Annotated in this window: 41 protein-coding genes (2 of these 41 only partly in view); 15 read left to right on the top strand and 26 right to left on the bottom strand. The window is 43.3% G+C overall.

The window, feature by feature from the left end; genetic code table 11:
• The 4 genes from R2Q85_RS08540 to R2Q85_RS08555 all read right to left on the bottom strand — a co-directional run.
• Positions 1–2,381: the 5' portion of a two-component regulator propeller domain-containing protein gene (locus R2Q85_RS08540; protein ID WP_316811342.1), read on the bottom strand. The gene continues 1,738 nt to the left of window position 1, outside the view; only the first 2,381 of its 4,119 coding nucleotides appear in the window; it begins with the start codon at positions 2,379–2,381; its stop codon lies off the left edge, out of view.
• A gap of 301 nt (positions 2,382–2,682) precedes the next feature.
• Positions 2,683–3,234 carry a dihydrofolate reductase family protein gene (locus tag R2Q85_RS08545; RefSeq protein ID WP_316811343.1) on the bottom strand — a complete coding sequence of 184 codons (552 nt, stop codon included), beginning with the start codon at positions 3,232–3,234 and terminating at the stop codon, positions 2,683–2,685.
• A 160-nt stretch (positions 3,235–3,394) separates the two neighbouring features.
• The gene (locus tag R2Q85_RS08550; RefSeq protein WP_316811489.1) at positions 3,395–3,949 is read right to left on the bottom strand and encodes a DUF6266 family protein; all 555 of its coding nucleotides are present in this window, start codon (positions 3,947–3,949) and stop codon (positions 3,395–3,397) included.
• 502 nt (positions 3,950–4,451) lie between these two features.
• Positions 4,452–5,273, bottom strand: coding sequence for a hypothetical protein (locus R2Q85_RS08555; protein ID WP_316811344.1), 822 nt, complete (start codon positions 5,271–5,273; stop codon positions 4,452–4,454).
• Positions 5,274–5,395: 122 nt separating this feature from the next.
• Between R2Q85_RS08555 and R2Q85_RS08560 the strand changes: the two genes are divergently transcribed.
• From R2Q85_RS08560 to R2Q85_RS08570, 3 genes are read left to right on the top strand one after another with little or no spacing between them, the layout of a single operon-like run.
• Entirely contained in the window at positions 5,396–5,575 is a 180-nt protein-coding gene (locus R2Q85_RS08560) for a hypothetical protein (protein ID WP_316811345.1), read from the top strand.
• A 54-nt stretch (positions 5,576–5,629) separates the two neighbouring features.
• A complete protein-coding gene (locus R2Q85_RS08565; protein WP_316811346.1) occupies positions 5,630–6,043 on the top strand; it encodes a hypothetical protein in 414 nt (137 codons plus the stop codon).
• The gene (locus R2Q85_RS08570; RefSeq protein WP_316811347.1) at positions 6,030–6,605 is read left to right on the top strand and encodes a hypothetical protein; all 576 of its coding nucleotides are present in this window, start codon (positions 6,030–6,032) and stop codon (positions 6,603–6,605) included. The genes R2Q85_RS08565 and R2Q85_RS08570 overlap by 14 nt, the downstream gene beginning before the upstream one ends.
• A gap of 195 nt (positions 6,606–6,800) precedes the next feature.
• Here R2Q85_RS08570 and R2Q85_RS08575 read toward each other — a convergent pair whose 3' ends face one another.
• Entirely contained in the window at positions 6,801–7,265 is a 465-nt protein-coding gene (locus R2Q85_RS08575; protein WP_316811348.1) for a JAB domain-containing protein, read from the bottom strand.
• A 546-nt stretch (positions 7,266–7,811) separates the two neighbouring features.
• Between R2Q85_RS08575 and R2Q85_RS08580 the strand changes: the two genes are divergently transcribed.
• The 8 genes from R2Q85_RS08580 (at position 7,812) to R2Q85_RS08615 (ending at position 13,778) form a co-directional block, all read left to right on the top strand.
• Positions 7,812–8,141, top strand: a complete 330-nt coding sequence (locus R2Q85_RS08580; protein WP_316811349.1) for a peptidoglycan-binding protein — start codon at positions 7,812–7,814, stop codon at positions 8,139–8,141.
• Between the two features lie 138 nt (positions 8,142–8,279).
• Entirely contained in the window at positions 8,280–8,570 is a 291-nt protein-coding gene (locus R2Q85_RS08585; RefSeq protein ID WP_316811350.1) for a DUF2683 family protein, read from the top strand.
• The gene (locus tag R2Q85_RS08590) at positions 8,561–8,830 is read left to right on the top strand and encodes a Txe/YoeB family addiction module toxin (protein ID WP_316811351.1); all 270 of its coding nucleotides are present in this window, start codon (positions 8,561–8,563) and stop codon (positions 8,828–8,830) included. The genes R2Q85_RS08585 and R2Q85_RS08590 overlap by 10 nt, the downstream gene beginning before the upstream one ends.
• A 23-nt stretch (positions 8,831–8,853) precedes the next feature.
• Entirely contained in the window at positions 8,854–10,257 is a 1,404-nt protein-coding gene (locus tag R2Q85_RS08595; protein WP_316811352.1) for an arylsulfatase, read from the top strand.
• A gap of 82 nt (positions 10,258–10,339) precedes the next feature.
• Positions 10,340–10,840: a DinB family protein gene (locus R2Q85_RS08600; protein WP_316811353.1), complete on the top strand. Its 501-nt coding sequence runs from the start codon at positions 10,340–10,342 to the stop codon at positions 10,838–10,840.
• A gap of 71 nt (positions 10,841–10,911) precedes the next feature.
• Positions 10,912–11,952, top strand: a complete 1,041-nt coding sequence (rluF, locus tag R2Q85_RS08605) for a 23S rRNA pseudouridine(2604) synthase RluF (protein ID WP_316811354.1) — start codon at positions 10,912–10,914, stop codon at positions 11,950–11,952.
• Between the two features lie 32 nt (positions 11,953–11,984).
• Positions 11,985–13,031, top strand: a complete 1,047-nt coding sequence (gene rlmN / locus R2Q85_RS08610; protein WP_316811355.1) for a 23S rRNA (adenine(2503)-C(2))-methyltransferase RlmN — start codon at positions 11,985–11,987, stop codon at positions 13,029–13,031.
• A gap of 48 nt (positions 13,032–13,079) precedes the next feature.
• A complete protein-coding gene (locus R2Q85_RS08615; RefSeq protein ID WP_316811356.1) occupies positions 13,080–13,778 on the top strand; it encodes a ComF family protein in 699 nt (232 codons plus the stop codon).
• A gap of 341 nt (positions 13,779–14,119) precedes the next feature.
• On the opposite strand, the gene R2Q85_RS08620 is transcribed toward R2Q85_RS08615, so the two are convergent.
• Both R2Q85_RS08620 and glyA read right to left on the bottom strand, forming a co-directional pair.
• Positions 14,120–16,321, bottom strand: coding sequence for an ATP-binding protein (locus R2Q85_RS08620; protein ID WP_316811357.1), 2,202 nt, complete (start codon positions 16,319–16,321; stop codon positions 14,120–14,122).
• 19 nt (positions 16,322–16,340) lie between these two features.
• Positions 16,341–17,612 carry a serine hydroxymethyltransferase gene (gene glyA, locus R2Q85_RS08625; protein ID WP_316811358.1) on the bottom strand — a complete coding sequence of 424 codons (1,272 nt, stop codon included), beginning with the start codon at positions 17,610–17,612 and terminating at the stop codon, positions 16,341–16,343.
• Positions 17,613–17,705: 93 nt separating this feature from the next.
• On the opposite strand from glyA, the gene dxs reads away from it, so the two are divergent.
• A complete protein-coding gene (dxs, locus tag R2Q85_RS08630) occupies positions 17,706–19,634 on the top strand; it encodes a 1-deoxy-D-xylulose-5-phosphate synthase (protein ID WP_316811359.1) in 1,929 nt (642 codons plus the stop codon).
• Positions 19,635–19,636: 2 nt separating this feature from the next.
• Positions 19,637–20,197: a 5' nucleotidase, NT5C type gene (locus tag R2Q85_RS08635; RefSeq protein ID WP_316811360.1), complete on the top strand. Its 561-nt coding sequence runs from the start codon at positions 19,637–19,639 to the stop codon at positions 20,195–20,197.
• Here R2Q85_RS08635 and R2Q85_RS08640 read toward each other — a convergent pair.
• From R2Q85_RS08640 to R2Q85_RS08665, 6 genes are read right to left on the bottom strand one after another with little or no spacing between them, the layout of a single operon-like run.
• Positions 20,194–22,161 (bottom strand): polysaccharide lyase family 8 super-sandwich domain-containing protein, encoded by a 1,968-nt coding sequence (locus R2Q85_RS08640; RefSeq protein ID WP_316811361.1) that lies wholly within the window; start codon positions 22,159–22,161, stop codon positions 20,194–20,196. The two genes, R2Q85_RS08635 and R2Q85_RS08640, sit on opposite strands and share 4 nt — an antisense overlap.
• 2 nt (positions 22,162–22,163) lie before the next feature.
• On the bottom strand, positions 22,164–23,366 hold the full coding sequence (locus R2Q85_RS08645) for a glycoside hydrolase family 88 protein (protein ID WP_410478868.1): 1,203 nt from the start codon (positions 23,364–23,366) through the stop codon (positions 22,164–22,166).
• Positions 23,366–26,125, bottom strand: coding sequence for a sugar-binding domain-containing protein (locus R2Q85_RS08650; protein WP_316811363.1), 2,760 nt, complete (start codon positions 26,123–26,125; stop codon positions 23,366–23,368). Before R2Q85_RS08650 ends, R2Q85_RS08645 begins: the two co-directional genes overlap by 1 nt.
• A gap of 51 nt (positions 26,126–26,176) precedes the next feature.
• Complete coding sequence (locus tag R2Q85_RS08655; RefSeq protein WP_316811364.1) at positions 26,177–27,442, bottom strand: glycoside hydrolase family 88 protein; 1,266 nt, start codon at positions 27,440–27,442, stop codon at positions 26,177–26,179.
• 6 nt (positions 27,443–27,448) lie between these two features.
• Positions 27,449–30,799, bottom strand: coding sequence for a DUF5107 domain-containing protein (locus tag R2Q85_RS08660; RefSeq protein WP_316811365.1), 3,351 nt, complete (start codon positions 30,797–30,799; stop codon positions 27,449–27,451).
• 40 nt (positions 30,800–30,839) lie between these two features.
• Positions 30,840–32,186 (bottom strand): sugar porter family MFS transporter, encoded by a 1,347-nt coding sequence (locus tag R2Q85_RS08665; RefSeq protein ID WP_316811366.1) that lies wholly within the window; start codon positions 32,184–32,186, stop codon positions 30,840–30,842.
• A 196-nt stretch (positions 32,187–32,382) separates the two neighbouring features.
• Between R2Q85_RS08665 and R2Q85_RS08670 the strand changes: the two genes are divergently transcribed.
• A complete protein-coding gene (locus R2Q85_RS08670; protein ID WP_316811367.1) occupies positions 32,383–33,267 on the top strand; it encodes an AraC family transcriptional regulator in 885 nt (294 codons plus the stop codon).
• A 7-nt stretch (positions 33,268–33,274) separates the two neighbouring features.
• Here R2Q85_RS08670 and R2Q85_RS08675 read toward each other — a convergent pair whose 3' ends face one another.
• From R2Q85_RS08675 to R2Q85_RS08705, 7 genes are read right to left on the bottom strand one after another with little or no spacing between them, the layout of a single operon-like run.
• Complete coding sequence (locus R2Q85_RS08675) at positions 33,275–34,015, bottom strand: SGNH/GDSL hydrolase family protein (RefSeq protein WP_316811368.1); 741 nt, start codon at positions 34,013–34,015, stop codon at positions 33,275–33,277.
• 8 nt (positions 34,016–34,023) lie between these two features.
• Complete coding sequence (locus R2Q85_RS08680; RefSeq protein WP_316811369.1) at positions 34,024–35,640, bottom strand: glycoside hydrolase; 1,617 nt, start codon at positions 35,638–35,640, stop codon at positions 34,024–34,026.
• Positions 35,640–37,232, bottom strand: a complete 1,593-nt coding sequence (locus tag R2Q85_RS08685; protein ID WP_316811370.1) for a hypothetical protein — start codon at positions 37,230–37,232, stop codon at positions 35,640–35,642. The genes R2Q85_RS08680 and R2Q85_RS08685 overlap by 1 nt, the downstream gene beginning before the upstream one ends.
• A gap of 27 nt (positions 37,233–37,259) precedes the next feature.
• Positions 37,260–38,966 carry a RagB/SusD family nutrient uptake outer membrane protein gene (locus tag R2Q85_RS08690; protein ID WP_316811371.1) on the bottom strand — a complete coding sequence of 569 codons (1,707 nt, stop codon included), beginning with the start codon at positions 38,964–38,966 and terminating at the stop codon, positions 37,260–37,262.
• 21 nt (positions 38,967–38,987) lie between these two features.
• Positions 38,988–41,804, bottom strand: a complete 2,817-nt coding sequence (locus R2Q85_RS08695) for a TonB-dependent receptor (RefSeq protein WP_316811372.1) — start codon at positions 41,802–41,804, stop codon at positions 38,988–38,990.
• Between the two features lie 38 nt (positions 41,805–41,842).
• Entirely contained in the window at positions 41,843–43,606 is a 1,764-nt protein-coding gene (locus R2Q85_RS08700; protein ID WP_316811373.1) for a RagB/SusD family nutrient uptake outer membrane protein, read from the bottom strand.
• A 17-nt stretch (positions 43,607–43,623) separates the two neighbouring features.
• A complete protein-coding gene (locus R2Q85_RS08705) occupies positions 43,624–46,734 on the bottom strand; it encodes a TonB-dependent receptor (RefSeq protein WP_316811374.1) in 3,111 nt (1,036 codons plus the stop codon).
• Positions 46,735–47,232: 498 nt separating this feature from the next.
• Here R2Q85_RS08705 and R2Q85_RS08710 point away from each other — a divergent pair, with 498 nt between their 5' ends.
• Positions 47,233–47,946: a hypothetical protein gene (locus R2Q85_RS08710; protein ID WP_316811375.1), complete on the top strand. Its 714-nt coding sequence runs from the start codon at positions 47,233–47,235 to the stop codon at positions 47,944–47,946.
• Positions 47,947–48,107: 161 nt separating this feature from the next.
• Here R2Q85_RS08710 and R2Q85_RS08715 read toward each other — a convergent pair whose 3' ends face one another.
• The 6 genes from R2Q85_RS08715 to R2Q85_RS08740 form a co-directional block, all read right to left on the bottom strand.
• Entirely contained in the window at positions 48,108–49,139 is a 1,032-nt protein-coding gene (locus R2Q85_RS08715) for a GntR family transcriptional regulator (protein ID WP_316811376.1), read from the bottom strand.
• 20 nt (positions 49,140–49,159) lie between these two features.
• Positions 49,160–50,551: an FGGY-family carbohydrate kinase gene (locus R2Q85_RS08720; protein WP_316811377.1), complete on the bottom strand. Its 1,392-nt coding sequence runs from the start codon at positions 50,549–50,551 to the stop codon at positions 49,160–49,162.
• Positions 50,552–50,566: 15 nt separating this feature from the next.
• Entirely contained in the window at positions 50,567–51,841 is a 1,275-nt protein-coding gene (locus R2Q85_RS08725; RefSeq protein ID WP_316811378.1) for a TIM barrel protein, read from the bottom strand.
• 10 nt (positions 51,842–51,851) lie between these two features.
• Entirely contained in the window at positions 51,852–53,972 is a 2,121-nt protein-coding gene (locus tag R2Q85_RS08730) for a bifunctional aldolase/short-chain dehydrogenase (protein ID WP_316811379.1), read from the bottom strand.
• Positions 53,973–54,002: 30 nt separating this feature from the next.
• The gene (gene rhaT / locus R2Q85_RS08735; RefSeq protein ID WP_316811380.1) at positions 54,003–55,082 is read right to left on the bottom strand and encodes an L-rhamnose/proton symporter RhaT; all 1,080 of its coding nucleotides are present in this window, start codon (positions 55,080–55,082) and stop codon (positions 54,003–54,005) included.
• A 90-nt stretch (positions 55,083–55,172) separates the two neighbouring features.
• On the bottom strand, positions 55,173–57,671 hold the 3' portion of the coding sequence (locus R2Q85_RS08740; protein ID WP_316811381.1) for a glycosyl hydrolase. 519 nt of this gene lie beyond the right edge of the window; only the last 2,499 of its 3,018 coding nucleotides appear in the window; its start codon lies beyond the right edge, outside the window; the stop codon is at positions 55,173–55,175.

The raw sequence follows: 57,671 nt of genomic DNA on the forward strand, positions 1-57,671 counted from the left end.
GTTTTATACCAGGGGGGTAATACTTCGATACTGATTTCAGAAACCGTTTTACCCCACAAGCCATCATTGTTACTGGCCTTAACCATAAATGTATACTTACCTGGGCTCAGGTTGGTATAAGTGGCTGTTCTCTGGTTGCCCACAAAATGCCAGTCTTCATTCCGCAGCCCATCTAGTTTATAGGCATAGCTATTTTTGGCGGCATTGATAAAATCCAGAGCAGCAAATTTTACTGTAATGTAAGCCTGGTCATAAGCAATGGTAATTTTACGGCTTTCATTAATGTGTTTCTTCATCGGTGATCCATCTGTACCAATAGGCAGTCTTTTGTTGTGGATCAAAAAATCTGTAAATACGATGCCAGGCGTGTTTTTATTAACCTGTATCTGGTCTGGAAAAAAGGAAGTAACCCCATTGATGCCACCAAAAAAAAGTTCAGATCTGGCAGAACGGGTGGTAGCCCCGGAAAAAAACTGGTTACTTTGCAGGCCATCCGCTACAGTATAATTTTTCAAGGTCTTCAATATAGGTTTACCATTATCTAATGCAATGTTTAACCTTGTCAAACCCTTATTGCTGCTTACCCACAGGTTTCCTCCTTTATCCTGATTAATGGCCCGGATTACATTATTGGCCAGGCCATTTTGTTCTGTAAACGCATAAAACCTATCCGATTTAGGCTCATAGAGATTTAAGCCTGCCCCCCTGGTGCCAATCCAAAGCCGGTCCTGGTTATCTATAAAGAGTGAAATCACGTTATTGCCTGTCAGGCTATACTTACTGGCAGGATTGTGAACATACCGTTTAAACTTGTCTCGTTGCACATCTAAATAGCAAAGTCCCTGTAACGTAGCCACCCAAAGGTTGCCATATTTATCCTTAACAAGGGCACTTACATAGTTTCCTATAATTGAATTGAGATTTTCGTCACTATGCGTAAAAACTTTTTCTGTTTTGTTTGCTGGATCATAATAGACGAGCCCGCCCCCATTTGTGCCTGCCCAAACAGCCAACGAATCGGCCAAAACCGCATAAACCTGTACCCGTCCTTTAAAACCTGAACCCATTTTTAACCGCTGTTCAGTAAATTGCTTTCTGTTCAGGTCAAAATAATACAAGCCATCAAATGCACCCACCCAAAGGTTACCCTTAAAATCCCTCGACAGCGATTTTATAATGTTCTCTGATGCCATTAAATCACGCCTCACCAGGTTATGGAATTCATATTTTCCGGTAGTCCTGTTTACAAGATTTAGTCCTCCTCCTTCAGTGCCTATCCATAAATCGTCATTTGCAGTAGCAACAATAGAACTGACAACCGGATTGGTAAGCCCAGGGTTACTGCCCATTTGCTCTCCGATATTAATAAAATTGAGGTTTACGGGATTGTAAATGTTAACTCCGCCAGCATAAGTACCGATCCATATACTTCCGGTCCGGTCTTTCATAATTTTCAGCACCGATTTGTGAGACAGGCTTGCTGCATCATATTTATCGTGCTTAAAATTTGTAAAGTTACCACTAAGCGGATCAAAAATACTCAGTCCATTCCTGGTGGCAATCCAAACCAGGCCATCATTGTTGAACAAGACATCCCTAACAACATCCGAAGGCAGCGAATTTACATTTTTGAGGCTATTTACATAATTGATACAGCGTTCACTGGATTTATCATAGAAAAAAAGACCTGATTGTTCGCTTCCAAGCCATAAATTTCCATTTTTATCCTGCTTGATCAGCCTGATATTGGCTTGTTTTTTTTTCAGCTCAGCAATTAATGGCTTCGGTAAAGCGACAAAACGAAATAGTTTAAGATCCAGACACCTTAATTCATTTTTAAAGCTGATCCACAATTTTTCTGTATTGTCTATAAAAAGCGTCTGAACATTCTTTTGATTAAATGCACCCGGAAGGTGTACCGTCATAAATCTCCCGATTTCCTGATCGTAGACCTTTAGCCCGTCATAGGTGCCCAGCCACATCTTTCCCTGTCCATCAGAAACAACAGCGGTTACAAAATTGGCCGACTGACTGTCTTTTTTAGACGATGGAATATTGATATTGGTAAAATCCTCTGTGTCTCTGTTAAAAATGCTGATGCCTCCATGCGTACCAATTACCAAACGGTTTTGCCCATCTTCCGCAATGGCATTAACCTGGTTATTTTTAAGACTTTTGTTTTTATTAAGTTCGTTTTTAAAGGTTCTAAATTCATAGCCGTCATACCTGTTAAGCCCGTCTTCAGTACCCAACCATATAAATCCCTGTTGGTCCTGGTAAATACAAAATATCGTGTTTTGCGATAAGCCTTCATTTATGGTAAGGTGTTTAAAATTTAAGACTTTCTTTTGCGCCCTGACCTTCCCACATGAAAACGCCATTTGCAAACAAACCATCAAAAGGATGAATACGCTCCTTAATCTAACCGGAAAAAGCACAAACGGAAATAAAGGTTTTATGAACATCTAAAACAGAAATTTGAATAATCAGTACATAGGAATAACCAATATACAGCATAAATGCCCAAATTCATTCTGCAGAAACGCCAGATTTTGATATTGAAAGATTTACAGGGTGAACATGAACCGGTAACAGGGTTTACCACACCCACACCAACCACCTTATCCAATCCATTTCAGGGCAGTAGATGAATGGGGTTATAGCCTACCTTTGTGTAAAGCATCAACCAGGGCCTGGCTCGTAGTAAAGCATTACAGCACCACCGCTAAAAGTTTTTGTCTTTATAAGTTTAAGAAGGGTCCTGTCTTTTATGTTTTCAAATAGCGGTAAAACTGATCCAGCTATCACAGGGTAAATACAAAGCTGCAATTCATCAAGCAAATTAAGTTTCATTAGCTGTATAATTAAACTCCGGCTGCCAACTAAAATGTCTTTACCCGATTGTTGTTTGAGTTTTAAAACTTCTTCTTCAATAGCTTTATCTGACAATCTTGTGCTGTCCCAATCTACATCTTTGAGGGTATGAGAAAAGACAATTTTTGGAATTTTGTCTATAGCAACAGCAAAGTCATTCATTGATTTTTTATCGGAAGGATTTTCTAAGACAGTTCGCCAATATTCCATCAGCTGATAGGTTATCCTTCCATATAAAATGGTGTCTGCGTTATTTAACAGATCTGTGTAATGTTGATGTACCTCTTCATCTGGGATTCCTGCCGTATGGTCGCAGGACCCGTCAAGTGTCATATTGATAGCTGCAATAACTTTTCTCATTGTACTCTTTGTTTATTTATCACCCAAATTTAAAGAAGGCGAGGTACAAAAATGAGGGGCAATCGCGGCAATATGCGGGTGTTCTTTAACCTGAAAACAGGATCTACGAAATAAATTTACTAATCTCTCTCTATAAAACGACGTTTTCGCTCCCAAACCTTCAATTAAACGCAACCAATCCCACCCACACACTATTACTCATACTTTTCCCGTTATCCGCTTTAAAAGCAATATAAACCTGCAACTCTTTGTCAACATAATTTAAAGGCAGTTCTATTTCATCTTTACCGGTACTTCGTCTGGAACCGCTCCATACATAAACCGCTTTATCCAGTTCAGGGCAGTAAATGAACAGCATAGCCCGGTCGTTTTTAATGCCCCAGTCCATATCTGCGGCAACCTGCCAGGTAAGTTCCAGTAGTGTGCCTGTAAGTGTGGCTCCAGGATCGATTGCAGGCTCCAGAGATCCTTTACTGAGCAGAACCTTGCTGTAATTCAGGCTTATATCTGGATAACTACCCTGCATGGCATTTTTAACATTGTAGGATACCGCCGCATTGTGCGGATTTTTATCGGTTCCCAGCACTTCCAGCTCAAAACCTACATTTACAAATGGCAGTGCCGGACGCAGGAATTTAATTACCGCGGCCATTTTTTGCCTTGTAGCCAGTTGTGCTGCGGTTGGTTTTTTATTGGATTTACCGATGTGCCGGATTACTGTTTTTGCCTTTCAGGTTATAGCTTACCAGGTTGCCTAGCTTGCCTTTAAGTTCTCCGAATGCTCCGTTTGATGTTGCCATAGTTTTTTATGATGCTTGTTAGTTATTAAACATCAATAACCCCGGGCGTTGTGGATTTGTTTGGTATGCCGGGCATATCCTAAGCAAGTATTGCGCATGCATTGATTAAGCCTAAGGGTATAGCAAGGGTTAACCAACCCTTATCCAATGGATACCCAATACATATTCAAAATTGACGGGAGCTCCATTACAGAGACACTTCAGCTATCCATTTGATATTTTTTGCAATGCTTTCTGGTTAAACGTTTCACTGCCTTATATTTTTATAGTCTCTGTTATCACTCTTGTCTGATCTATGTAAATCGGTGGAATCGCTTAGAGATTGCTAAACTTCTATGATATTTATTGTAATAATGTTATGATAGGTATGACATCGGATGGAAGTTTATACTTTTAATTGAGAGGATAGGTTATTCATTAGAATTTAACACCATTTTTAAGAAAAGCTTCTAATATTTTGGAATTGTATGGTTCTGGGAGAAACCCCATCCTTCGCCTTTCAAAACTATAATTAAGTAGTTCATTAAATGGTATTTTTTTCCCCTCTAGATTTTGATAGCTGCCTACATATAGGAAATGAAACCTTTTAATGCTTTTATCAGTTTCTGAGAATTTAATCGGAGGTGTTGTTCTGATCTTTTCGACTTGTAAATCGGTATTTTTTATTAGATAATTTGAATTGATGCTGGAAAAAAAATACAATCCATTTTTAGTTTCACTGATCACATACATTTTTATCGAGATATTATAGGCGGACGCCTTTGTACATCTTAAAGCTATTTTTATATAATAGTTTGGGTAAGCAGTACTGTCAAGAATTATATCAGCAATATCTAATACTGGTTGAATATCACTTTTTACATTGAATACTTGTTTTGCCGAATCTCTGATTAGTTTTATTATCGCTTTTTGTTTGCTGTCATAATCTAAATTATACTTCGCTAAAGCGGTTATAACTTCAAGGTTGTTTTTTTCTTCCCGATCTCTACTAATCGAATCTCTCACTTCTAAGTCTTTTTTTGCAGCTTCTAATCTCAACTTATCCTCTTTGACCGATTGTAGATCTTTTAAATAGGTAACGAGAATTGTTAGTAAAAATGCTGTGAATACAATCCATCCTATCGTTGTGAAACCTTTAAACCATTTTCGCCTTCCATCATGAAACTTTCCAGTAAATGGTAGGATTAAAATTACTAGTGCTAGACCACCAAGTATTATATTGAATAGAGCAGGTTCCATCGCTTAAAAATACATTTTAACTTATATAAAAGGAAAGTTAATTCAATCTGATGTAATGTCTTTAACTATGAATAAAAAAAGAAATGTAATTTTATTTGGTGCGGCAGCAGTATTGGATTGGGATGCTAGGAGCACTTGATGATCCGACGGAATATCGCAAGCTAGTGGCTGAAAATCCAGCGCTGAATGAAGATATCAGAAACGAATACCTGGAACTTTTCGATAAAATGGCGGCTACCGATTTCAAAGAATATGTAGAAATGGATTTCAAATCGGAACTATATAAGCCTGAAAATTCTTAGCTCATCATATGGTCGAATGTAAGTCGTACCTTTAGATAACAAGAATACTGAACTATGACCAGGGATGATGTAGCCATTTATGCGGCAGTGCTTTCGACTTTTCTCTTAATGATAAAGCTGTGGGAAATGTGGAGAGATAGGTTTCGTTTAGAAGCCTGGCTGGATATATATGGACCAATGGAGAATAAGGATTTAATGATCGTTAATTTGTCAAAAACTCCGATCCATATAAAAAATATTACGTTGTTTTGGGCGAAATCAACCTTGAAGATAAGGAAACGTAATTATATAACTTTTGATTATGATCTGGCAATTAATATCCAAATTGGTCCTCATGCTACTAAGAGCTTGTTATTTAAGGATGAAAATAGTTTTCCAATAAATAGTAATCAAGGAGATCTTTATGCATGCTTCGAAATTGCGGGACGTAAATTTTCCTGTATAAAAAAAATCTATGATAAAGGATAGAAAGGAGACAAAACTTTCCAGCAACGTATCTATCAACGACTATGAAGCCCTTTTCAAAGTGCAGTCTAAACAGGCAATTGCAGACTTCATATATCAAAGGCTGACCGAGCGTTATATAACCCCAATGGAGAATGTTCCGGGAGAATTCAAAAATGGCTTTTCGATAATGGCAAATTGCTGCTTACTAATAGAAACATACCAATGTTTCAGGTTAGGTCTAAAAGACACGACCTTGCGAGGAAAGGGGTTAGAGGTATTTAGAGACTTCTTTGATAATGAACCGCTATTTGGTGCGTTTATTGGCATGGGTGAATTATTTTATACCAATGTCAGATGTGGGATTCTCCATCAAGGTGAAACAAAAAATGGTTGGACAATTTCGAGAAAATACGTTGACCCACTTTTTGACAAAAAGACGCTAAGAATAAATGCCAATTTGTTTCTTGTCGCTTTAAAAAAGACATTAGATAACTATAGAAATCAGTTGATAAATGAAGGCTGGAATACGGTTATATGGCAAAATTGTCATAAGAAAATTCAATGCATAATAGATAACTGTTGAAAGTATGAGCCATTGCTAGCTACAACACAACAGCAGGAGAATCCATTTTTAGAATTGAATTTATATACAATATACAGGTCATCAAAATAAACATCAGATTTATTTTTGAAAGTATATAAATTCATGTAAGTTTACATCGAGAGCGTTAATTTAAGCGGGGACAACCATCATGGTTTGTTCCCGCTTTCTTTTTTATTAATTATCCATATACGTTAACAACCCGTTATCCCTGTAACTGTAATACCCTTCCGGGTAAGTTACGAGATGATCGAGCAAACAAATGCTGATGTTATTGGCAGCTGCTATCAAATTTAGGTTATAGATCAGGTCTGTTCTGCTGGCGGTGTAGGGTGCTAAAGAATGGCTTACCAATACCATTGATAGACACTGGTGTTGTAAAGACAGCTGCAGTACATTTATAGGATCACCAAACCCGGTAGTAGTAGAACCTAGCTTTTGCTTATGCTTTAGCATGCTAGCATTGTCAAATAACAATATCCAACAACCTTCTGCTTTTTGATGGCCGATAGATTCTTTAATTATCCGATAAGTATGGTGGCTATTGCCCGGTATATACTTTTTATTTGATGGGTTGTTCCGGAAATAAATGTTGCGGGGTTCGTTTAATTGTACTATTGGAAATACGGTTACGTTGTACATGTGCTTTGAGTGCGTATTCCGGGGAAAGTGACCCCCTCATTCCGGGGCAAAGTGGCCGATAAATCGGTTGCCGGGGTGGTATAAAAAGTTACTTCCTCTTTAACTAATATAAACAATTCCCTTCAACCTGCCGAACTACCTTCTCTTAACCCATCAAATTTCCTTCACCTTTATCCAGGGCACGTTTTAGAACCGGGACCAGGCGCTCAAGATGCTTTTTGCTGGGCTCCAACCTGACGACCTCAAATAAGACGATTTAAGCTATCCCAAATCTGCCTCCGGATACAGAGCTCAGCTCAGGTTGTATCGGCGAGCCTAAGGGCTTAAAAACACCTAAAATCGCAAACTGATTTTCAAGAAAGATGATGGTAAAAACGTGGCTCTGGCTATCAAAACGGCCACTTTGCCCCGGAATCGGGCGTCACTTTGGAGCGGAATAGGGTGTCAGTTTAAATGCGGAATCCGCGGCCATTTTCCCCGGAATACCCAGTTAGGGAAACAAATTGTGAAAATTGTGGTATCGCTGTTGCGGGATATCTTGATTACGTGGGTATCAAAGCGCCTGCGGCCTGGTGCTCGGCCTGGCTGAGCTGGGTTTTTGGGCAGGCTGGGTATAAACAGCCCCGAACCGCCTGGTCTCCTGCCCTTTTTCCGGCATCTAGATTGGTTGCAGCGCCAAGGCCTGGCATAGTTTACGGGCTGTACTTTGCTAGTTTAAAACGAATTGCGCATTGTGGGATAACGGAGCGCATTCAGGGAGACTTTATTGTCGGCCTGGAGGGGAACACCAATTTAGCCGGCTCAAGAGAGGGCGACGGGGTGTTCAGGAAAATCCGGCATAAGCGGACCATTTATTGCTATGCGGATTGGCTATAGCCAAGTGCCATCGGCAGATTTTGCCTTTGGCACTTTAAAAGAGTAACGCACCCAAAATATTGACATTAAATACAATATATTTCTTTTTGGTTAATTATGGCTTTTTAATTATCTTTGTTGTATCAACACTTAATGATAATGGCAGTAGCAGAGTTAGTCTTAAAAGAAAGTATAGATCGCAAAGTTAGCGATACCGAGTATTGGCAAAATATTTGCTATTTTCGTAATATGGAAACGCTAATTGTACAACCGAAAACCAAAGAGCAGCTGGCTGCTATTAAGGCTTTTATGAAAGCGTTGAAGATTGATTTCAAAGTTGAAGAAAAAAGTCCTTACGACCCTGAGTTTGTTAAGAAGATTCTTCAAGGCGAAGAAGATATAAGAAACGGTAAAGGCGTAAAAATAGCGACCGAAGATTTGTGGAAGTAATTTATACTCCAGAGGCTTTGGAAGATCTAAGATATTGGAAAAAATCTGGTAACAAGCCTGTATTGAAGAAAATCCAGGAACTTATTTTCGCTATTCAAGAAAATCCTTATGAAGGGATTGGTAAACCTGAACAATTAAAGCATGAACTATCAGGGAGATGGTCTCGCAGAATAAACAAGGAACATCGTCTGGTTTATAGAATTAATGAAAAAAATGAAATCATCATTCTTGATATTTTATCCCTAAAAGGTCACTACTAAGTCAGGTATTATTAAATAAAAAAATGAGAATATACCTTTTTACCAGCCTGCTGATCTTAACAACGCTACACTTGAGCGCGCAACAAAAACCCAATGTAATTTTCATTTTAGCAGATGACATGGGCTACGGTGACCTGGGCTGTTACGGGCAGCAACTCATAGAAACCCCTAACATAGACAAGCTGGCGGCAAACGGGATCCGTTTTACACAGTTTTATGCCGGCACGTCGGTATGCGCACCCTCAAGAGCATCCTTAATGACTGGCCTGCATACCGGCCATACCCCAATAAGAGGCAATTACGAAATTAAGCCGGAAGGACAGCTGCCATTACCGGATGCCACATATACTATGCCCGAACTATTTAAAGCTGCGGGTTATAAAACCGGCGCTTTTGGCAAATGGGGCATGGGTTTTCCAGGCTCCGAAGGCGATCCGGTAAAGCAAGGTGTAGATCAGTTTTACGGCTATAACTGCCAACGTCAATCGCATAACTTTTTCCCTGACCATCTATGGGATAACGAAAAACGGGTTGAACTGAGCAATACCTTAAGCCGGCAAACTCAATATGCCCCCGAGCTGATCCAGAAACAGGCCATGGCTTTTATGAAAGCGAATCAATCCAATCCTTTCTTTATGTACCTGGCTTATACCCTGCCGCATGCCGCATTGCAGCTGCCTGAAAACGATCAGGCATTTGAATATTATAAAAAGAAATTTAAAGAGCAGCCTAAAGTTGTAAAGGATACCTGGGACGGCATTGACTATCAGCCACAACCCTACCCTCATTCGGCCTATGCAGCAATGGTAAGCAAACTGGACAAGTATGTGGGTGAAGTGGTAAAACAATTAAAAGCACTTGGACTGGAAAAGCAAACCCTGATCATTTTCACCAGCGATAACGGCCCTCATACTGAGGGGGGCAATGAGCCCGACTTTTTTAACAGCAACGGCGGTTTTAAAGGCACGAAAAGGCAGCTCACCGAAGGCGGCATCCGGGAGCCGATGATTGCCTGCTGGCCAGGGAAGATTAAACCGGCAGTTTCTGACCATATCGGAGCTTTCTGGGACTTTATGCCCAGCTTTGCCGCAGCAATTGGTAAACCTTTGCCTGTAAAAACAGACGGGATCTCTATCCTTCCTTTACTGTTGAATAAAGGCACACAAAAACAACATGATTTTTTATACTGGGAATTTCATGAACAGGGTGGCAGACAGGCAGTAAGAGCGGGCAAATGGAAAGCCATCAGGGAAAAGGTAAAACAGGATGCAAATGCCCCGATCTTTTTATATGACCTCATTGCAGATCCGAAAGAGCGCAACAACCTTGCAGCAAAACACCCGGATGTAGTCAAAAAAATGGCAGCGATCATACAGCGTGAGCATGTAGAAAACAAGGATTTCCCTTTAATTTCAAATAAAATTTAAAATAGAAAAACAGACTGCCATAGGGTTGTCAGTGTGTACTCCTTTCTTTGTGTTGTTAATGTTAAACCATTTAAAAAGCAACATGATGAACAGGATTAAAATGTTTTTGAAAGAATTGGACGATGCAGCAGTAACTACCCGTAAAATGCTGGAAAGAGTACCGGCTGATAAATTTGACTGGCAGCCACATCCAAAAAGCATGACCGTTAAAAGACTGGCCACACACATTGCCGAACTACCCTCATGGATTTCGATGGCCTTAACTACTGATGAACTTGATTTTGCAGATAATCCGTATGAACAGGCAGATGTAAAAAATACAGACGAGCTGCTGGCTTATTTTGAAAAATCGCTGCAGGATGGCCGTAGCCACCTGCTGGATAAAAACGAAGACATACTGGACCAGGACTGGACACTAAGAAACGGACAGCAGGTTTATAGTGTAGAACCTAAAGCAGATGTGATCCGGATGAGCCTGAACCAGGTGGTACATCACCGCGCGCAACTGGGTGTGTTTTTAAGGTTACTAGATATTCCTATACCGGGAAGTTTTGGACCGAGTGCAGACGAAACAGATTTTTAAAATACATATTTTGATTTTTTATGGGTATAAATTGATTTCTTTGTAAATAATTTCAATTTATATCCATACCCATGTCTGATTCGACCATCCGATTAAATAAATACATTAGTGAAAGCGGTTTATGCTCCAGAAGAGCAGCCGACAGGTATATAGAACAGGGAAATGTATACATCAACGGCAAAAAGGCCAAGGTGGGCGACAAGGTATTTTTTGGGGATATCGTAACCGTTAATGGCCAGACGATAGATCCTAAAGAGGTGGAAAACTCTGTTTTAATTGCGTATAACAAGCCTGTTGGCATTACCAGTACCACTGAAGCCGGCGTAAAAGGAAATATCGTTGACCATGTGAACCATAGCGAAAGGGTATTCCCTATTGGCCGTCTGGATAAAGACTCGCAGGGCCTGATATTCCTGACCAATAACGGCGACCTGGTGAATAAGATCCTCCGGGCAGGCAATAACCACGAAAAGGAATACCTGGTAACGGTAAATAAACCGCTTACGGAGCAGTTCATTACCGGCATGGCCAAAGGCGTTCCTGTATTAGGCGTAATGACCAAAAAATGTAAAGTGGTTAAAGAAGGTCCGATGCTGTTCAGGATCACTTTGATACAGGGTCTTAACCGGCAGATCAGGAGGATGTGCGAGCATTTTGGCTATGAAGTGACCAAGCTGGAACGCGTACGGATCATGAATATCCAGTTGAAAGGCATCCCTTTGGGAGAATGGCGCGAGCTTACCCCGGAAGAGATGACAGAGATATTTAACATGGTGGCCAAATCCAGTGCGGCAGCTGATGTTACCCCAAAAAGGGTGAGCAAAAAGCCTAAGACACAAAAAGAAGAGGATTTTTCTGAAAATATAACACCCCGGAGATCATCAGCCAGACCTGGCAAGGCTAAAAGCAAAACTGGCGCGTCCGTTAGACGGGAAGACCGGCCTGCAGGAGGCAAGGGTAAATCTGGCCCTAAACCAGCGGGTTCCTCATTTAAGGCAGCGGGCGCTCCGGGCGACTGGAACAAAAGCGGAGGCCCAAGTAAAAGACCTGTAAGACCTGCAAAGGGCCGTTCTGGTGCCCCGGGGGCTAAAACGAGAAGCCCGAAGCGATAGTATAGATATTTTTTAGGTATCTTTGCAGCGAAATGCCTGCTACACATAAAATAGACATCCGTTCATTAGAACTTCCTCAGCTGCAACAGCACTTTACTGCCATGCAGGAACCGGCCTACAGGGCAAAACAGGTTTACCAGTGGCTTTGGGAAAAATCGGCCCGCAGTTTTGCGGAAATGAGCAATCTTTCTAAAGACCTTAGGAACAAGCTTGACACACAATATGCCATTAATGTGGTGGAGGTAAACAAATCACAGATCAGTACCGACCATACCATTAAAAATGCTTTCCGGTTATATGACGGCAATATTGTAGAAGGCGTGCTGATTCCGATGGATGACCGCATGACGGCTTGTGTAAGTTCGCAGGTGGGCTGCAGTTTAACCTGTAAGTTTTGTGCAACGGGCTATATGGACCGCAAACGTAATCTGAATGCAGATGAAATTTATGATCAGGTGGTACTGATAGACCAGCAGGCAAAGCAAAACTACAATGCGCCCCTTACAAATATTGTTTATATGGGCATGGGCGAGCCCCTGTTGAATTATGCCAATGTATTAAAGTCTATTGAACGCATTACTGCTCCGGATGGCCTGAATATGTCATATAAGCGCATTACGGTTTCTACTGCCGGGATTTCAAAAATGATCAAAAAACTCGGTGACGATGGGGTAAAATTTAACCTGGCTCTATCCTTACATGCTGCCAATGATAAAAAGCGCAACGAGATCATGCCGATCAATGAGCACAATTCGTTGAAAGCGCTTGCCGAGTCCTTAAAGTATTATTTTGCCAAAACAAAGAATCCGGTAACTTACGAATACATTGTATTTAATCATTTTAATGACGAAATCGAGGATGCAATGGAGCTGGCCAGATTTTGTAAACATGTGCCCTGCAAGGTTAACCTGATTGAATACAATCCTATACAATTTGCCGATTTTATCAACGCAGAGGGCGACAAGATCGATGCCTTTTCAAATTACCTGAAAAGCCAGGGCATTACCACCAATATCAGGCGCAGCCGTGGCAAAGACATTGATGCTGCCTGCGGACAGCTTGCCGTTAAAGAAAGTTAAATCCAGCCATTTCCCACCGTTCTAAGTTAAATCTACAGAGATTGGCTTATGATGTCATTAAAATATATTTTAAGCGATTTGCTGAGCCTTTTGTTTCCCCGGCTCTGTTGTGGCTGCGGTACTGACCTGTATCGTGGAGAATCCCTGATCTGCAGCGCCTGCATGTTTAGACTTCCTTATACAGATGACCATTTATACCCGGACAACAAAGCGGCAAAACAGCTTTGGGCCCGTTTGCCTTGCAATGCGGTGATGTCCTTGCTTTATTTTAAAAAAGGGGCAAGGGTGCAGCAGCTGATTCATCACTTGAAATATAAGGGCCGCAGGGATTTGGGTATAAAATTGGGCAATATGATTGCAGAAAAGCTGCAGGTAAGTCCATTTTATACAGGAGTGGATTTAATTGTGCCGGTGCCGCTGCACAAAAGCAAAGAACGGCTAAGGGGCTACAATCAAAGTAAATACATCGCAGATGGAATTGCGCAGGTATTGCATGCTCCGGTAAGCACAGCATGCCTTGTAAGGCTGAAAGCAACCAAAAGCCAGACCAGAAAAGGCCGCTATCAGCGCTTTGAAAATATGCAAACTGTATTTTCTATAACGGATGCCTTCATTTTTAAAAACAAACATGTATTGCTGGTAGATGATGTGATGACCACCGGCGCCACCCTGGAAGCCTGCGGGATGGAATTGCTGGCTTGTAACCCCACAAAGTTGAGCATAGCAACAGTTGCTTTTGCAGAATAAAAACAAGATGGACAAAACATTTTTAGAAACTAAACGTTTATATAGTTGAGAGCGTTAATTTAGATGGTAAGGGTCGATATTTTCTATTAAGAGATATCGGCCCTTTACTTTTTACAAACTGCTGTATCTCGCTCTAAAATGCTTTAAAGGATGATTTCTAAAAAAAACAATAATTTGACATAAATAATCGCAGATATTTTTGGCAATCCAAAAATAATTATCATCTTTGTGGTGAGAGCGTTAATTTAAGGGTCGATATTTTCATTCACATGAATTATCGGCCCTTTATCTTTTAGGAAGATTTCATGATTTTCTGCGCTTTAATCAGCAAATTTTCAAGGTTATAAATAGGCAGACAACATGTCTCTGATCTCTTCAGGTTTGAAAGGTTTTAGGATATGTCCGTTCATACCCGATTCCCTGAACCTGGCATGTTCGTTATTTAAAGTAGATGCGGTTAAAGCAATGATGGGCACAGTTCCGAAATAACTTCCATCCAGTTTTCTGATACAGCGTGTGGTTTCAAAACCATCCATACCCGGCATTTTAATATCCATAAATAACAGGTCATATACATTCTTTTGCACCATTTCAAGGGCTTCTTCGCCACTAAGGGCAAAGTCCATTTCCAGGTCGAATTTACCCAAAACCCTTCTGGCAATTAATAAATTAACCTCGTTATCATCTACTATCAATATCTTTTTACCTGTAAATGAAAGTGGCGCCGCAATCGCTTTAACTTCGGCTGCTCCGGCTGCTGCTTTGTTAAAACCGAGCGTGAACGAGAAAGTGGTACCCTCCCCTTCCTTGCTTTTTACTTCGATCGCTGAATTGTACAGCTCCAGCAGTTTTTTAGTTATGGCCAGGCCAAGGCCGGTTCCACCGTATTTTCTTGAAATATCAGTTTTTGCCTGCGTAAAGGTCTCAAAAATATAAGAAAGCTTATCTTCAGGTATGCCAATTCCATTATCAATGATCTCAAAATGAATGGTAGCCCTTTCCGCATCTTCTGCGGTCAGTTTAACCTGCAGTGTTATTTTACCCTGATCGGTGAACTTAATGGCATTACCCAATAAGTTCATCAGCACCTGGTAAAGCCTTGTTTTATCGCCAGAGAGATTGCCTGGGATCCGGTCATCGTACGAAAGTTCGAGTACATTGCCTTTCTCTGCCGCTCCAATGTATAAAGAAGTGATGATGTCGTTGGTAAGCCCCCTCATATTAAAGGGAAGGGCTTCAAGCTGCAAGTTCCCTGTTTCCATTTTAGTGAAGTCAAGGATATCGTTGATGATATTCAAGAGATTTTCGCCTGAAAACTTGAGGATATTGAGGTCTTCGATCTGAGAGGCCCGGGGATCATTTTCCATCAACAGATGGGTCATGCCAATCACCGCATTGAGCGGAGTTCTGATCTCATGACTCATGACAGAAAGAAACATTTCCTTGGCTTCACTCAATTGCAGCGCCTGCTCTTTGGCCTCCAACATTTCACGTTCCACTCTCTTTTTATCTGTAATGTCAATGATGATCTCTACCTCGATCTCTACATTCCCTTTTTCATTAAAAACTACTGTGTTGTAAATAGATAGCCAGATCGGCTGCCTGTCTTTGCGGTAGGCAAGCAAATCAACAGTGAAAGACTGGTTCATTTTGGTTTGTGCCCTTGCCCTTTCCATGAGTGCCATGTCGGTTTCAGGACCAGCAATGAGATCGCCAAGTCTCCGGCCCTTAAGGTCATCCAGATTAAAGCCTGTGATCTTTTCAAAAGCTTCATTTACCCAGGTAACATGGTTGTTGGCATCGTTGATGACAATGGCGTTGTTCACCTTACTGGCAACGAAAGAGAGTTTCATGAGTTCATGCTCTACTTTCTTATTTTCAGTAATGTCCCTTCCGTAAGCGTACCATCGGCCTTTTTTAGCAACCATGCTCCAGCCCAGCCAGCGGACAACTCCTGTTTTACTGACAATTCTAAAATCAATGACAAACTCCTTGATTTTCTTCTTCAGCCCGGCTTCAATAATTTTGACGATGCGGTCTAAATCTTCTCTATGACAAAAGTTCCAGATATTTAAGCCGATGGCCTCCTCAACTGTGTATTCAAGAATTTTCGTAACTGCATCATTTATGAACAGGACATTACCGGTATAATCGAGAATACAGTGGATTTCCGGCGAAACTGCGGAGATATTTAGTAATTCTTCGTAACGAAGGTTATTGGCAGCAAGTTCTTCACTTTTCTTTTTTAAGGAAATCTGGCTAATGATCTCATCAGCCAGAATTTCGAGGCCCTCCTTTTGCGCAATGCTAAGGCCAGGTGGTCGGGTATCGAATACACGAAACTCACCTGTAGCGGATTTGAACCAGACCTTTTCTTCATCAACTAATGCAATGATTGCAATAGGTACGCCACATAAAATCGATGCAAGTTTGGCGATATGATCAAATTGATACTCCTTTGGTTTATCTAATATCCTATGCCGCTGCAACGCATTGATGCGCTCACGTTCATTAGTTGATGAATCCTGGTTTTCTGATAACATTTAGGTTTTGATCCAACCGTTATTTATACAATGGGAAACGGCTTACTAAACTGATTACTTTTTCTTTTACCTGCTTCAGGTTGTCTTCATCCTCGGCATTGGTCAGCACCTGATCAATCAGGTCAACGATTTGCTCCATTTCAGATTCTTTAAAACCTCTTGTGGTAATGGCAGCAGTACCTACCCGGATTCCTGAAGTTACAAATGGTGATTTATCGTCAAATGGAACCATGTTCTTATTTACCGTGATTTCTGCTTTTTCCAATGCACTTTCAGCAAGTTTACCGGTTATATTTTTATTACGCAGGTCGATCAGCATCAAATGGTTATCTGTACCACCTGAAATGATGCCATAACCTTTGGCAACAAAAGCTTTGGCCATGGCTTGTGCATTTGCCTGCACCTGTTTAACGTAAACTAAGTATTCGTCACTCAAAGCTTCGCCAAAAGCGATGGCTTTAGCTGCGATAATATGCTCTAAAGGCCCCCCTTGTGTTCCAGGGAAAACTGCCATGTCTAAAACTGAAGACATCATACGGGGTTCACCTTTAGGGGTTTTCAATCCGAATGGATTTTCAAAGTCTTTACCCATCATGATCATACCACCACGTGGGCCACGCAAAGTTTTATGGGTGGTTGTGGTTACGATATGACAATGTGGAAGCGGGTTTTGCAATAAGCCACGGGCGATTAAGCCTGCCGGATGAGAAATATCAGCCATCAGCAATGCGCCAATTTTATCAGCTACACTACGGACGAATGCATAATCCCATTCTCTTGAATAAGCTGAGGCACCAACAATGATCAGCTTAGGGCGCTCAGCCAAAGCTACTTCTTCCAGTTTGGCATAGTCTATTCTGCCATCTTCTTTTTTTACACCGTAAAATAACGGGTGATACAATTTTCCTGAAAAGTTAACTGGTGAACCATGTGTCAGGTGTCCGCCATGCGAAAGGTCAAAGCCAAGGATCTTATCACCTGGCTGAATCACTGCCAGCATTACGGCAGCATTTGCCTGCGCACCTGAATGGGGTTGTACGTTTACCCAGGCTGCACCAAAAAGCTTTTTAGCACGTTCAATTGCAATGGTCTCTACTTCATCAACCACCTGGCATCCACCATAATATCTTTTACCTGGCAGGCCTTCAGCATATTTATTAGTTAAACAAGAACCTGCGGCTTCCATTACCTGTTTGCTTACAAAGTTTTCAGATGCAATCAGTTCAAGACCATTTTCCTGACGGTCCAATTCCCTGTCAATCAAATCAAAAATTAAAGTATCTCTAGTCATTTATCGAATTATTATTTTGTAAAATTAACGATTTTCCTTCTTAGTTTGATAACAAAATAGCTTACTTTGTACTTTCTATTCTATAAAGCCTGCATGGAAGATATTAACGGCCCGTTTTTACCCAACATAAATTATCCTGCTGATTTAAAGCAGTATAAAGAACAAGATCTGGAACAAATCGCTCAGGAACTGCGTCAATACATCATTGATGTGGTTAGTGTAAATGGCGGACATTTTGCAGCCAGTCTGGGTGTTGTGGAACTAACGGTGGCTTTGCACTATGTCTTAAATACACCTTATGACAAACTGGTCTGGGATGTTGGCCACCAGGCCTATGGACATAAAATACTGACCGGAAGAAAATCCGTTTTCCATACCAACCGCATTTTCAACGGCATCAGCGGCTTTCCAAAAATCAGCGAAAGTGAATACGATACTTTTGGTGTAGGCCATTCTTCTACTTCCATTTCGGCGGCTTTGGGTATGGCGGTAGCTTCACATTATAAAGGAGAAACAGACCGCCAGCACGTGGCTGTAATCGGAGATGGGGCAATGACTGCGGGCCTTGCTTTTGAAGGCTTAAACCATGCGGGCATTGAGAATTCGAACCTGCTGGTGATTTTGAATGACAACTGCATGTCCATAGATCCGAATGTAGGTGCTTTGAAAGAATACTTAACAAACATTACCACTTCCAAATCTTATAACCGTTTTCGCGAGGACATCTCGCAGGTACTGTTCAAACTTTCTGAACTGGGGCCAAATGCGCATAAGTTTGTAAAGAAAATAGAGAAAAGCATTAAGGGCACGCTGCTGAAACAAAGCAATATGTTTGAAGCGCTGAATTTCAGGTATTTCGGCCCGGTTGACGGACATGATGTACAACGTTTGGCGCAGGTGATCAGGGATTTAAAAGACATTCCGGGACCTAAGCTTTTACACTGCGTTACCTTGAAAGGCAAGGGCTTTGCCCTGGCTGAAAAAGACCAGACCAAATGGCATGCACCAGGTTTATTTGACAAGATTACCGGCGAGATCAAGAAATCCGTTTCAGATAAGCCGCAGGCCCCAAAATATCAGGATGTTTTTGGACATACCTTAGTGGAACTTGCAGAAGCCAATAAAAAAATCGTGGGGATTACTCCGGCCATGCCTTCAGGATCTTCTATGAACATTATGATGAAGGCGATGCCGAACCGGGCTTTTGATGTGGGTATTGCGGAACAGCATGCCGTTACGTTTTCGGCCGGCCTGGCTACTCAGGGTCTGGTTCCGTTTTGTAACATCTACTCCAGCTTTATGCAGCGGGCTTACGACCAGGTGATCCATGACGTAGCCATACAAAAATTAAATGTGGTATTTTGTTTAGACAGGGCTGGCCTGGCAGGTGCCGATGGTGCCACCCATCATGGAGCCTACGACATTGCCTATATGCGCTGCATTCCTAACATGACTGTTGCAGCTCCCATGAATGAAGAAGAATTGCGTAACCTGATGTTTACCGCACAACAGGAAAATGCCGGTCCTTTTTCTATCCGTTACCCCCGGGGAAATGGAGTGATGCCAGACTGGAAAAGACCATTCAAAGTGCTGGAAATTGGCAAGGGACGAAAAATATCTGATGGGGAGGATCTGGCCATATTAACCATCGGCCATGTAGGAAATTTTGCTGTAGAAGCCTGCAAAGAACTGAACAGCGAAGGCATACATCCTGCACATTATGACTTGCGCTTTGTTAAACCCCTGGATGAAACCCTATTACATGATGTGTTTAAACGCTACAAAACTGTAATTACAGTTGAAGATGGTTGCTTACAGGGGGGGATGGGATCTGCTGTACTGGAATTTATGGCCGACCACAAATATACCGCACAGGTGATCAGATTGGGCATTCCTGATGAATTTATTGAACATGGGGAACAGGCTGAACTATGGGCACTTTGTGGCTATGATACCCATTCGATCATCAGCACAATAAAAAAAATTGCAGTAGGCAGAACCACTAAAACAATGGCTTCTTAAAGATGAAAAAATCTATTGGTATAGATATGGACGGCGTTTTAGCGGACATTGAATCCCATTTGTTAACCTGGTATGAACAAGAATACGGGCTAAAACTCGGGGCAGACATTTTTCTTGGCGTAAAAGAGTCTGAGGCTTTTCCGGATAAAGAAGCCGTATGGAAATTTGTAAATACACCTGGCTTTTTTCGCACTTTACCAGTGATGGAAGGTGCTGTAGCAGCAGTGAAGGAACTTGCTGAAGATTATGAGATTTACATCGTTTCCGCTGCAATGGAATTCCCTTTATCATTATTTGAGAAAAGAGAATGGCTTGCCGAGCATTTTCCTTTCATCAGCTGGAAAAACATTATTTTCTGTGGAGACAAGAGTTTGATAAAAACAGATTACCTGATTGATGATCATTGCAAAAACCTGGATCATTGTACAGGCAAGCCCATTATGTTTACCGCCGGGCACAATACCAATCATACGCATCACATCCGGGTAAACAACTGGAAAGAAGTATTGGCACTGATGAAGGCGCAAAAATACAGCGAAGCAGAAACGCAGGAACTGGCTTAAAATACAAGCTCAATGGAACTGCCGTCACCTGGTAGTCCGACAGCTTTATGCTGCCCGTTTACGCTCAGGTTTACTTTAAGCACACTGTTGGCCGGGTTGCTTAACCAGATCTTTTGTTTACTGATCAAAACCAGGCAAGGCTGATCAACACTGATCTTGCGCTGTTGATCTGGAAGTTGAAGTTCTCCTGGCTGATAAAAGGCCGCCATTAAGCTTCCCTCATTAAATAAAACGGCTTGAATACCTTTATCGTTCCGCAGCACCTTCCAATCTGGATTTGCAGCCATTTTTGCAGCATCTTTCGGATTTTTACAAGCGGCCAATACATACCCGGCCTTGCCATTTTTAAGCTCCGTGTGTTCCATTACGGGCATAAAAATTTTTTCTGTAACCGGGGCATCAGTTTCGGACGCATTGATTGCCTTCCAGGAACCGGTAGCCGTTGTTAAATGAAGGTTGATCTTTGCCTGCTCTATAGGGATATAGGCAAATCCGGCATGGTAGATCCAGGAATCATTAATACTTTCAGCTCCCCGCCACCTGCATTGATCCAGGGTGGTGTATGCTGCTGTTATTCCCGAACCCTGCAGGCCGCCAATCAGGCAAACCACCTGTTTACCCGCTGATGCCCAAAATTTCCTGGCTGTAATGGATTTGCTTTTGTCTTTGCTCTCCAATTGGTAGTCCATCGCCGTCATTCCTGTTTTTCCATCGCTCACGCTGCCGGCGAAGGCTTTTCTATTGACCTTATCTGCGCCGCTGAATGCGGTAACTCCGGGCAGATTGGCCCAGTTCCATACCGGCATTAAGTTGAAATATTCATGACCATCCCTGATCAGATAAGCATCACCGCTATTGAGCAAGCCCCCCTTCAGATTTTCGCTATTGATGGATTCCGTGGCCAGGGTACGGGAGGAAATTGTTTTCAGGAAAAAGCTGAAATCTTTTTGATGAAAGGCAGCAAAATCAGAATAAGGGTAATAACGGTAGCCCGTAAGGGCTCCTTTGCCTTCCTGTATTTCACCCAAATGAAGGAAAGCGGCTTTGTTTTTTGGACTGAGGGTAATGAAATAGGGAACAAGATCCAGAAGAGCAGCATTGGTAAGTGCATTTACCCTGCTTGCGGATCTGTCCATCGTGCCAGGAACCGTGTTTATGCCCCTTGCCATCCACTGCCATCCCTTTAAAGCAAAATTGATCAGGATATTGACCTTTTCTTCCGGAAAAGCCATAGTTGTGCCCCGAAGTTCCCAGGCCAGCCGGATGTTATCCTTTAAAAAAGCCGCGCCATATTGGTACATCTGCAGGCGCGGTCCATGCTGATGAAAGCTGAAGTCAGGCTGTACACCTTCCTCAGTTGAAATTCTGATCTCCTTAACGATCAGGTTGCGGCAAAGCTCCATCATTTTAGTGTTCCCGGTAAGGGCACCATAATGAAAACCCAGATCGGCACTCCAGGTGAGGTTTGCTCCTACCCAATTTTCCTGTACCCGGTGTTGTGCCATCACCTCCAGTGCAGGTTTAAGTTGTCCGGCCGTCAGGTTATCCTTCACCAGGATAATGATATCCCTCATATACTGCGGAACACCAATTTCATTGTGCCACCAGTTGGAATTTTTATACCGTTTATCCAGCCAGTGATTTAATCCTGAGCTGAAAGTTTTCCATACCTGGGGGTCCTGAGACCCGGAAGAACTCCGTTTTGCCCAGGCCAGGGCCAGGTCACGTAACCTTTTTAAATGGATCAGGTTTTTCCAGTTTGCCTTTTCTGTATCTGCATAATTGATATCAGGCCATTGTCCGTTTGCATCCATAGCGGCTATTAAATGCTTAACATCAGCTTCCGGTTTCAGGGTACCGAGCAAATATTGTTTGTAACGGCTCAATATGGTATCAGCCTGTGCATTCCCGGTCTGGCTAATGAACAAAAAACCGATAAAAACAAGGAAAATCTTTTTCTGCATGGCTATAATTTCTGGTATCTTAACAAGGCTTCGATGTAGTAATAATCCGCATAGATCAAGGGCACATCTATATCTGCATTTCTGGGATAATTGCCAACGCCATGTTTTAAAATAAACCCTCCGTTTTCGCCTTTTATGGCGCGGTAAGCAGGAGAAGACAAGGCGCTGAGCATGGTTTCTGCCGCACTAAAATAGGCTTTGGACATTTTTGGTGCCGCATATCCGGCCAGTTCAAGCAATGCAGAACAGATCACAGCCCCTGCCGATGCATCTCTTGATGCATTGGGTATACCAGGGGCATTGAAATCCCAGTAAGGGATCTTGTCTTTTGGCAAATTGGGATGTTTAAGAATAAACTGTGCAATATGGTTGGCCATATCCAGGTATTTTTTATCTCTTGTTTCCCGGTACATGACGGTATAACCATACAAGCCCCAAGCCTGTCCTCTTGACCAGGCAGAAGTATCGGCAGCCCCCTGAACCGTTTGTTTTTTAGAAACTGTCCCTGTTTGAGGGCTATAGATCACCAGGTGATGCGAACAGTAATCGGGGCGATAGTGATGTTTCATGGTTGTGTTTGCATGTTTTACTGCAATGTGGTAATAGCTGGAATCTCCAGTTAACCGGGTAGCTGCAAATAGCAGTTCCAGGTTTACCATATTGTCTATAATAACCATAAAACGTGCGGCATCAGAATCCCAGGAGCGGATCGCCCCAACCTTATCGTTATACCGGCTTGAAAGTGATTTGGCGCTGTTGATGATGATCTGATCATATTCCTTTTTTGGCATCAGCCTTCGGGCATTGCCAAAGGAACAATACATCATGAAACCCAGATCATGTGTAGTTTTGTTATACTGCTCTTTTTCCAGGGATTTCAATTTCCTTATGGCTTCGTTATAGAGTAAGGTATCTTTAGTGCTTTCATATAAATAGAGCAGGCCTCCTGGGTAAAAACCACCTACCCAGGGTTCAGAACCACTGCTGATCATTTTGTTTTCCTTGCTGTAATAAGTAACAGGAAAACGGTCGGCAGGTAGTTTTTTCATTAAAAAATGATACTGCACAGCAGATTCTTCCAGACTCTTTTTGACCGTTTTTAATAAACCATTTTTTGGTTTTAGTCGTTGCTGCGCATTTGCTGCCAGCCCAGATAAAGCGATGAACAACAGTACGCAGCAATTTGTTTTTATCGTGTAACGCATCATTGGTTTTTTATCAATTGCTCCAGATCGCCAGTGGTTAACACTACCGCCGGATTAAATTTATTACTGATCATATATTGCTCCAGGCTGTATTTTAACTGCCTGGCGGCTGGTCTTTTTTCCAGGTTGGTGGTGATATCCATTGAACAGATCATCAGCTGACCTTTTCCCGCTTTAGCTTCTATCACGTTGGCCATTTTCCGGTTCTTGTAAAAGTTATCAATGATCCGGACGATCGGGTCCGTAGCTGGAATGCCATCTATGATCATGGTTTTAGAAGAGGTAATGAGGTCCCACCACTGCCAGTTGCTGTAAAATTCGGTAGGGAAATCTTTCAGGGCCGGATGTGAAGGATCGCAAAGCAGGCCCATAGTACCAGGCTGGTTAGGAAAGTGGACCGGGCTCCAGAACACAGGAGCGAACCGTCCCTGCACTCCTTTAAGATGTGCCGTATCTGGGTTAAGCAGTACTTTTTTACCTTCATCCAGGTTTTTAAGTGCCTCCGCTAAGGAGGTGGTAAACACTACTTCTTTCGGTGCCGCAGCAGACTGCTCAGGGTATACCCAGATGCTCCATTTATTTTTGCTGGCTGTGCCCTTAAGCTGCAGCTCTACTACCAGGTGTGTGGCTTTTTTAATGTCTTTTAAACTAAAGTTAATTTTACCAAGGCCAATTCCATTGCCCAGCGGGATATCTTTTACCGGAAGTGTTCCACTGAACAGCGTCTCTCCTTTATCGTTTTTAACAGTCCATACCGGTATAACTTGTTGCAATGCCTTATTGCTGAAATTAGCCACTTCTGCATCTGCTTCAAAAATTTCGGCATTGGTATAAGCCGCTTTTGAAAACCGGATTAAGGGCACAACCGCTGCTGTATACATGCGGTGTTCTGCAGGGGTGATTAAACCTTTACTGTCCCAAAAAGCATCCAATATACCCACCAGGGCTGTCCCCTGTCCAGGAAAGTCGTGCAGATCCAGCAACTGAAAGCCACTCAGACCTTTGGTTTTCAAGGCCCTTTCAATCTCTTCTTTGTAAAGGTTAGCCGAGAATTTACCGCTGGCCAGTGTAAACTGATCTGCCAGCTGCAGCATGTTTTTTCTTTGCAGGTCTTTGCTGATCGCCTTAAAATTTACAGGTTCCAGTACCCCTGTATATTTAGGTACCTCTTTCAAGTTCGGGTATACTGAATATTGCCCGATCTCGTGGGTAATGGAAGGTACAGGCAGACTATCGATGGCTTTTGTATAATCGGTAGAGAAGTTTGGCGCATAGGTATTGAATATACCCTGCCCGCGCACCCAGCCTTTTTTGGTGTATTGCGTGATAAAAAAATCATCTCCGGGCTCCGGCCAGCGGCCATGGTCCTTCTGAAAAGTAAAGGTAGTGCTGGTGTAAAGGTGGCGTTTATCTGTCCTTTTTAATTTTTGCAGCAATTGCGCCAGCCAGCTGAAATCTCCCTGAAGCTCATTGCCCAAAGACCACAAACAAAAAGAGGGATGATTTCCATATTCCAGGCTGATCCTCTGCGCTTCTTCTTCAATAAAACGATTGGTATTTTGATCTTCTCCCACTTTAAGGCTCCATAAAGGCAATTCTATCTGCAAGTAAAAACCCATAGAATCGGCCACTTCAAATGCAGCTTTCGGCGGGCACCAGGAATGAAAACGAAGGTGGTTTAAGCCATATTCCTTCGCTGCCGTAAACACTTTAAGCCAGCCCTTTTTATCCATAGGCGGATGCCCGGTTAGCGGAAAAATATTGCATTCGAGTGTACCTCTTAAAAACACCCTGCGTCCGTTAACCTGCATGGCACTACCTTCGTTGGTAATTTCGCGCAGGCCAAAGCTTGTAGCAGCTACATCTTTAATTGCTGTTCCTGTAATGGCTAATTGTGCTTTAAGCACGTAAAGGTTGGGATTAAACTCATCCCAAAGCTGGGCGTCTTTACCCAGGGGAATTCCGATTTCCTGTTTAGTACTACCAGCAGCAAGATTAACCAGAATGCTGCGGCTGGCAACTATCTGTTTATTTTTTCCGATGACCTGCAGTTGCAGTATTCCTTTTTTACTTTGTTTCAGCTTGTTATGCAGCGTAGCTATTACCTTAACTGATTTGTCTTTGAGCTGGGGATAAGTTTGCAATGCAGCGATATTCAATTGCGCAGCAGCCCTCAGTTCTAATCTACCGATTACTCCATTCCAGATGATCTGTGTACCATCCGTATAAGCATGGGCCATATTGAGGTGGGTTACATCATACTGTTTGGTATTGTCGATACGGATAACCAGGCGATGTTTTCCTGGTTTTGACAGGGCGGTCAGGTCAAACTGGTGCGGAACACTCAGACTTTCCCGGGAGCCAACTTCCTGTCCGTCTATCCACACCCTGGTGTTCCAGATCACCCGTTCCAGGTATAAGCTAATGTCTTTATCCTTCCAGTTTTGAGGAATTGTAATCTCCCTGGCATACCAGGCTGCACCGATATAAGTATGTTTTCTGATCAGGTTGATCAATACATCTTTAACCAGTTTATCTGCCGAAAGATCATTTGCCTTGCCCATGCCCGCGTCATCTAAAGTACCAGGCAGCTGGATGCGTTCGGAAAACTGCTGATTGTACCATTTTTGCTGTATCCCAACATTTGCGGAGTCCAGTTTAACCTGCCATGTTCCGGCAAGTGAAAGGTGTTGCCGGGCCTGGGCACTGCCTGCTACAAAACACAAACAGCTGATCAATAATATCCTTAAAAATTTCATCGTTACTCGTTTTATTGCCATTACTTATTCTTTATACTTGGTTCATATCCATCAGCTGCCCATTCCCCTGTACCGCATCATGGCCTCCAGGTAATAATAATCTGCATAGGAAACCGGAACATTTACCTCTATATCCCCTGGTACACCACCTGAGGAATGCATCAGGATAAAACCGCCATTCTTTCCTGCAGCCGCACGATATTTTGCCGAAGATAAAGACTTCAGCATGGTTTCGGCAGTTGTTAAATATTTCAGTGCGGTTTTAGGATCTGTATAGCCGGCCAATTCGATCAATGCAGCAGAAACAATGGCAGCAGCAGATGCATCTCTGGGCACCTCTGGATATTTAGCCGGATCATATTTCCATGGCGGATTAAAACCGGGCTGGTTTACATTAAAATCCCAGTAAGGAACTTTGTCTTTGGGCAGATTGGGATGGTTGATGAAATGCGCAGCCATTTTTTGGGCTGCTTCAAGGTATTTTTTCACCTTAGTTTCCCGATAGACCATGGTAAATCCATAGATGGCCCAGGCCTGCCCTCTTGCCCAGGTTGAATTGTCTGCAAATCCCTGCATGGTCTCTTTACTTTTAACGGCACCGGTCTCTTCATCATAATCTACCACATGGTAACTGCTGTAATCTGGCCTGAAATGATTTTTAAGCGTTGTTTCTGTATGTTTAATGGCGACGTTTTTGTAAGACGGATCGCCGGTAACTTTTGAGGCAAAGAACAAAAGCTCAAGATTCATCATATTATCGATGATGACCGGAAAGTTCAGCATTCGTTTACCATCCAGGGATTTGATCTTGTTCCAGGATTTGATACAGCCTGTTTTCGGATAGAACCTGGAGACAAGCGATTTTGCAGATTGCACCAGGATGTCCTTATAACGGGCACTATCGAGCAACCGGTATGCGTTTCCAAAACTGCAATACATCATAAAACCCAGATCGTGATTAGCGGTAACATATTGTATCTTTTCCAGGTCTTTTAGCCGTACCCCTGCGTCTTTCAGCAAAGCACTATCTCGCGAATATTCGTAAAGGTATAAGAGGGAACCCGGGTAAAAGCCGCTGATCCAGGAATAGGGGCTTGCCGTAGCAAATTTACCATTTTCAAAAGTACGCGGCACCTGCCCTGGAGGCAGCTGCTGCATCATGAGCTTATATTGTTTAACAGATTGCGCCAATACCTGGTCTGCCAGCTTCAACATTTCCTGCTTAGGCTTAAGCTGATCCTTTGATTGCGCATTACTATGACTTACTCCGAGCAGGAGCAAGAGCAATAAAATCGGGATGTTTTTCAGTTTATCCATCTCCTCTTAAATTAATGCAGGTTCATCTTTATACCCTGCTGCCCGCAAATGCGTGCTGGCACCAAAATGCATCGCATCCTGCTGTAAAGCAAGCTCAAACTCTTGTTTTGCCTTATTTGTATCTTTTAAGCCCAGCAAACCTAAGCCGATCAGGTAATGGCAGTGAATGTTGTTCCTGATATCCAGATCATCTTCAAAGATGAGGAGGTCGGGCAGCGATACTGCAAAATAATCCAGCTTAACCGCATCATTTAAATGAGACCGGCCATAACTGATCAGGTTTTGAAAGATCGTTTTTGCCTTTTCCGGCTCATTGAGCTTAATCCAGGCCAGGCCCTGATAGAAAATTTTATCGGGTTGCTGGTCATTGTAAAATAAAGCAGCTGAAGGTTCTGAAAGTCCTTTTACAGCTATCTGATAGTATTCCTTTGCAGTATCTTTCTGTCCTAAACCATCGCAGGCACAGCCCAGCCAGTAAAATATATCGTTCTCCTGCACACCATGAAGCTTACCCTCGCCCAGGTTATGCGGATATTCCCGGGCCATTTGTAATTTGTCGACCGCAAGCTGGTATTCCTGATCCTTTATATGTTGTTTAGCCATTTCGATTAAACTGTACAGGTACTGACCTGAAACCTTGCCTTCACCACCCTCCCACGGGTGGAACTGTCGTGACATCAGGAGTTGGAACGCCTGCTCATACTGACCGGTAAAATTGTATAAAGCTGCCCTTTCCAGGTATACATCATCTCTGAAGGCGACCAGTGCCGGGTGAACTTCAAGCAATTTCAAACGATCATCCGCTGCTGTATTCAGCCTTTTGTACAATTGGTCCAGCTCCATAAAAATACGGGCATCCGTTTGATCCAATACAAAAGCCTTTTGAAAGCATTCCAGCGCTTTGCCAGCATCATTTCTTTTGTTAAAATAGGCGATACCTAAATTACGCCAGGCTGCCGGAAAATTACCGGTTCTTTTTACCGATGTTTCCCACATGGTTATGGCTTCATCGTACTGCCGTTTATCATACCATAGATTGCCCAGGTAATAAGGTGCTTTACCATCGCTTTCGTTCATGGCTATCGCCAGCTGCAATACCGCTACATCTTCTATCCGGTTGGGAAAACAATAATCCGGATTGGCCAAGGCCCCTTTTTTAAAGGAAGCCAATGCTTTTTGCTGATCGCCCATCTGCTGATAAAACCAACCCAGATAATAAAATACCATAGGATAAGTATCCTCATCACGTTGATCCAGCGCAAAACTGATCATTTCTATAGCCTCGTCATACAGATTCGCAGCAGCATAATCCAAAGCATAGGTGATGTAGTTGTGTACATTCTGCCTGGACAATTTAAACAGCGTATTGGATGCGTTTAATGCTTTTTCATCCTGCCCGCTACTTTGATATAGCTTAGCCTGTTCCAGATAAATAGTCAGGTTAAAAAGATCCCGTGCTATCGCCACCTTAGCCGCAGCAGCGGCCTCCTCCAGCCGGTTCATTTTTCTAAGCACAATTACTTTTAAAGCATGGGCTTTATTGTTCCTTGCATTGCGGTCTATTGACCATTCAATATGGTACAAGGCCTGTTCAAAATCTCCGCGGGAAATGTCGATAAGCGCTAAAGAAAAATAAGCACTATCCTGCCATGCATTGTTCCAGGCTGCCTTATAAAAGTGATCATAAGCCTCACTGTACCTGCCCTGAAGTTTTAAACACAGGCCCAGGTTATAATAGGGCTCTCCATCGTAAGGGTTTGGATTTCGCGAGATCAGCGTTTCAACTGCCTTGTGTAAATATGGCTCACTTTTATGGAATTGCCCCTTCCTTAAGTACCATTTTCCCATGGCATTGTTCACGCGAACATCCTTTGGATCTCTGCGCAAAGCTTCTTCATAATAATCAACCGGGTTGTAGGTAGCATGGCGATACTGTTCCAGGTGCAAGCCTGTAAGAAAAAGCTGCTCATTATTTTCCACGTCCTTTGGAGGCAAAGCAGCTTTCGCAGGCTCGGGAATTTCATTTTTCTGATCAGCGGCGGGTTCATAGCTCAACAGGTTCTTCCCTTCAGAATCTGTTATGGTCAGTAAAATATCTTCTTCCTTTACCTGCGCCGGCAGAGAGATTTCCTTTTCAAATATATTTTCGGGACCGACATTAAAATCTGCTGAATAAATAAGCTCCCCTTTAACAAACAAACAGACCTTGTTTCCCTCCTGAACGGAGGTTGCAAATATTTGAAGGCTTGCTTTTTCTCCTCCCCTGGTTAAATTGAACAGTATATCTTTACTTGCATTTTTTACTACCCCAAGTTCCCGGTAAGGCATGAAATATTGCACAAAAGACTTTTCTTCATAGGGCATCAGCCAGGAAAAGTCGGGCTGGTTATCGGTGTAAACACCTGTCATCAATTCAATGTATGGCCCATCCTCATCGGTAAGGTTCCTGTCCCAGGCTTTTCCAAAATCACTATTTCCCCAGGTCCATTGTTTTTTGCCTGGCGAGATGTGGTGATTGGCTACGTGCAGTACACCTGCCCTGACATCATTTTCATAGCCCCCGACAAAATCATAGTCAGAACGGATGGCCATATAAGATGTAGGCACCGGGATATTCCTGTATTTGGAAATATCTGTACCTGGCGAATAATCCACTTTATAATAAGTCCCTGTTGCTATTGGAAATGTAGATACATCCCGCTTTCCATGATCAAAAACGGCATTTACATCCGGTGGAAAAACAGACTGGTAATCGTCGTTTACTTTTACTGCCGGATTAGCCCACCATAAAAATGTCTGGGGCAGACTGGTCCGGTTGTACAGTTTTCCTTTAATTTCCAGGTATGCTTTATCCGGATGCAGGGTAAAACCAGCCATCCCCTTGGTGAGGAACATTTTTTCTACCTCATTTACCCATACAGTTTTGCTGCCATCGGCATTTTCTTCGATGGTATAATCAACAGGCTCAAAAGTACTGGGGCGGTGGTGTTGCGGCCAGTTGAATTCGATCCCCCCAGAAATCCAGGGCCCGCAAAGACCAACCAGTGCCGGCTTGATCACCTGGTTATAATAAATAAAATGACGTTGTTTAATTTTATCATAGGCCATTTGTACCCTACCGCCCAATTCGGGAAGTACCATTATTTTCAAATATTTATTTTCGAGATACAAGGCTGTATACATCTTATCCGCTTTATCGTCATAGATTTTTTCGATTACTGGATTTGGATAGACAACACCACTGCTTCCCTGGTAAATCCGCTTTTCAAAAAACATTGGATTCTTTTCCGGCTTACCCGTTGCGTATGTAGGGATACTAACCTGTTCTTCCCAAACATTTACAAATAATTCACTCATATATAATTCTTATGCTAAATAGATGATTCTGATCTTCTCTTTAATGTCTGACTAAATCCTGTTCCAGTTCTTCAAGCGTTCTGCCTTTGGTTTCCCGCACTTTGCTTTTTACAAATAAGAAACCCAGCAGGCAAATACCGGCATAGAGATAAAAAGGACCGTAAGTGCCCAGTTTCTCGGCAAGTATCGGAAAGGTAAATACGAGGATGAAATAGGCACCCCATAAGGATACAATGGCTACCGATGAGGCCACACCTCTTATTTTATTTGGGAAGATCTCAGAAATGAGCACCCAGGTAACTGGTGCGAGTGAGGTAGCATACATCGCTATGGCCAACAGTACAAATACAGAAACGATTCCTGCTGCTGCCTGGTTTTGCAGTAAAAGTGCAAGGATGATATACACCATCGATAAGCCAAGAGAGCCGATCAGCATGAGTGGTCTTCGCCCTAGCTTATCAACCTGCCACATGGCAACAAGGGTAAAAACAAGGTTTACAACACCGATGGCAACGGTTTCAAACAGCTGCCGGTCCAGGCTTGCCCCAACGGATTCAAATATGGTAGAGGTATAATTGAATACGACATTGATGCCACACAATTGCTGAAATACCGCCAGGGTAATGCCCACAATTACTGCCGGGCGTACACCTTTAGCCCAAACCGCTTTATAGGATTGTTTTTCTGCTCCTTTTAAAGAATGTTCAATGTCATTAAATATATTTTGTGCATAGCTCGTACTACCGATTTTGCTGAGCACTTCCTTTGCTTTGTCATAACGTCCTTCTTTAATCAGCCACCTTGGACTTTCAGGAAGCCATACCACACCCAGTAAAAAAAGGAGGGAAGGTACAGCTCCGAGGCCAAACATCCATCGCCAGGCTTCCGGTCCGTTATCTGAAAGGGTATAATTGACCAGGTTGGTGATCAATATGCCAATTACAATGGTAAGCTGGTTAAGGGCAACGTTTCGGCCACGGATGCTGGCAGGAGAAACTTCCGCAATATACATCGGGCTTAACATGGAAGCCATACCCACACCAACACCGGCAGCAAAGCGCATCATTACAAAAATGCTGAGCCCGGAGGAAAATGCCATACCAAGAGAGGAAAGCGCGAAAATCAAAGCCGCCAGCATTAAACCAGGCTTACGGCCATAACGATCACTTAAATTGCCAGCCAGCAGGCAGCCAACAATACATCCCAGTGCCAGAGAGCCGGTCAAAAAACCTTCCCACCAGGCATTAAGCGCAAACTCCGTGCGTAAAAAAGGGAGTGCGCCGGATATGACAGCAAAGTCGAAACCGAACAGGTATCCGCCAAGTGCAGAAATAAAAGATATGCAAAGAATATAACTGTTTTTGAAAGTAACCGCTTGCTGGTTCATGCTCATAATTAATATTTGGTTATTGGTTGTAGCCGGTTTATCTATAATTCAAAACTAAGGTACCTATATAGCAATTGAAATGGGCAATTCACCGAAAAAGATAGATTTTCTTACAGTACATGAAAATTAAAATTCAGCCCCCACAGGTATTTAAATCAAAAAAATATCATAATTTTAACAAGTAATGGACAATCTTATGAATATAAGAAAAATTAAAGAAGGTTTCCTCGGGCAGCAGATGATCGTACTTCCACCCGATACCAAGAAGGTGGTTACCAAAAATCCGCTCATCCGGGGATTGTACCTGACGGCTATCGGATATTATCCCAAGGCCATTCATCATGACCGGGAGCGCAAGGCTGGCAGTCAGCAATATATATTTTTATATTGCACTGAAGGAAAAGGCTATGTAGAAATTTCAAGGAAACAATACGAACTGGCCCCAAATACCTATATCATTATTCCTAAAAATATTGCCCACCATTACCGCACCAGCGCGTCTGATCCCTGGAGTATTTACTGGATCCACTTTACAGGAGAAAATGCAGACCTGCTTTATTCCAGATATGCAAGGGACGCAGCACCAGAGGTACAAACCATTGCCTACGATGAACAGCGGACGGAACAGTTTAACCTGATGCTTTCCCTGCTTGAAAATAATTACAGCACAAGGAACATAGAATTAACAAACATCAAGCTGCTCCAGTTCTTATCTTCCTTTATTTACCATGAGGAAATGTATCCTTCTCATTATTCTGTTGACCAGGTGAGTGTTTCTATAAAATTCATGAAAGAAAACCTCACCAAATGTTATGCAATACAGGAACTGGCTGCACATTCCAATTATTCTGTTTCCCATTATTCCGACCTTTTTAAGAAAAAAACAGGTTGTTCTCCTATGCAGTACTTTAACCAGCTGAAGATTCAGAAATCCTGCCAGTATTTATATTTCACCGACATGAACATTAAGGAAATCTGTGTAAAGATAGGTTTTGACGACCCTTATTATTTCTCGAGGATGTTCAAAAAACTGATGGGATCTTCTCCGGCCAATTACCGGAATACCTATAAAAAGAAATAACAGGGAGCTATCTGAAATATTTAAACAATTCCTCAGCGATCAGCTCGTGCCCTTTTTTATTGGGATGGTTACTTTGTGCCATGTAATCTTTTAAGTTATGCCCGCTTTTTGCCAGTGATTTAAATTGTTCAAAGCTATCTGACAATCCGATATGGTATTTTTTGGCCAGCTCAATAAGCTGCCGGCTATGTTGCTGCAAAGGATTATCTGCCATGAGTATATCCGTACTGATATCGGGAGAGGGCGTAAGCAAGATGACTTTTATGCCCTTGCTTAGTGCGGTTTTGATCATTTTCTCCATCGCTACTTTTGATCTTTCCAGGCCAATGCCCCGGTCATTTAAGGCATAGTCAATGAACAACACATCTGGTCTGTGAATAAGCACTTCCTTTTTTAAGCGTTTTTGCCCTTGCTCCGAATTTTCCCCACCAATAGAGGTCGTGATCATATTGATCACTGCAAAGGGGTACAATTGTTTCAATTTAACCAGCAAGGAATGAGGATAGGCATCCAGTGTGTTGACGTTAGGAGTTGCAAAATAACCCGTAGGCACAGAATGCCCATGAAACACCAGGTTAATGGTATGGTTCTCAGGCCATTTTTTAACAAATTCTGTTTTCAATGCCGACAGGTATGTTCCAGGGGCTGCGATTTCCTGCGCAACTGCATTCCCGACAAATATAGCAGATAAGAAAAATAGAAAGGCTAAGAAATAGGATCTGTTCATTTGATATATAGGTTTCTTCATTTATAAAACTAAAGATAAGTACCAACAAGTGTAACTACAGAACAAGGTACGATTGTTATCTTATCAGCTGTGGCAACTGTTTTTTTGAGGTTATGCTGTGCATCAGTAGTATACACATTTACCCGATTCCCTGTTAAATCAAGCAGGTTTTCTGCACCTGTAAGTTGAAATTCTTTTTCCTTTTGTTCGGGATTGACAATCACGACCACTAGTTTTCTTGTGCTTTCCTCTTTATAAGCCGAAACCATTAATGATCCTGCGGCTTTAACCGGATCAGCGACACCATCTGCCACTACCCCGATGCGTTTCATGCCCGGACGGATAAAACGGGAATAATTCCCCATGGCCCATAGCTGCTTGGATTCCAGCACCTGTCCATCATTTTTACATCCTGCAGCATTGATCTTCCCCGAAAGGTCATTGATGTATACCAAGGCATCACTGTAATTATACGGACTTATGGCCAGCCACCAAGCCCATGAGGTCACATTAGCTATGCTAAGATCGTGATGGATAACCTTGGCCACATATAAACCATAATCCATTCCGGTGTTTCGCGGACCTCCCTTGTATTGGTTGCAGATATTGCCCAATATGCCGAATTCTGTTTGCCATACTTCAAGGCGGGGATCAGTTTGTCTGGCTTTTGCCGCAACCTGATGACGCACGTTGATCATATTGGTATCCGGGCAGGTCGTAAAATAACTATGGCCGGAAATCACCCGTTTCACATTTGGACGATCGCCAATATAATTGGCAGAAGAAGGCGAAAAGAACTGGCTGATCTGATCTCCACGCCCGTCGGTATTGTTTCCATAAAGAAAATCCCATTGCCCCGCTTCCCCTATGACCAGTTGGGTTTCCCGGCTCTTTGAAAGGAGCTGAGTGGAAAGCACTTTCACCAGGCCTGCTATTTCTGAATTGGTTGCCTGCGAGCCTTCCTGGCTAATTCGGTCTCTTCCCCAGAACCATTGGGGTTCATTTATCGGGCTTAAAAAATTAAACTTAAAATGAGCGGCAACCGTAGACATGAAACCTGCATAGGCATTGGTCATCCCTGGTTTAATATTCAGGTTTGGCGTATTACTGCTGTTGTAGGTTTTCCCGTTCTGGCTCATAAAGGCTGGAGGTGTAAGCGAAAAACCCAGGGTATAAGGAACACCCCGCTGCTTAGCGGCTTTCAGAAACCATTGCTGCCCTTGCTGTTTTTTCCAGTTATAGGAACCGTTTTCAGCTAAAAAACATTCTTCCCTGCGCCAGTCATCGCCAATGTTACTTTCGGCTCCCTGTTCGTAGCTACCAGACCCAATATTAAACCGCCACAAAGACAGGCCTATTCCCTTAGGGTTTCCGGTTGAAGCAGTATCCATGCTGAACAGCAGATCAGCAATCCGGTTCTTTTTTTGTACATCAGCCCAGTTACCTATGTATTTTGCGGACCAGCAATCGGAAGCTCCGAAGCTGTGGATGGTTTGTTTTTCATCAGTTAACCTGATCCTGATGCTTTGAGGAGCACCAGGTCCAGGTTTTGCTGTTATCTTCTTTTGGGCACAGGCTAAAGAGGTAAGTACGGGCATCAAAATGATGAGCACAAGGGAGAACAAAGTTGGGCGCATATATTTCATTAGTTACCCGTTCTGATTAGTCTCAACCTTTCCAAGGCCATATCATAGGTAGCTTTAAACGTACCTGCAGTATTGTGCGAAAACCCATAATTCGTACCGGCACTGATTAAACCCACAGCACTCACAATATCTATCGGATCGCCATAATCGTCTTTCATATTCGCCCTGGCACTTAATAACCTGAACCAGCCATTCGTGCTGTTGATCAAAGCTTTAGGAGCAGTAAAATTCAGGTTGACAGAATTTCCTGTGGTCTTGAAAGTTCCGGTGTACAAAAAGGCATGGCCAGGCTCTTTCATCAGTTTCGGTGATGTTGCGGTTTCGGCCCAGCCTGCGGTTCCGACCACCACGCTGCTGATCACTGCGAGATAATCGTAAGGCTTATCGGCCGCCCATCCCGGATATTTAGTCGCATCCAGGAAGGGTTTGGAAGGTGTAAAGGGAACTGCAGTTATTTTCCGGGCACTCATGTCAACAGTAATGCGGTAATACCCTTTTTGCGTTACCGGCAATTTAAAGTTGGCTTCGGCCAGCACAGGGGTAACTTTGCCGGATGCAGTACTGCTGTTGCCCAATACATTAGGCCCATCAAGCGTATATAATGCATTGGCCTGGGTGGTAGCCGTAAATGGCCTGTCATTCCCTAAAAAAGCAATAAAACGGATATTGTCTGTAGCCTCGTTGCGGTAGTAATAATCAACAACGAAGCTATTGGCGCCTTGTTTTTTCATAGAAAGCAACGTACCAAAGCCCCTGGCATTTCCACCATTGTCCCAGCCCTGGCCCGTCACTTCAGCCGTATTTTCGGCATCAGAGAGGTATAACCTGTCCATGAAACCAACAGTGATCACTCCGCTTTTGATGGACTTATTACCACTTGCATCAGTTGCTTTAATCAGGTACTGGTATTCTCCTACTTTAGCTGCCGGCAAGGCAAATGTCTTGGCATAAGCATAACTGTTTTGCTGGCCGGCAGCAGGGCTGATCAGCTCTTCCTGGTTAACCAGTTCTCCAGATGCGGTTTCGCCCCATACCTTCACTTCAATACTGGTAATTCCAATGGCATCAGCTAAACTTGCTGCCACATCAATATTAATGGGGTCATTGGCCAGACCATAGAACTTAGTCAGCGTTGGCTTGGTTACCGTAATCACCGGGGGTAACAGGTCAGGGGTATACCCCGGAACCTGGTTTTGTGCAGACAGGTCTTCTACCTTCACCCTGGATTTTGCGACCCCACCTTTACCATTGGTTATGGTCAGCTCGATATAGTGTTCTGTAGGGTTTGCATCTTTAGCAACAACATAGGTCTGATTGATGGTATAGCTACTTTTACTGTCTGCGCTAACTTCGGCATCCAGGTTCCATTCTCCGTTTTTTAACCTGACCTTACTGATTCCCTCCGCATCCTCCAGTGTTGCCTGGAGTACCAGCTTATATTCAGGCCCTATCCAAAGGAGCTGTGCGGCGGCCTGTTTTACCTGGGGTGCAGCTGACAATTCAGTTTCCGGAAACATCAAAGGCTTGCTGCAGGCAGTAATGCCAATCATCACAATGATCAGTCCTGCGATGTTATTAAATATTCTTTTCATGATATAATCTTTAATCAATGATAAAATCTACCATCCTGGGTTTTGCACCAGGTTACCTTTACTTTTCAGTACTTCAACTTCTGGAATCGGATATACATACATCTTGTCGCTAAATACCCTGTCCTCAGCTTTAACCACCAGGTAACTGAAGCTTCCATTCGTATTTTTGCTGATCTTCATCGCCATGATGGGTTTATTTTCAGTTTGTGTGGCTATTTTCCAGCGGCGGACATCGAAGAAGCGGTGTTCCTCAAATGCAAATTCTACCCGGCGCTCATTCCTGATTCGTAAACGCATCTCATCCGCAGAAAGCCCCGGGGGAAGCGGCGGCATAGCTATACCGGTACGTGCCCTGACCATGTCCACCGCTTTTTTGGCCGACATGCTGTAACCGGCAGTTACATCCGGCCCATAAGCTTCATTCATAGCTTCAGCATAGTTCAACAGCACTTCTGCATACCTGAAGATCATCCAGGTGTGTAAACTGGTTGCACCCTGGGCAAGGTTCAGATTTTCATCCACATATTTGCGGATATAGTAGCCGGTTGTAGTCGCCTTAAATTTACCAAGCCCATCTAAACCACCTGTCCAGGCTTCAACCGGGCGTCCTTTAAACGAGGTATTATTTGTCAGGATGCTAAGGCCTAAGCGCGGGTCTCTGTTGGCATAAGGATTGGCCGGGTCATAACCCGATCCGTTTTCGGCAATGGGAAGACCGGTTGTTTTCATTTCATAGGCATCAACCAGGTTCTGCGACGGAGAAGTACTTCCCAAACCTCCCTGATCATAACCTATAGGATAATTATATTTTTCAAAATCATTTCTACTATAGCCCTGCTGTGCAAAAATGATCTCTGTGTTGCCATCTGCCCCATTCCCCAACCTGAACAAGCCTCTATAATCCGTGTGCAACGCATACTTATTTAAGGCAATCACATCATGCGCTGCTTTTGCTGCTTTTTGCCATTTGGCCAGGTCATTGGAAGGATTGTTAAGCGGGCTGGCAGCATACAGCAATACCCTGGCTTTTAGCGCCATGGCTGCTCCTTTGGTTACCCTGCCGCGCCATTTATCCCCATCAAAACCTACCCAGCTCTCATTTAATAAAGGCAACACCGCATCACATTCATCTGAAATAAACTGAACGCATTCCTCATAAGTTTTTCGCTTATAAGTGTTTAATTCGTCAATATCAGTGATAGATTTCAGCAGAATAGGTACCCCTCCATAACGTTTAACCAGTTCCGCATAATAATATGCCCGCAAAAACCGGTTTTCGGCCCTTAGCCATTCTAAATCACGTACCCGATATTTATAAAGGTCTTTATTGGTCACATTGAGCGTATCCCTGTAAATCAGGTTTTTATAATCTGCCGATTCTTCCAGGAAAAGGTTTGCCCGCCTGATGCCCTGGTAAAACAGCCCCCATACATCTTCAGGGTTAAATGTGGCATTCCAGGTGCCTGTATTAAACCGCTGGATACTGGAAATATTGTCTGCATGGTCAGCTTCATCACAACCTGAGGCCAGCATTGCACCATTGATCCGGTTATATCCGATGGTATTAAAAAGGAAGGCATATGCACCATATCCTGCCTGCGAAATGCGGTCATAGTTTACAAATACCTGATCGTCCTTAACATTAACCGGGACTTCCCTGTCCAGATAATCTTTGCAGCCCATAAAGGTGATTAGAATTGCAGTCAATCCTAACATAAATCTTTTAAGTTTCATACGCTATCTTTATTTATCGGGTTAAAATTTAACACTTAAACCCGCAGTATATGTTTTAATATTAGGATAACCGGCACTCAGCGTTTCCGGATCAACCTCCACATCCAGGTCATCCCAGGTTAACAGGTTTAAACCACTTACAAAAACCTTAATGCTTTGCAGGCGAAGTTTGCTGCTGATATTTTTAGGCAGCGTATAGCCCAGTTCAACGTTTCGCAAACGGAGAAAACTGGCTTTCCGGACCCAAAAGTCTGAAGTTGCATAATTGTTTGCACTCAGTTCAGTACTCAACCTTGGAAAGGTTGCCGTATTTGCTGTTTCCGGAGTCCAATATCCTTTAGCTGCCCAGTTGATGATGTTGTTATTATTTACAAATGGCTGAAACATCGATCCGTTCAGCAATACACTTCTGTGTGCAATTCCCTGAAAAAAGAAATCCAGGTTTATTCCTTTGTAAGCCAACCCTGTGTTAAAAGAATAATTTATTTCCGGGTAAATATGACGCCCGATAGCTATCTCATCATTCACATCAATAATTCCGTCGTTATTCTGGTCCTTGTATTTAAGGTCACCTGGCTTTACTACAGAAAACGTTTGCTGCGGACTGCCGATGATGTCGCTCTCGTTCTTAAAGAACCCGATGGCCTCCAATCCGAAATACTGCCCTACCGGCCTGTTTAACCTCGAGCTGTAGGCTTCTTTTCTTGGAATATCGTAATTGGCTTTAATGCGGTTCCTTGCGAAGGAGAACTCCCCGCCAACATAGTAATCCAGCTTTCCAACCTGATTGTTAAAACGGGCAAAAAGCTCTGTTCCATAACTCAGCACCTTCCCCATGTTTGCTCTCGCCCCGTCTGCAATCCCTCCAATCGAAGGGGTGGCATTACTCATATTTACCAGGATATCCGATCGCATCTCCCTGAAAACATCGGCACCGAAACTCAGTTTGCTGTTAAATGCCTTTGCTTCTACCCCCAGGTTATAGATCATTCCCTTTTCCCAGGTAATGTCAGGGTTGGCCGTACCCAGCTGGACCAGCGCGCTGTAAAAACTTGTTCCTGTGCCAAAATAATAGCCCTGGCTGCTCTGCGTGCCCCAGTACTGATTATAGTTAAATCTTGGCGATCCCTTATCATTACCTACTAAACCTGCCGAAGCCCGTATTTTGAGGTAATTGATGGTGGAGTTTTGTTTCCAGAAATCCTCTTTATGCAAGAGCCATCCCCCGGAAACAGCAGGAAAAAATCCAAATCTTTTACCAGGCGCATAGTTTTCGGTTCCGCTATAGGAAAAAGAGAACTCTGCAAAATATTTATCCTTAAAACCGTAATTAAAGCGGCCGGCCAGGTTTTGCATGGCAAAAGGCGACTGGTTTCCAAATACCGTATACTTGTCCTGCTGAAACATCAGCATCCCGGTAAGCTCCGTATCCTTAAACTTACGGTTGTAATCAAAACCCGCCTGCAATATGATCCGGTTATTTTCGTAATTGGGATCAGTTCTGACCGTTAAATCGGTATTGAGTCCGCGCTGTAAATAATACACATAAGGCTCACCCGCTGCGTTCGTTCCCACTATGGGTTCCGCATAAGCATAGTCCCGTGTTTTATCGTACCTGTTGTTAAATTCATTGTCAAACATTAAAGCACCAAACACATTTAAGCCTGTTGTAATCACATCCAGTTTCTGATTTACCCTTAGCGAGGATTGAATATTGCGGTCATGACGCGAAAAGTAGCCCTTCTCCAGCAGATAACCAACCGGATTTATCGGGTAGTTGGCGCTGCCGGTAATTTGCCCGTCAGGACTTCTTACCGAGTATAAATTAGGGGCATAATTAGCCATACTTCTCCATAAATCTTCTGTGGAGATGGTGGGGAACATCCGGTCCTGTATATTACCACCTAAACCAACCTGGGCCGATAAATTTTTAGTGATGTTTAAATCAATGTTACCCCTGAAATTGATCCGGTTAAAATTGAGGTTGGAATTGGTTTCCTGGTTGGTATTGGCATAGAGCCCTTCGTTGGCCATATAACCAACCATCAAAAAATACTTTACCCGGTCATTCCCCCCATTAAAGGTAAGGGCATAATCTTGCAAGGGCGCATTTTTACGGAGGATCTCGTCATACCAGTTTACATTCGGATATAGGTAAGGACCTGTCCCGTCCCTGTATCCATTGAGCTGTTTTTCGGTATATAGTGTAGGGAATCCATCATTTGTTCTGGCCACATTATGTAACCTGGCATAATCATAGGAGTTTGCGAATTCCGGCAGCATAACCGGTGATTGCAAGCCATAACGGGCATTAAAAGAGATATTGATCTTGTCACTTGCCTTTCCCCGTTTAGTGGTAACGAGCAATGCCCCATTTCCACCCCTTACCCCATATATGGCCAATGCGGCAGCGTCTTTTAACACCGTAACCGTTTCTATCTCATCTACAGCAATATAACTTAAGCTATTGATCTGGATGCCATCTACAAGAATAAGGTAACCGTTGTTTAAGCTGGTATGCAGCCCGCGTATATAGCTGACAGGGTCGTCAAACCCGGGTGCCCCGCCATTGTTAAGGATAGACGCTCCGGTAAGTTTTCCAATCAGCGCATTGGTTAAGGACGCGGTATGCGTTTTACGGAGTTCGGCACCCGTTACACTGGTTATAGCTGCGGTAACCTGGTCCCTGCTTTGCCTGCCATAGGCTATACTTACCTTTTCAATGCTATTTTTTAAGGAATCAGCAAGCCTGGTGCTGTCTTGTACTTGCGCAATGGCAGCTACAGGCAATGCATATAACCCTATTAAAAGAAGAATTCTATTTAATCGAAAATTCATAATAATTGCGTTTGTTTTTGAAAAATCAGGCCTGGACATTACCACCCTGGATTTTGAATTAAATAGCCCAAATCAATTTCAGTGCTGTTAAAGGGATACAAGTACATCTTATCCTCCCATACCCGGTCTTCAAACTTTTCCAGTTTGTAGGTAGGAGCTGCACCGCCATACAGTTTGAGGCTCCACATTCCACCCTTCATTACTCCCTCCTGGCCTGCAATTTTCCAGCGGCGAACATCAAAATATCGGTGCTCCTCGAAAGCCAGTTCCACCCCGCGTTCCCTGCGGATCTTCTGGCGCATATCTTCCTGGTTGGTATAAGCGATCCCAGGCATGTTTACCCTGGCCCTAACCTCATTTAACGCAGTGGTAATTTCGTTTGAGGCGCCATTCACTTCATTCAGGGCTTCAGCGTAGTTCAGGTAAAACTCCGCCAAACGGAAAGTGATCCACCTGGGGGCAGCCGATCCGTTCGAAACGCCTTTTACAAATTTTCTTAAAAATCCTACTCCGTTATACCGGTCCAGTTGTTTTGAACCTTGTTCGTAGAAATGATATTTTGTCCCTGAGCCCCTTGACCATTCTGTGCCCGATTGAAATACCGAAGCCTGAAACCTCGGATCAAGATCGCCCAGTTTTTGCATGTATTGCGCATAAGGATAGGCCGTTCCCGGAACCTCGTTCCAGGTTTGCTCTGTTCCATCCGCCTTTTGATAGAATTTGGCAAAATTAAAGGTGATGCCTACATTAACCGGATCAGAGCCCGTGTAAACAATAGTTCCCGGCGTCAAAAAGCGTACAAAATAATTATTGGTCTGTAAGCCCTGTATCCCTGCATCCAGAATGATCTCATTCACATTTGGATTGATAAAGATCTCTTCATAGCGGTCTATAGGATTTGTTTTTCCTTTATAAAGTTCCAGCCCCCACTTCTGGGCAGAATCCAATACCATTTTACTCGCGTTGGCCGCCAGCTGCCAGCGTTCGGCCTTGTATCCGTCGGCATAGCCGATCATCGCCCTCAATTTCGGATCAGCAACGGGTACATAAGTTTCATTGGAATTGAAGAGCGGGCTGGCGGCATACAACAGTACCCTTGCCTTTAAAGCATAGGCAGCCGCCCTGATGATCCGACCCCTGTAATTGCTGCTGTAACTCACCGGCAGGTCATTGGCAATATCATTACAGCTTTTAACAATAAAATTGACAGTTTCTTCATAAGTGCTTCTTGGTATCCGCACGCCAGGAACATCTTCAGCTGAAGAAACTTTGAGCACTTTATCTACAATTGGAATCCCGCCCAGACGCTGCATCAGGTCAAAATGCGCCAGTGCACGCAAAAATATCGCCTCAGCCTTCATGGCACGTTTTTCCTGATCTGAAAAAGGTGCTTTATCCACATTTTCTATAAAAATATTTGCATTCCTGATGCCCTTCCATGGGTATTCACTCCGGAATTCATACCATTTAATGTCTGTCGGACCCCAGTTTCCCTTATTTAATGCTTCAGCACCGGTTAAATTGGCAAAGGCATCAGCTTCATCGGTAGCAGCTGCCAGAATGGTATAAGTTGCTCCATAATGGTAGTAATTATTTTCACCGGATGTCCAGTAATATGGAAATTCGTAAATGGACGCGGTCCTGTAAACCGTCCAAAGGAACTGTTCTGTCTTATCACGGGAAGCAAAAACGTCATTTAAGGTAACATCACTGCTTACAGGCTTTTCCAGGTACTTTTTACAGGAGGAAAGTATAGAAGTAAATAAAATCAGACCACTTATAAAGAATAAATATCTTTTCATATCAATTGGTTTTATGATTAAAATTGAAAATTGACACCACAATTAAACACCCTGTTAGGAGGTGTTACACGTCCCCACAATTCCCGGGCATCTGGGTCTTTGCTATACTTTAAGTCTGTCCATGTGATGAGGTTGTTACCGCTGACAAATACCCGCATCGAGCTTAGGCCAATCCTTTGCAGGGCTTTAGCCGCAAACCGGTATCCAAGCTCGATGTTTTTAAACCGGAAATAAGAAGCATCCTGTACCCAGAAGCTGGAAGGCTGATAATTGTGTTGCTTATCCGGAGAGATCTCGACCCTTGGGAAATCTATTTTTTCTCCGTTGGCATAACGCTCCGGTGTCCAGCGCAGCATATGCCATTCCTGTGCTGCGCTCCAGTCTGACACAAATGGATAAGCCGCCGTATTGCTGAAGCTGACCGAAACATTATCCGTGCCCTGGAAAAGGACGGCCAGGTCAAAACCCTTCCAGGATATTTCTCCAGAAATGCTGTAATTCACTTCAGGAGAACTGGAATAACCAATATTTCCCATATCATCTGTAGTGATCTTTCCATCGCCGTTAAGGTCTTTATATTTCATATCACCCGGCTTCAGGCTTGTTCCCTCCCATTGGGATTTAGGCCTGTTCGGATCATCGATTTCTGCCTGGGTATTGTAAAAACCTTCAAAGGTTAAGCCGAAATATTGATCGATAGGCCTGCCGGTACGCTGCAGCCATTCGTATACCCTTGTTGGTTCATCCTGGTAAATGATCTTATTTCTGGCGAAAGAATAAGCACCCTTAAACCAGTAATTTAAGGATCCTACCTGGTCTTTATAGCCCAGTTCAAATTCATACCCATGGTTTTGTACTTTACCGATATTTGCAGCCGGCAGCTCTGCAGATACCAGTTCAGGAACGGTAGACAGCGTCCACAAGATATCGTCGCGTTTTTCTTTAAAATAATCACCCGTTAATGATAAGCGGTCTGAAAAAAAACGCAGTTCAGCACCTATATTGTATTTTACTGCGGTTTCCCAGGTTACATCAGGATTGCCCAATGCACCCTCAGTATATACATTATAAACCGCCATATTGGTGCCCTGCTGGCCAAATACCACCTTTTGAAAACCACCATTACCCAAAGCATAAGGGCCGTCCAGGTATAAATACCGTTTTCCGCCAATCTTATCATTACCTACTTCACCGTACGATCCCCTGATCTTTAAAAAGGAAAGCCATTTATTTTTCTTGATAAAAGATTCTTCAGTGGCTACCCAGCCTAAGGAATAGGACGGAAAGAAACCAAAGCGTTTGCCTTCCGGAAAGTTTTCTGAACCATTATAACCCATGTTAAATTCTGCCAGGTACCTGTTCTTGTAATCGTAAGTTACCCTCGACACAAAGCCCAAATAACCCGTAGGTAATTTGTAGGCCAGATCAGGAAAATAAGCTTTTTGTAAATTAGCCAGCAACAAGCCTGACACGTTATGCCCCCCTTCGAATGACCTTTTATAATCCAGGGCCAGTTCCCCGTACATTTTCCTGAATTTATCCCTTCTGCTGTCATTTATCCCTTCAGACAGACCATAATAAGGCCCTTCTTCTTTACTCTGGTATAAAATGAAACCTCCGGGACTGGCAGGATCCTTCATCACAGTATAAGCAGGAAAATATTTGCTACGCAGGGCAGTTTTCAGGTAATAGGTATCATAAGCCCCCATACCTCTGATCGACAACCCCTTAGTTATTCTATCCAGCTTATAATTAATAGAAAGGTTGGTATTTAAAGTATTGGCGAATTGCTCCGTAATAAAACCTCCGCCCGAACTGGTCAACCCGGGCTGCCCCCATGGGTTAAAATGTGGTACGCCCGAAGGCAGTCCGATAACCCCTTCAATGTATTTTCCATTTACAAAAGCAGGGCTGGACATCGGGGAAGCATTTGCGGCCCGGTCTATGGCCGAATAGGCTCCTCCGTTTGGTGCAACATTATCCGTAATCTGCTCTCCCAGTTTAACAGACATCGATAAATCTTTCGTCAGTTCGAAATCAAAATTCATCCTGATGGTATAATTGTCGTATTTATGCTTGTAGGGCAAGCCAAAATCCTGTTCCGGCTGTTTATAAGCCCCACCTTGGTTAAAGTAGCCGAAAGAGGTAAAATACCTTAGCTTTTCTGTGCCACCAGAGATATTTGCATTATAACGTTGCTGAAGTGATACCGGACTGATCAGTTCCTTGATCCAGTTTTTACTCGGATGGAATATCGGGTCCTCCCCGGTTTGATATAACCGTAAATCTTCGGCACTAAAGGTCGGCGCTTTTCCACCATTCACTTCTGCTTCATTTCTCAGCGTTGCATAATCGTAAGAATTGAGGTATTTTGGAAGGATAATCGGCTGTACTACGGCCATGTTTCCAGTAAAGTTCACTACAGGTGTACCTATTTTCCCCTGTTTAGTGGTAATGATAATTACCCCATTTGCCCCCCGGACACCATACACCGCTGTTGAAGAAGCATCCTTCAGAATGTTAATGGACTCAATCTCATTCGGATCTATATTGTTATACGTCTCCCTTTCCACCCCGTCCACCATTATTAAAGGGTCTCTGCCCCCGGCATTCAGTGTAGCCATACCCCTGATCCGGATCTGGGCTTTATCGCTGCCAAATTCCCCCGAACTCTGAATGGCTTGAATACCACTCGACAAACCGATTAAGGCATTACTGATTCCGGCAACAGGTGCCCTGACCAGGTCTGCTCCGGAAATGGAGGTGATTGCCCCAGTGGACGTGATTTTTTTCTGTACCCCATAGCCCACAACCAGTACTTCATCCAATTGTTGTTTGTCTGGCTCCATCGATTCGGCAATAAAGGTCCGTCCGTTTACCGGAACCTCCTTTGTCTTGAAACCAATAAATGAAAGGATCAGGATATCGGTTCCTGACGCATTGATCTGGAATTCCCCATTCGAATTTGTCACTGTAGCTACCCTGGAGTTTTTTACTTTTACACCTACCCCTGGCAAGGACACACCGTCTTCAGTAATTTTCCCCCGGGTACTTACAGTCTGCGACACTACTTTTTGGAAAAGTAGAAGGGAGAATACCCATGTAAAAATGAGTATAGCTTTTTTCATATCTGTTTAATTGAGATTGGTTTAAATATTTGGTTATTTTATTGGTTATACAATATTGTAGATATAATGGCGCTAAAAAAATAGACCTTTTTAGGGAAATAATGGACAATTTTCTGCTAACACCTTAATTAACACTGTGCAGGGACAAACCTAGATTATCCTTTACGAAAATTTCTTAAAGGCCGGTAACGCAACCTATGCAGCGAAATTGTTCATATCAATCGAAAAAACAATTCCAAAACCGTCATTTTAGCGTTAAGCACATTTAACCCAGATGATCCAAAAATGGACAATATTACAATTCTAAGCAATTGTTATTATCGGAAAATAACCTACAAGAAACCCTTGTTTAAACAAGAAATTTCATCAAACAGGAAATCAACAAGTTAAATAATAAATATACTGTAATGACATTTTACTGACATTATTAATTCTATTAAACCTACTTTTGCAACCTTAAATACTACAATTAACATCTATTTAACATTTAACACAATTATGAAAAAATTATTACTATCATTAAGCATTGCCTTTTTAGGTTTAGCAGCTCAAGCACAAGATTTTAAACCAGTAAAAGGTGATGTAACCACAGAATTTGGTTTAACAGGCGGCATCAATACCACAAACTTCAATTTAAATGAAGGAGCGGGCTTATTGCGTTTCCGCTATTTTCAAAAAGATAATTTAGCTTATCGTTTAGGTTTCAATGTTGGAAGTCAAAACGAGACCAACAATGCTTACGGCGCAGTAGGTACGCCTAATGAGGGCAAAGAAGGTTCTTCTACAAGAAAAGTTACCCAGTTTTTAATCAACCTGGGTGTTGAAAAACACTTTACTGGTACTGAGCGCTTATCTCCTTATGTAGGCGGTGATATTCTTTTTGGTGCGGGTACTACAAAAACCTCATTTGAAAACGCAACAGGTTCTGCAAACAACCCTGTTTATGCAGAGAATACCAGCAGCGAAGTTAAAGGTCCTGGTTATACTTCCGTAGGTTTACGTGGGGTGATCGGAGCCGATTATTATATTGCTAAACGTTTGTATTTAGGTGTAGAAGCTGGCTTCGGGTTCAATTATGAATCGGCTGGTAAAACTACCTCCACTACAACCATCAATGGGACTACCACTACTGTTAAGACAAAATCTGCTGGTAACAGTTTTGAAATTAACCCAAGTGTGATCACTGGTGTTCGTGTTGGTTTCGCATTCTAATTAAAAGCTGATCTTCGTTAGCTTATAAAAGAAAAGCCTGTTCATGATTTGAACAGGCTTTTCTTTTATACGGGCCATTCCGGCTTTCAACCAGATAGCCTTAATCCTGCCTTAAACTGGTTTTATATCGAACTGTATCGCAAGATTGATCTTTTTCAACATTAAAGAGAAGCCCTGAGCGTCAAATGAAAAGGCACTTCCAGATGTGCCTTAGAATTGTCCAGTATGAGCTTGGCGGTCATTTCTCCCATTTCCCTGAAATCAGTAGAAATGGTTGTAATTCCGTTTAGTATGATCTTTTTTAAGGGGGTTTCATTATAGGAAATCACCCCTACATCTTTGCCTAATTTAAGCTTGAGGTTAACAATCCTTTCCACCAGGGTAACCAGGTCATCTTCCATCAGGTTGATATACACCTCGCCTTCTGCAATCTCCTCAGTAAGGATCTGATTGATCACCTTAGAAGTAAACGCATACTGCTGGCAAAACCGATAAAATCCCTTTAAAATCTCAATGGGGTAATAACTGCGCTTAGGCATGATGATCTTAATGGTATGGTATTTACTCAGGTATTCCCTGGCCTGCTCCAATGCATTATAAATATCATTTTCAAAATTCTCGTAAACGGCAGCATATTCTCCGCTTACACCAGGTACCAGCTTATCCAGCATCACCAGTTTTTCTTTCGGAATCATGTTGATCACCTCATGTACATGGTCATGACCTTCCATAAAATGCGGAATGATCACATAATGGGAATACTCTTCCTTGTTATTGGAAAGCAGCTTCTTAAACAAGTTAAAGTCGTTGTTATAGATGTAAAAATCTACTGCGACATGATCGCCTAAAGCCTTGATAAAAGCATCGTAAATGATCTTTTTATGGGCACTGAGCTTGTTAAACAGGAGGAATATTTTAAGTGTACGCCTAAAATCTGTACTGATGATGTAGTACCCTTTACCCGGCACAGAGCCGACCACCCCTATCTTTTTTAGGTATTTATAGCCTTTCTCTGCGGTATCTCTGGAGATTTCCAGTTCATAGCTCAACTCATTGATAGAGGGCAGCAGGTAATCTTTCTGAATCTTTCCGGATTCTATGGCACTAAGAATAGAATTGGTTAGCTGCAGGTATTTCGGTGTGGACGAATATTCATCTACATGGATATAATCAAAAAATTTAACCGGCTTCATCAGGTTAATATAATACTAATTTAAGATAAAACCTTCCCAGCAGCGTAATATTTCAGTTCAATAATATCGTTGGGTAAAGATTTGGTATTCCAGGACTCATGAATGGCCAGTGCGGCACCTACAGCGGTTGCCTGTGCCATATAGGCTGCAAACACCTCTAATTCAGGAAACGCGGCTGCCAGTAAATTCATGAAGATGACATTTTTACTAAAGCCCCCATCTACAAATATCCGTTTCACTGCTGTTCCGGAAAGTACCCTGCTGGTTGAAATGTATTGCTGCTCCACCAGGTCCAGGATCAGCCGGTGATAGGCAATGACATCTGAAGGATAATCGCTAAGGTTACGTTTGGCAAAAGGAGACTCTTTTAGCCCCTTAGCCGCATCTGCTGTAAATGGAGCAGCCTTATCCGATTGCTTTAATTCTTCAATGATTTTAGGATCATACGAAACTGCACGATAAGCAATTACATCGGTACCAAAATGAGCCGCAATGCGTTTTACCTGTTGCTCATGTTCGTACCCGGCAAAAAGACGGGATGCTTTTACAGGCTTGCCTTCATACTGCAGATAACACAGGCAATCATTTTCCAGTTCTTCTGCAGTCAGCGGATCGGAATTGAAAGGGTTTAAGCTGATGCACCAGGTACCCGTAGACAACAGGATAAAAGGTTCATGAAAATTGACCAGGTATGGCACCAAAGCAGCTGAGCTGTCGTGAAATCCCGCACCAACAGCATAGTTGTTGCCTGGAAATGCAGCGGGGATCACACTATCTGAGGGAACGATCGGCGCAAGCTTGTCAATGATCCCTTCTTTCCTCACCCAATCGTGATAATCATTTTTAGTAAAATCCCATAGATTGGTATGGCAGCCTATGCTGGTCAGGTCAGAATAAGCCTCGCCCGAGATCAGGTAGCTTAGATACTGAGGCAGGTGAAGGGCGTATCTGATCTGCTGATACAGTTCTGGCTTTTCATATTTGATCCGGTACAATTGCATTCCGGAATTCAGGCTGCCCAGTACAGGTGAAGCTGTGATTTTAGAGAAGGCTTCCGTGCCCCCGTAAGTATGGTAAAATTGTTCCTTCAGCTTTTCAGGATATTCCTTCAGGTAATTGTATAAAGGGGCAAGGGGTTTTCCATCTTCATCGATATACACAAAACTTGCCCCGTAAGTAGCAAAGTTAATGGACTTAATTTCGAATGCCGGGTTTCTGAACACCTCCCGCAAAGAATCAAATACGGAGAGCCTTAAGCTCTCCAGGTTTTCGCAGGGATCACCATCTTCATCTACTGTCTCTGTAAACCTGGCCGATCTTTCGAAAACAATTTTATAATGCTCATCAAAGAGGAACAGTTTCTTATTGGTTTTCCCTACATCAAAAACAGCTATTACAGGAGTCGGCTTCATCTTTAATCCCATCAATTATAATCCAGTTGCTACAGTTTTTAAACCACGGCTTTTTATCAGTTCTTGTCTTACGTTAATTTTTCTGAACAGTTCCAGCGGGGCCAGTGCAGCACCTGCACGCAAACGTGCTTCGGCAACCAGTGGTCTCAGATCGGTACGGAATGCCTGCTGCAGGATTTCCTGGGCACGCGCCACATCATTTTCTGCCTGGGCCTGCTCCAAGGCTTTACGGTCTACAGACAAGGCCTGGGCATAAGCCAGCATAATGGCTTCAACCGATTGTAAAAGATCTTCTAAAGGATCCTTAACATTGTGTGAAGCATCGATCATCCAGCCGAGGTCTTCGCGGTGGTTCATGCCCCGGGCATCCATTCCTTCTACCAGTTCGTTAAAGATCAGGAACAGCTGGTAAGGTTTCATGCTACCCGCTGTCAAATCATCATCACCATATTTGGAATCATTGAAATGGAAGCCACCCAGCTTTCCTTCCATCAGCAATAAAGAAACGATCTGTTCTATGTTTGCGTTCGGCAGGTGGTGACCCAGATCAACCAGCGTAAAGGCTTTAGGGCCTAATTTACTGGCGTACAATAAAGATTGGCCCCAGTCTCCCACAGTTGTGGAATAGAAATTAGGTTCAAATGCTTTATACTCGACGAATACTTTCCAATCGGCAGGTAAAGCGGCATAGATTTCCTGCAAACTTTCCAGGGTATTCTGGAAAGCTTTTCTGAAGTTTAACTGGCCCGGAAAGCAGGAACCATCGGCCAGCCATACGGTAAGGGCTTTTGAGCCCAGTTCTACACCCTGGCGGATCACCTCAATATTGTGTGCTATGGCTTGTTTTCTTACGGCTTTATCTACGTGCTGTAAAGATCCAAATTTATAGCTGTGTGCCTGGTTGGCCTGATCCTGAAAGGTATTGGAGTTCATGGCATCAAAACCCAAACCATGCTGGACAACCAAAGCTTTAATGGCAGGAACATTGTCTGCGGTATCCCATGGAATGTGAAGGGATATGGTTCCGCTGGCTGCATTTAATTTATGCAGCAGGCCTATATCTTCAATTTTCTCTTCAATGTTACGGGGTTCCCCACCGGAAGAGAACCTTCCGAAACGTGTACCTCCGGTACCCAGGGCCCAGCTCGGTATCCCGATCTGAAAATCAACCAGCTTTTGTATGATCTCCTGCGCAGCTGAAACTTCCTCCGTAACAAAGGCCAGCTTGCGCTGGTGTTTAGCTAACAGCTCATTGTTATGTGATTCTATCTGATAATTCTCTAGTATCATAATATTTGGTTTAACGGACAAAGGCATTAGCTACACCACCATCCACATTTAGTACATTTCCGGTTGATTTGTTGAGCAGTCCACCCACAAAGGCGAAACAAGCATTGGCAATATCATCGGGAAGGATAATTTCATTCAGCAAGGTACGTTTTGCATAGTAAGCAGGCAACTCGGCTACGGTAATACCATAGGCTTTTGCACGGCCTTCTGCCCAGCCACCGGCCCAAATGTTACTGTCGCTGATCACCGCATCAGGGTTAACCACATTGACACGGATGCCATCTGCACCCAGTTCGGCAGCATTTAACCTGCTCAAGTGTAACTGAGCAGCCTTGGCACTGCCGTATCCGGCATTATTTGGACCGCTAACCAATGCATTCTTGCTCACAATGTTCAGGATATCACCACCAATGTCCTGTTTTTTCATTACCGCAGCAGCGGCCTGGGTGATGAAGAACTGGCCTTTTACCAATACATCATACAGCAGGTCCCAATCCTTCTCGGTATGGTCTGCTATGGTTTTTGAAATGGAAAGGCCCGCATTGTTCACGATGATATCTACCCCGCCAAAAGCTAGTGCAGCTGCATCAAATGCGGCATTGATATCTTCAGCATTGGTTACATTCAGCATCGCAGTAGCGTAACTGTCTTTACCGTATTTACTTTTAAATTCTTCCCCGGCACCTTCCAGGCGCCCGGCATTCATATCATTCAGTACCACTACAGCACCTTCCTCTACAAATTTTCTGGCAATTGCTTTTCCAATTCCTCCGGCACTTCCGGTGATCAGGGCAATTTTTCCGGAAAGGGCTTTCGGCTTAGGCATGCGCTGCAGCTTTGCTTCTTCCAGCAACCAGTACTCAATGTTAAACGCTTCCTGTCTCGGTAAAGAAGTGTATTCAGAAATGGCTTCGGCGCCTTTCATTACATTGATGGCGTTGGTATAGAACTCTGCAGCCACCCTAGCCGTTTGTTTATCTTTCGAAAACGAGAACATTCCGATCCCCGGATATAAAATGATGACCGGGTTCGCATCACGTATAGCCGGACTATTGTCATGCTTGCAGGAATTGTAGTACTCAGAATACATTTTCCGGTAAGCTTCAAATTCCGGAGCTAATTTTGCTTTCAGTGCGGCTACGTCGCTCAGGTCTTCATGAGCATCCAGTTTCAATACCAGCGGGCTGATCTTGGTTCTTAAAAAGTGATCCGGACAGCTGGTACCCAATGGGGCCAGACGGTCAAGATCATTGGAGTTAATGAATTCCAGTACCCTTACATCATCAGTAAAATGCCCGATCATGTGTCTTTCGCTGGAGCAGAATCCCCTTAATACCGGAGCTATAGCAGCGGCTTGTCTGGTACGCTGTGCCTGTTCAGCACTTGCTATTTTCTGGCCGCTAAATACAGGGCCTTTCTTACCATAATTTTCTTCCAGATAGGCCGCGCAGCGCTCAATCACCTCAAGGGTATTCATATAGCTTTCATAAGCCGTATCACCCCAGGTAAACAAGCCATGTGAGCCTAACATAATGCCCCGGATACCAGGATTTTCATCCAGGCATTTGCGCAGCATTAAACCCAGTTCAAAACCTGGTTTTTGCCATGGCACCCAGCCAATTGTTCCATTAAACAGTTCTTTGGTGATGCGTTCCCCGTCTTTAGCTGCGGCGATAGCAATGGCTGCATCAGGATGCAGGTGATCGATATGTTTAAAAGGCAGGAAGCCATGTAATGGAGTATCAATAGAAGGGGCTTTGCTGGCCAGGTCATAAATGCAATGGTTAAACAACTCTACCATTTCATCTTCATGCGCCAAACCGCGATAAACATTTTTAAGGTTACGCAGGCGGTCAACATATAAAGCTGCAAGTCCGCTTTTCTTTAAGGTACCCAAATCGCCACCAGAGCCCTTTACCCACATCACTTCTTTTTCTTCGCCCGTAAGTGGGTCCTTAGCCATCGCTTTACAGGAAGTGTTACCACCACCATAATTGGTTAAGCGCAGGTCTGCACCCAGTAAATTTGAACGGTAGATCAACAAGGCTACTTCATCCCCGGCCATTTCAGCAGCCTTTGCATCATCCCACAAATAGCTTACATGTTTAAAATCGGTTGTTCGAGTACTCATAAAAGTATTTAATTAATTGTTTTTTTATTTCTATTTAATTGAATTTCCGTAACCCACAATGAGGATAGACAAGATCAGGATCACAATTCCTGCAACTACGGTTCCAAAAGTCTTCTTCTTTACACCAGACCATTCTTTAAAGAACAGCCCCCAGCCATTAGCTACCAGGATAATGCAGGCCATGTGCAGGATCCAGCCACTGGCTCCATTGCCCAGTTTACTTTCGCCCATTCCATAAAAAAAGAACTGCAAAAACCAGGTAGTTCCCGCAAGTGCGGAGAAAATATAGTTTTTCAGCAAGGGGGCCTTTTTATCGCTATAATCCCCAAAAGTTTTATTACGGGAATTGAGCAACATACACCAGAATAAATTGGTAGTTAAACCACCCCATAAAATAACCACATAAGTTACATTGTTCTGGAAAAGGAATTCTCCTTGTCCGGGATTGAGCATTTTCCAGGCTTCATTGGCATGATGGGCCATATCTTTACCCGCATCAATACCAAAAGCGAAACAGGCACTTAAAACACCCGAAACGATAGATACGATCAGCCCGATACCCAGTTTATATTCTTTATTGGAAGGATCTGCCTTGCCGGAAGCAACCAGGTCTTTCTCTTTCATACTTCCTGCCAGCCCGCATACCACAATACCGATCACACAAACCAGCAAGCCCAGCAATACCATTTGCCCCCATTGTGCACCAGCCATGTCCGATAAACTGTCTTTACCAGGGGTCGGGTTAAAATCATAGTATAATGAAGGGATCAAAGCCCCGAAAACAGAGCAAAGCCCGAGTATAATGGTACTGCCTAAGGAAATGCCCAGGTAACGTACGCCTAGCCCGTAGGTTAAACCCCCTATACCCCAAAGCAAACCAAAGAAATAGGTAAGCAGTAAAATCTTACCATCAGTTTGAACAATAATGTCCATAAAACCTGGAATGGTTAACCAGGCCGCAAGCGGAGGAACGATTAACCAGGAGAACAAGCCACCAACGATCCAGTAAGTTTCCCAGGCCCAGCCTTTAACTTTTTTGAAAGGGATATAGAAACTGCCGGAAGCAAAGCCGCCGATGAAATGAAAAATAACTCCTAAAAGAATCTGCATGTTTAAGGTTTTAAATTTGGTCCGACTAAAATAGTGCAATGACAGTGGACTTCCGTCATGTACTGTCATGCCTAAATTAATCAATTACTTTTATTTTGTCTCCTTTATGACAACCGGCCCCAATAACCCTGAGGGCAATAACTGATCTTCTTTTTTAAAAACGATGTTTGTATTGGTGATCCGCTGGCTTTTTGGCAGGGCTGCATCACCGATCAGCCGGTTTGGCCAGAGATTGATGACTACGATCTGCAAACTGTTCTGACCGGTTTTTAAAGCCGGAGAAATATCGATCTCCCAGGGCGCCGTCCATATAATGCCCAGTTTTTTACCATTCAGCGTTACCTCCGCAATATTTTTTACCGTTCCGAGGTCAAGGTATACACGTTTATCTTTTGCCAATGCCCTGTCGTAGTTAAAGGTTTTGACATAAGTTGCTTTCCCTGAAAAATATTTGATCCGCTGGTCAGGATGCAGTGCCCAGTCTTGCAGGTTGTCGAAGGTAACAGATTTAGGGCCGCCCCACTCTTCATCGAAAGCCACCTGCCATGCTCCTTTCAGCTCCGTTCCACTTTCCAGCACCGGATAATTGGCTGCGGTAAGTTTAGTTCCAGTACCATTTTTAGGAAAGACCACAAACCAGGACTGAAAAGCAGCAAATTTTAAGGGGATCTGAACACGTCCATCTATAAGACGGAAATTGACTCCTTTAACAACGCTTCCTTTAACCGGGTCCCAGATCTCAGGAATGCGGTTCTTGATCCTGAATGTGCAGTCTGAAAGCAACGCCCGCCCATGCCGGTTTGTGATAAAATAGATTTCTGCGTCCGCTGTGCTGCGGTGGATAAAGTCAATGTGGTTTCCGGTTTCGCCGGTATGTTCGAAATCCGGTTTTATACCATCGTTCAACAAGATCTGCCGGATGGACGCATTGGCAAAGACCCTTCCCTTTCCATACTTATTGATGCTGAGTTGTTTTTCATCCATCTTTCCCCACAGTTGTTTTGCGATCACTTTTACCTGGTCATCACAAGCGGGGTAGTTTTTGAGCCCTGAATCTGTAAGCGGCATGTTGCCGATCACCGTTGCGCCCTGTTTAACCAGGCTTTGGATTTTTAGCAGCACCTCCAGGGGCATTCTTTCGGTATCCGGCAATACCAGGACCCGGTAATTCATTCCATCAGGCAAGGTTATTTTTCCATTTTTTACGCTTAAACGGGTAAGCAATACCTCCTCATTACAAACATCGTAATCATAGCCCTTACCCAATGCCGGGTCGATGTGTTTCTGCTCCACCAGATTGGGCGCCCAGTCTCCGTTATAAAAAAGCACATCGGCATGAAATTTACCCGAACGGAGTAAATACTGCGAACGCGCGATATAATCGAAAAAAGGACCCGATTTTTCCCACCAGGTTACATTGGGGTTAAAATGCGTACCAGCACCATATTCATACCCGGGCTTACCATCTTTTGGCCGGGTGGCTGTTGAAGTATGTATGGCAATGCGGTTTATCCCCTCACAAAAAGCCCGATCAAGTGCCTGTTTCAGGGAGCCCGGATAATCCATCCAGTGCCTCATGGTGGTAAATGCTTCAGCAGAGGCTGTTTCCTTACCATAGATATGTGCTGCCGAAGCCACCATTTTAGTCACTTTATTCTGACCAAAATCCAAACGTGAAACACCATAAGACTGGTTATCTGCTAATGTACTTTCGTCTTCGTGTTTTGGTCCGAGCCAGAATTCGCCCATAGGGAAGTCGCTGCGGCCAAGGTTTTTAAGGCCGTCCAGGCAAATCGTACCCGAGCGGCTTGGCCCTGCCGATTCATTTTGTACCAGTATACCTTGCTGATGGCATAATTCGGCAAAACGCTTATAATGCTCATCGGCCATACAATCCGCCAGGGTTTTTCTGTAGTCGTGTAAAAAGCGGTCAGCTATGGCTGCACTGCCGATCAGGTACCCTGAAAGTGCAGGCAGATACGGTGTTGGGTCATATCCCCGGTAATTTTTAAAATGTTCAATGATCTTTGCAGTCCAGTTAGGGAAACCATCTTCAAAACTGTCGTCACAGAAATATTTCGGTTTGTTCCCTACTTTTGCCGCTTCCTCTATAAACATTTTACCCAGGTTTTCGAACTGGATCTCTACCCCTTTGCGGTCAAACCAATCTACGGACAACCCGTCTGCTTCCGGCTGTGCAATCATTAACCTGGAGCCGGTCATGCGGTGCCCGGTACGGATAATTTTCCAGTTGCCCGGAGGGACCTGCCAGTCCAGAGATCCGTCTTTATTTACTTTAGCAGTGAGATCTATGACCTGATCGAGCGGGATCGGCTGATCCACCGGATCATTTCCCCAGGGCTGTTTTACCGGGCCCATTACCTCAGTTGCTTTTGCAAAATTGCTAAGATCTTTATGGTTGGATTTAGCCGCCAATATCTCTGCCCTGGTTCCGCTGATGCGACTGTTTTCCCTATCCGGGATGGCCACCACTGCGGTATCACGGTAATCGAGCTGCTCCAGTGGAAGATCAATATAGTCTTTGTAACCCGGTGGATTAAAAACCTTATCATATCCGCTTCTGTTACC

The organism is Pedobacter heparinus (assembly GCF_032678725.1).
In the GTDB taxonomy this organism is placed as follows: Bacteria; Bacteroidota; Bacteroidia; order Sphingobacteriales; family Sphingobacteriaceae; genus Pedobacter; species Pedobacter heparinus_A.

What these genes read in the sequence shown, in the direction of transcription:
- R2Q85_RS08545 (WP_316811343.1), bottom strand. Translation starts at nt 3,234, where the DNA reads ATGAGAAAAGTTATTGCAGCTATCAATATGACACTTGACGGGTCCTGC.
- R2Q85_RS08555 (WP_316811344.1), bottom strand. Translation starts at nt 5,273, where the DNA reads ATGGAACCTGCTCTATTCAATATAATACTTGGTGGTCTAGCACTAGTA.
- R2Q85_RS08560 (WP_316811345.1), top strand. Translation starts at nt 5,396, where the DNA reads ATGCTAGGAGCACTTGATGATCCGACGGAATATCGCAAGCTAGTGGCT.
- R2Q85_RS08565 (WP_316811346.1), top strand. Translation starts at nt 5,630, where the DNA reads ATGACCAGGGATGATGTAGCCATTTATGCGGCAGTGCTTTCGACTTTT.
- R2Q85_RS08570 (WP_316811347.1), top strand. Translation starts at nt 6,030, where the DNA reads ATGATAAAGGATAGAAAGGAGACAAAACTTTCCAGCAACGTATCTATC.
- R2Q85_RS08575 (WP_316811348.1), bottom strand. Translation starts at nt 7,265, where the DNA reads ATGTACAACGTAACCGTATTTCCAATAGTACAATTAAACGAACCCCGC.
- R2Q85_RS08585 (WP_316811350.1), top strand. Translation starts at nt 8,280, where the DNA reads ATGGCAGTAGCAGAGTTAGTCTTAAAAGAAAGTATAGATCGCAAAGTT.
- R2Q85_RS08595 (WP_316811352.1), top strand. Translation starts at nt 8,854, where the DNA reads ATGAGAATATACCTTTTTACCAGCCTGCTGATCTTAACAACGCTACAC.
- R2Q85_RS08600 (WP_316811353.1), top strand. Translation starts at nt 10,340, where the DNA reads ATGATGAACAGGATTAAAATGTTTTTGAAAGAATTGGACGATGCAGCA.
- rluF (WP_316811354.1), top strand. Translation starts at nt 10,912, where the DNA reads ATGTCTGATTCGACCATCCGATTAAATAAATACATTAGTGAAAGCGGT.
- rlmN (WP_316811355.1), top strand. Translation starts at nt 11,985, where the DNA reads ATGCCTGCTACACATAAAATAGACATCCGTTCATTAGAACTTCCTCAG.
- R2Q85_RS08615 (WP_316811356.1), top strand. Translation starts at nt 13,080, where the DNA reads ATGATGTCATTAAAATATATTTTAAGCGATTTGCTGAGCCTTTTGTTT.
- R2Q85_RS08620 (WP_316811357.1), bottom strand. Translation starts at nt 16,321, where the DNA reads ATGTTATCAGAAAACCAGGATTCATCAACTAATGAACGTGAGCGCATC.
- glyA (WP_316811358.1), bottom strand. Translation starts at nt 17,612, where the DNA reads ATGACTAGAGATACTTTAATTTTTGATTTGATTGACAGGGAATTGGAC.
- dxs (WP_316811359.1), top strand. Translation starts at nt 17,706, where the DNA reads ATGGAAGATATTAACGGCCCGTTTTTACCCAACATAAATTATCCTGCT.
- R2Q85_RS08635 (WP_316811360.1), top strand. Translation starts at nt 19,637, where the DNA reads ATGAAAAAATCTATTGGTATAGATATGGACGGCGTTTTAGCGGACATT.
- R2Q85_RS08640 (WP_316811361.1), bottom strand. Translation starts at nt 22,161, where the DNA reads ATGCAGAAAAAGATTTTCCTTGTTTTTATCGGTTTTTTGTTCATTAGC.
- R2Q85_RS08645 (WP_410478868.1), bottom strand. Translation starts at nt 23,366, where the DNA reads ATGCGTTACACGATAAAAACAAATTGCTGCGTACTGTTGTTCATCGCT.
- R2Q85_RS08650 (WP_316811363.1), bottom strand. Translation starts at nt 26,125, where the DNA reads ATGAAATTTTTAAGGATATTATTGATCAGCTGTTTGTGTTTTGTAGCA.
- R2Q85_RS08655 (WP_316811364.1), bottom strand. Translation starts at nt 27,442, where the DNA reads ATGGATAAACTGAAAAACATCCCGATTTTATTGCTCTTGCTCCTGCTC.
- R2Q85_RS08660 (WP_316811365.1), bottom strand. Translation starts at nt 30,799, where the DNA reads ATGAGTGAATTATTTGTAAATGTTTGGGAAGAACAGGTTAGTATCCCT.
- R2Q85_RS08665 (WP_316811366.1), bottom strand. Translation starts at nt 32,186, where the DNA reads ATGAACCAGCAAGCGGTTACTTTCAAAAACAGTTATATTCTTTGCATA.
- R2Q85_RS08670 (WP_316811367.1), top strand. Translation starts at nt 32,383, where the DNA reads ATGAATATAAGAAAAATTAAAGAAGGTTTCCTCGGGCAGCAGATGATC.
- R2Q85_RS08675 (WP_316811368.1), bottom strand. Translation starts at nt 34,015, where the DNA reads ATGAAGAAACCTATATATCAAATGAACAGATCCTATTTCTTAGCCTTT.
- R2Q85_RS08680 (WP_316811369.1), bottom strand. Translation starts at nt 35,640, where the DNA reads ATGAAATATATGCGCCCAACTTTGTTCTCCCTTGTGCTCATCATTTTG.
- R2Q85_RS08685 (WP_316811370.1), bottom strand. Translation starts at nt 37,232, where the DNA reads ATGAAAAGAATATTTAATAACATCGCAGGACTGATCATTGTGATGATT.
- R2Q85_RS08690 (WP_316811371.1), bottom strand. Translation starts at nt 38,966, where the DNA reads ATGAAACTTAAAAGATTTATGTTAGGATTGACTGCAATTCTAATCACC.
- R2Q85_RS08695 (WP_316811372.1), bottom strand. Translation starts at nt 41,804, where the DNA reads ATGAATTTTCGATTAAATAGAATTCTTCTTTTAATAGGGTTATATGCA.
- R2Q85_RS08700 (WP_316811373.1), bottom strand. Translation starts at nt 43,606, where the DNA reads ATGAAAAGATATTTATTCTTTATAAGTGGTCTGATTTTATTTACTTCT.
- R2Q85_RS08705 (WP_316811374.1), bottom strand. Translation starts at nt 46,734, where the DNA reads ATGAAAAAAGCTATACTCATTTTTACATGGGTATTCTCCCTTCTACTT.
- R2Q85_RS08710 (WP_316811375.1), top strand. Translation starts at nt 47,233, where the DNA reads ATGAAAAAATTATTACTATCATTAAGCATTGCCTTTTTAGGTTTAGCA.
- R2Q85_RS08715 (WP_316811376.1), bottom strand. Translation starts at nt 49,139, where the DNA reads ATGAAGCCGGTTAAATTTTTTGATTATATCCATGTAGATGAATATTCG.
- R2Q85_RS08720 (WP_316811377.1), bottom strand. Translation starts at nt 50,551, where the DNA reads ATGAAGCCGACTCCTGTAATAGCTGTTTTTGATGTAGGGAAAACCAAT.
- R2Q85_RS08725 (WP_316811378.1), bottom strand. Translation starts at nt 51,841, where the DNA reads ATGATACTAGAGAATTATCAGATAGAATCACATAACAATGAGCTGTTA.
- R2Q85_RS08730 (WP_316811379.1), bottom strand. Translation starts at nt 53,972, where the DNA reads ATGAGTACTCGAACAACCGATTTTAAACATGTAAGCTATTTGTGGGAT.
- rhaT (WP_316811380.1), bottom strand. Translation starts at nt 55,082, where the DNA reads ATGCAGATTCTTTTAGGAGTTATTTTTCATTTCATCGGCGGCTTTGCT.